Here is a 57,119-nt window from a genome sequence, read left to right as displayed (position 1 = left end):
CGGGTCGGCCATCGCCGCCTTCCGCCCGTCGACGGCGCGGGCCAGCGCCTTGAGGTCGAGCTGTCCGCTGACCGGCACGACCCCGACGACCAGCGCGCCGTCGACGTCGGCGAACAGGGTCTTGAAGACCCGGCCGGGCTCGGTCCCCATCGCCTCCGCGGCCTCCTCGCCGTAGGAGACGGCGCGGGCGTCGTGCTCGTACTCGTGCACGGTGAACGCCACCCCGGCCGCCGCGAGAGCGGTCGTCGCCGGCGTACCCCCGGCCTTCCTCCTCGCCACGTCCCGTCCTCAGTTCGGCGACCACTTGGTGCGCGCGACCTCGGTGGCCGGCAGGGACGTGATCACGTTGATCGCGCGCAGCTCCGCGCGGAGCAGGTCGGTGACCAGCACCAGTCGCTCGGTGACGTCGGACGCCTCGAGCAGCTGCTGCCGCTCGCCCATCGGCAGCGGGGTGCAGGCGGCCAGCGTCCAGGACAGGTAGGTGGGGTCGCTCGGCAGCTCACCCTGCAGCGGGTCGCCGGCGATCGAGCGGAGCACGTGCCGGTAGGCGGCGAAGGTCGCCCGGGCCTGCTGCACCACGTCCTCCGGTACGTCGGCGGCCGTGCCCGCGAGCACGGTGACCTCGCCGACGGGGTAGTCACCGGTGGTCAGCAGCCGGTCGAGCTGGATCCGGTCGCGGCCGACAGCGACGATGTCGAAGCTTCCGTCCTCACGGGCCTCGACGTCGGTCAGCTGCAGTCGCACGCCGACCCGGTAGAGCGACTGGTTGCCGTGGTCGCCGACCTCGTAGCCCTCGCGGATCGCGACCGAGCCGAACAGCCGCTGCGACGGATCCGTGGTGCGCAGCAGATGATGCACCAGGGCGCGGTAGCGGTCCTCGAACACGTGCAGCGGCACGCTGACTCCCGGGTAGAGCACCGCGTTGAGCGGGAACATCGGGAGTTGGTCCGTCACATGTCCAACGTAGCGGGGCCCTGGCCTGTGGATGAGCAACGCGGGCGATCTGCGCGTCGGCCTACGGTCGCCCCATGTCCGCGCCGCGGTTCACCGCTCACGCCGAGCGCCAGATGCGCAAACGGGGAATCACGCGCCTTGAAGCGCTTGAGGCGTTGTTGAACCGTGAGACCATGTATGCATCCCGGGTCGACGAGTCCCGGACCGTGGTCCTCGGCCGAACGGGGGTTGGGCGCCGGCTCAAGGTCGTCGTGGCGACGAAGTCGATGCTCGTGATCACGGTGGCCGACCGAGACGAGGAGTGCTGAGCCGATGTACGTGTCCTACGACACCGAGGCGCGGGCGACCTACGTCCAAGTCGCCGATGTCGACGTCGACATCGACCGCACGGTGGAGCTGTCCGAGGTCGTCATGGTCGATCTCGACGCGACGGGCGTGCCCGTCGGCGTCGAGTTCCTGGTGCTGCCCGGCGACGTCTCCGACGTCATGCTGCGGCTCGTCGCTGATCGCTTCCCGGCCCTGTCCGCGCTGCAGGACCGCAGTACCTGGCTCCTGCCCGCGAGCTGACGCCTCGCCGGTCGGGACGGGCGCGGGCCGACCCACCGGCGACCGTAGAATCAGGGGCATGTCCCTGATCCGTCGCATCGACCTGCGCACGGTCTCCGATTCTGGCGAGTCCGAGACCGACTATCGCGCGGCAGTGCCCCGTGCCGACTTCGACATCGAAGCGGCGGTGCCGGCGGTGCATGCGATCTGCGAGGAGGTCCGCACCCGCGGGCTGGACGCGATCGTGGAGTTCGGGGAGCGGTTCGACGGCGTGCGCGTCGACGACATCCGGGTCGCGCCGGCCGCGATGCGCGAGGCCCTGGACGGGCTCGACCCCGACATCCGGGCGGGCCTGGAGGAGTCGATCCGCCGGCTGCGTGCCACCTGCGCCAACGAGCTCGAGCACGACGCGGTCACCGACCTCGGCCCGGGCGCGCGGGTGACCCACCGGAAGGTCCCGGTGGGCCGCGTCGGCCTCTACGTCCCGGGCGGCCTGGCGCCGCTCGTGTCCAGCGTGCTGATGAACGTCGTGCCCGCCCAGACCGCCGGCGTCGAGTCGATCGCCTTGGCCAGCCCCCCGCAGCGGGAGTTCGGCGGCTCGGTGCACCCGACGATCCTGGCGGCGTGCGCGCTGCTCGGCGTCGAGGAGGTCTACGCCGTCGGCGGTGCCCAGGCGATCGCGATGTTCGCCTACGGCCTGGACGACGTGGATCCCGGCAAGCGGGTCGCCCGCGTCGACCTGGTGACCGGGCCCGGCAACATCTGGGTGGTCACCGCCAAGCGGATCCTCAAGGGCCAGATCGGCATCGACTCCGAGGCCGGCCCGACCGAGATCGCGATCCTCGCCGACGACACCGGCAACGCCGCCTATGTCGCCGCCGACCTGATCAGCCAGGCCGAGCACGACCCGTTGGCCGCCTCCGTCCTGGTCACCACCTCCGAACGGCTCGCCGCGGAGGTCGACGCCGAGCTCGACCAGCAGGTGGCCGCCACCAAGCACAGCGAGCGGATCACCACCTCGCTCGGAGGCCAGCAGTCGGGCATCGTGCTGGTCCGCGACCTGGAGCAGGGCCTGGAGGTCGTGAACGCCTATGCCGCCGAGCACCTCGAGATCCACACCGTGGACGCCGCTGCCTGGGCCGCCCGGGTGCGCAACGCCGGGGCGATCTTCGTCGGTCCGCACGCCCCGGTGAGCCTCGGCGACTACTGCGCCGGCTCGAACCACGTGCTGCCGACGGCCGGCTGCGCCTGCCACTCGTCGGGTCTCTCCGTTCGTGCGTTCACCAAGTCGGTGCACGTCGTCGAGTACTCCGCCGAGGGACTCGCCGAGGTCGCCGACCATGTGGTCACCCTCGCCGAGGCCGAGGACCTGCCCGGCCACGGTGCCGCCGTCACGGTCCGGTCGACGCGATGACCGGAGCGACCTGGCCGCCGCTTCGTGAGGAGCTGCGCGGCATCGAGCCGTACGGCGCCCCGCAGCTCCCCGTCGACCTGGTGCCCGTGCAGCTCAACGTCAACGAGAACCCCTACGGCCCGTCCGAGGCGTGCGTCGCCGACATCGCGGCGGCCGCCGCCGCGGCGGCGACCACGCTGAACCGGTACCCCGACCGCGAGTTCGTCGCGCTGCGGGAGGCCCTGGCCTCCTATCTCTGCGCGGACGCGCCGGCGGGCGTGGTCGCGGAGCAGGTGTGGGCGGCCAACGGGTCCAACGAGATCATGCTGCAGCTGCTGCAGGCCTTCGGCGGGCCCGGACGCACGGCGGTGAGCTTCGCGCCGACGTACTCGATGTATCCCGAGTACGCCCGCGACACCAACACCCGCTGGGTCGCCGGCCGCCGCGCCGAGGACTTCGCGCTCGACCTCGACGCCGCGCGTGACCTGGTCAAGACCGAGCAGCCGAGCGTGATCCTGCTGCCGAGCCCCAACAACCCCACCGGCACCGCCCTGCCGCCGGAGGCTGTGTCCATGCTCTGCGAGACCGCCGACGGCAATGACGTCAGCGGGATCGTCGTCGTCGACGAGGCCTACGGTGAGTTCCGGCGCACCGGCGTCCCGAGCGCGCTCGAGCTGCTGCCGTCGTACCGGAACCTCGTGGTGACCCGCACCATGAGCAAGGCCTTCGCAGGGGCGGGACTGCGGCTGGGGTACCTCGCCGCGGCGCCGGAGATCTGCGACGCGATCCGGGTCGTGCGCCTGCCCTACCACCTCTCCGCCGTCACCCAGGCGGTCGCCCTGGCCGCCCTGGGCCATGCGCGCGAGCTCCTCGGCAAGGTCGACGATCTGCGCCGTGAGCGGGACGCGCTGGTCGGCTGGCTACGTGCCGAGGCGTACGACGTCGCCGACTCGGACGCCAATTTCGTGTTGTTCGGCCGATTCGCCGACCGTCATGCTGTCTGGCAGGGTCTCCTGGACAAGGGAGTCCTGATCCGGGAGACCGGGCCGGAGGGGTGGCTGCGGGTCTCGGTCGGGACGCCCGCGGAGATGGCGGCCTTCCGGACCGCCCTCACTGACGTGAACGGAGAACGAGCATGAGCGGTGCTGCCAGGACCGCCCGCATCGAGCGGCAGACCAGCGAGTCGAAGGTCGTCGTCGAGGTGAACCTCGACGGCACCGGCCGCCACGAGATCTCCACGGGCGTCGGCTTCTACGACCACATGCTCACCGCCTTCGCGCGTCACGCGCTGGTGGACCTGACCGTGCAGACCGACGGCGACGTCCACATCGACGCCCACCACACCGTCGAGGACACCGCGATCACGCTCGGCCAGGCGCTGCGACAGGCCCTGGGCGACAAGGCCGGGATCCGTCGCTTCGGTGACGCGACCGTGCCGCTCGACGAGGCACTCGTGCACGCGGTCGTCGACGTGTCCGGCCGGCCGTACTGCGTGCACACCGGTGAGCCGGAGGGGCAGCAGTACGTCCAACTCGGCGGCTCCGGGGTGTCCTACCTCGGCTCCCTGACGCAGCACGTCTTCGAGTCGATCGCGTTCCACGGGCACTTCGCCCTGCACGTGCGGGTGCTGGCCGGCCGCGAGCCGCACCACATCGTCGAGACGCAGTTCAAGGCGTTCGCGCGCGCCTTCCGTGACGCGGTCGCGATCGACCCACGCGAGACCGGCATCCCCTCCACGAAGGGTGCTCTTTGACCACCCGGATGAGCGCACCGTCCGTCGTCGTTCTCGACTACGGCTCCGGCAACCTGCGCTCCGCCGTGCGTGCCATCGAGCGTGCCGGCGCGGAGGTGACCCTGACCGCTGACCTGGACACGGCGATGGAGGCCGACGGGTTGCTGGTCCCCGGCGTCGGTGCGTACGAGGCGTGCATGCGCGGCCTGCGCGCGATCCGCGGCGAGCGGATCATCGCGCGCCGGCTCGCGGGAGGCCGCCCTGTGCTGGGCATCTGCGTCGGCATGCAGATCCTGTTCGAGCGCGGCATCGAGCACGGCGTCGAGACCGAGGGCTGCAACGAGTGGCCGGGAGTCGTCGAGCGGCTGCAGGCGCCGATCGTGCCCCACATGGGTTGGAACACGGTCGACGTCCCGGCCGGGACCCGGCTCTTCGACGGGATCGAGGACGAGCGGTTCTACTTCGTGCACTCCTACGGTGTGCGCGACTGGACCCTGGTCACCAACGACCGCACGCCCGCCAGCCACCAGCCGCTGGTGACCTGGGCCGAGCACGGCCCGTCGGGCGCTGCCGACCGGTTCGTCGCGGCCGTCGAGAACGGACCGCTCTGCGCCACGCAGTTCCACCCGGAGAAGTCCGGCGACGCGGGCGCCCAACTGCTGAGGAACTGGGTGACGTCACTGTGAGCACCCCACGACGTCCTGAGAGGGATCACATGCCTGACTACTTGGAGCTGCTGCCCGCCGTCGATGTGAAGGGCGGCCAGGCCGTCCAGCTGGTGCAGGGCGTCGCCGGCTCCGAGAAGCGCTTCGGCGACCCGATCGAGGCGGCCCTGCGCTGGCAGGAGGCCGGCGCGGAGTGGATACACCTCGTCGACCTCGATGCCGCGTTCGGTGAGGGCAACAACCGCGAGCTCCAGGCCGAGATCGTCGGCCGCCTCGACATCCAGGTCGAGATGAGCGGCGGCATCCGTGACGACGAGTCGTTGGAGGCCGCGATGGCGACCGGCTGCCGGCGGGTCAACATCGGCACCGCCGCGCTGGAGCAGCCGGAGTGGTGCGCGCGCGCGATCGCGACGTACGGCGACCGGGTGGCCGTGGGCCTCGACGTCCGGGGTCGCACCCTCGCCGCGCGCGGGTGGACCAAGGAGGGCGGTGACCTCTACGAGACCCTTGCCCGCCTCGACGCCGAGGGCTGTGCCCGCTACGTCGTCACCGACGTCAACAAGGACGGCATGCTGCAGGGCCCGAACCTCCAGCTGCTGCGTGACGTCTGCGCCGCGACCTCGAGCCCCGTCGTCGCCTCCGGTGGCGTCACCACCCTCGACGACATCCGGGCGCTGATGGAGCTCGTCCCGACCGGTGTCGAGGGCGCGATCGCCGGAACCGCCCTCTACACCGGACAGTTCACCCTCGAGGACGCGCTGGAGCTGACCCGGGGCGGGCTCGTATGACCGCGGTGGTTCTCCGATGACCGTGGCGGTGCGGGTGATCCCGTGCCTCGACGTCGACGCCGGTCGCGTCGTGAAGGGCATCAACTTCCAAGAGCTCCGCGACGCCGGCGACCCGGTCGAGCTGGCCCGGCTCTACGACGCCGAGGGCGCCGACGAGCTGACCTTCCTCGACATCTCCGCCTCCCACGAGGGCCGGGCGACGACGATGGACATCGTCTCCGCCACCGCCGAGCAGGTCTTCATCCCGCTGACCGTCGGCGGCGGCGTCTCCTCCGTCGAGGACGTCGACCGGCTGTTGCGTGCCGGTGCGGACAAGATCGCGGTCAACACGGCCGCCATCCGCCGGCCCGAGCTGATCTCCGAGATCGCCGACCGGTTCGGCAACCAGGTGCTCGTGCTCTCGGTCGATGCTCGCCGGATCCCCGCCGGAGTCGAGGCGCCGGGGGACTCGGGCTTCGAGGTCACCACCCACGGCGGCCGCCGGTCCGCCGGGATCGACGCGATCGCGTGGGCGGTCCGCGCCGCCGAGCTGGGCGCCGGCGAGATCCTCCTCAACGCGATGGACGCCGACGGCACGACCGACGGCTTCGACCTCGAGCTGATCCGCAAGGTGCGGGGCGAGGTCTCCATCCCGGTGATCGCCTCCGGTGGCGCGGGAGCCGTCGAGCACTTTCCGCCGGCCGTCGAGGCCGGCGCCGATGCGGTCCTCGCCGCGACGGTGTTCCACTTCGGCACGCTGCGGATCGCGGACGTGAAGTCGTCGCTGTCCGCGGCAGGTGTGCCGGTCCGCTGAGCGGGGAGGGTGCGGCCATGAGCTACGACGTGTACCAGCCGGGCGACGCCGCCGAGTCCGGCGACACCTCTCTCGCCGACGACGGGCTCGGCAGCCACGGCCCGTGGCGAGTAGCCATCGAGTACTCCAACCAGGGCCAGGCCAAGCCGCCGACGGTCGTCCAGATCGGCCAGACGGAGCACGCCGACCGCGCCACGGCCATGCTCGCCGCCGCCCGGGCCGCACGCGAGTTCAACCCGCCGGACCCGTGGTCCGAGCAGAGCCGGGAGATCTTCCGCGACGGCCGTCACGGCTTCCTCGTCATCCTCGAGGGCGCCACCTCGACGTTCCACATGAGCGTGCGCATCGTCGCCCCGGTCCAGGCGTAGCCCTACGGGCTGGTGATGCCGCCGGCCCCGGAGTCGGCGAGGTCGCCGGCGCCGCCCGTGGGGACGTCGCGGGCAGGGGGAGTGCGCAGGTCGGGCTCGCTCGCGCCGGAGCCGGCGCAGCCGCTCATCACCACGGCGATGGTCAGGCAGAGGAGCCCGAGACGGGTACCGAGAATGTCCATGCCAGCAGGATGGACCGTTCTCCGCGAGCGTGCGTTCGGTCTCCACAGGCATCGAGCGTGGATGGCCCGATGCTGTGGATAGCGGTCGTCCCGGTTGAGAGGGCGAAAGCTCGGGCGTAGTGTGAAAGTGCAACGTGCACGAGCGCCGAGAAGCGAGCCCGGAGGCCAGCCGGACGACTGTCCTCCGGGTTTCGCGCCTCGGGGGAGTACAGTTCCGCGCCGTTGCCGCAGTGCTCGGCCATCGAGCCGCAGGCCCTCGTGGGGCGCCGTCGGGAGGTTGGTGTTCGGATGCTGCGGCCGGAGGTCGGGGAGGTCGGGCTGTTGCTGTCACGGGACCTGGTCGTGTTGCGGGGACTGTCCGCGGGTTTCGGTCGGGTGGTCGGTTCCGTTCCGAAAGGCAGCGACGAGGAAGGTCGGGAGGTGGCCGAGTTCGGCGGTCGGGCTACGGTCCGGGAGGCCGTGGTTCGGGCACTTCCGTCACGGATGGTGACGTTGGCTCTCCACACCCCACCGATCGGGTTTCGCCTGTCCACAAGCGGGTTTACGGCGCTTTGAAGTGTCGTAGCCGGGTGGGAGAATCCAGGCATGGATCTCGGAACCGCGCCCCGCACGACAGCCTCGCTGCTGTCCGGGCTGCGCGCCGAGGTCGAAGGACGCCAGGCCTCCCTGGTCCGCGAATGGGCGGGCATCGTCGAATGGGCCGGCGACCACATCATCGACAGCCCCGAGGGCGCGGCGACCATCACCGAGGGCTACCTCGACACCGGCGTCCCGATCGCCGGACCAGGTGCACCCCTGGTCAGCGAGTTCGCGTTGATGGAGCTGATCGCGGTCCTGGGCCGCACCCCGGATGGTGGTCGTGCGTATGTCGGGCGGGTCATCGAGTGCGCCTGGCGACTCCCCAATGTGTATGCCGCCGTGGTCGCGGGGCGGTTGGCGCCGTGGCGGGCCGAGCGGATCGCCGACCTCACCCGCCCCCTGTCCGCGGAGGCGGCCGGGTTCGTGGACCGGCAGCTCTGGGACGCGTCTGGGGTGGGGTGGGCCCAGCTCGAACGGCTGGTGGCCGAGGCGGTGCTGCGGTTCGACCCCGAGCGCGCCGAGGCCGACCGGCAGCAGGCGGCTGACGGTCGTCGGTTCGACGTCGGTGGGGTCGACGAGCACGGGCTGGTCCACCTCGACGCCCTCATGGATGCTGCTGATGGGCACGACCTGAACCAGGCGGTCGCCCGACGTGCGGAGGTCCTGGGCCGGCTCGGTGACGACTCGACGCTCGACGTGCGGCGCTCCAAGGCAGCGGCCGAGCTGGCCCGCCAGGACCTCGCCCTGGACCTGTTGATCCCGGACCCCGACACCGGAGAGGTCGTGGACACCGTCCCGGGCCGCAAGGTCGTCCTCAACGTCCACGTCACCGACACCACCATCAGCGACGATCACCCGTTGGCGAACCCGGTCGGTCGGTGGGAGGAGGGCCGCTGCCCCATCACCTCGGCCCAGATCCGCGAATGGCTGCGGGTCGGGCACACCACGACCATCGTGCGGCCGGTCATCGACCTCGCCGACCACCTCCCCGTCGATTCCTACGAGATCCCCGACCGTCACCGCACCCGGGTGATCCTGCGGGACCACACCTGTCGGTTCCCCCACTGCACCCGACCTGCGCAACGTTGCGACATCGACCACGCCCGGCCCTACGGTCAGGGTGGACTCACCTGTCCGTGCAACGAGGTCGCGCTATGTCGACGCCACCATCGGGCCAAGACCCACTCCACCTGGGCCTACGACGTCGTGATGCCCGGGTCCTATGTGTGGACCAGCCCCGCCGGCCACCGGTTCCGCGTCGACCACCACGGCACCCACCCCATCCACGACACCGACGACCCCAGCCCACCGGACGAGTAGCCACCCCGCCCCACCCCCGCGACCTCGATCGTCGCGGGGGCGCCGGCGTGTCCGGACGGTGCCTCAGCCCTCCCAGCCCGCCGGCCGCTGTGACTTCGGCAGCTTGGCCACGACCGCGGCGTACGACGCGTCGATCGCCTCGAGCAGCTCGTCGTCCGGGATCGTGCCCCCGAGGGCGAGGTCGTTCCAGCCGGAGCGGCCGATGTATGCCATGACGGTGGCGTCGTTCGGATACCGGTGCAGCCACTCGTCGGCGACCTCGCGGATCGCGCCGGCCTTGACCCCCACGTGGTCGCGGGCGAGGAAGGCGAAGATCTTCCCGCGCTCGCCGGCGCCCACTTTGACGACCGGGAACTCGTGGTCCCACGGGTTGTCCGGCCAGGCGCCCGGCTTGGCGAGGCAGTGAGCGAGCATGGTCTCGACATCCACGCTCCGACGCTAGTGCGTCACAGCTCCCGCTGCTGCAGGAGCGGCAGCACGCGCTCCCCGAAGGTGTCGACGAACCGCTCCTGGTCGCGGCCCACCTGGTGGAGGTAGACGCGGTCGATGCCGAGCGCGGCGTACGACGCGAGCCGGTCGACGTACCAGTGCGGATCCGTCTCGATCCACACGCTCGAGCGCAGCGCCGCCAGCGGGACGTGCTCCACGGCGGCGTCGACCTGCTCGGGCAGGGCCAGCTCCTCGTTGAGGATCGGGGGCAGTGCGTTGGCGCGCCACTGGTCCATCGCCTGGGCCTCGGCGTCCGCCGGGCTCGGTGCCCAGGACAGGTGTGCCTGCACGTGGACCGGTCTGCCCTCGCCGCCACCCTCGCGGAACGCCCTGACGACCGCCGCCAGGTCCTCGTCGGGCGCGTTCACCGTGATCAGGCCATCCGCCCAGGCCGCCACCTGATGCGCCGTCGCGGGTGAGAGGGCGGCGGCGAACAGCGGTGGTGGAGACGCGGGCAGCGACCACACCCGGGCGGCCCGGGTCGTGACCAGGCCCTCGTGGGTGACCTCCTCACCGGCGAGGAGGCGACGGATCACCGAGGCGCACTCGGCCAGGCGTCGGTTCCGGGCAGCCTTGGGGGGCCAGGGCCGGCCGGTGACATGTTCGTTCAGCGCCTGGCCCGAGCCGAGCGCGGGAACCAGGCGACCCGGGAACATCTCGGCCAGCGTCGCGATCGCCTGGGCGACGATCACCGGGTGGTAGCGATCGCCCGGGGCGGTGACCACACCGGTGGGCAGGGAGGTGGTCGCCAGCACCGCACCGAGCCACGACCACGCCAGGCCCGACTCGCCCTGGCGTCGGCTCCACGGGGCGAGGTGGTCGGACGACAGCACCGCCTGGAACCCGGCCTCCTCGGCGCGCGCCGCGACGGTGAGCAGTCGCGACGGAGGGAACTGCTCGTGCGAGGCGTGGTAGCCGATCTCCATCCGGTGTGCCCTTCCCGTCCTTCCCGTGCGTCAGCCGAAGAGGTCCTGCGGTCGCTGGAGCCAGCGGTAGCCGTACCCGGGCAGCTCGACCTTCCCGCCCGCGTCGCGAGGCGACCGCAGGTCGTCGTTGGCGAGGATGTCGACCAGGTCCGCCGTGTCCGCGCCCGGCACCTCCACCGCGACCTCGCGGTCACCGAGGTTGACGATGCAGAACAACGAGACGTCGTCCAGCTCGTGGCGCAGGCAGAGGACCGCGGGGTCGCCGACATCGAGCGGCTCGCAGTGGCCGAAGCCGATCTCGCGTCGGCCGAGCCTGGTCCGCACGAGGTTGCCCACCTTCGCGAGCAGACTCCCCGACGAGGTCGTCTGCCGATGAGCCTCGGACCACTGCATCGGAGTGCGCACCGAGCGGCGCTCCTCGCGGGAGAGGTCGTCGTCCATGCCGATCTCGTCGCCGTACAGCAGCACGGGGGAGCCGGGCAGGCTCATCAACAGGGCATGCGCCATCGCGACCCGCCGCTCGTCGCCGCCGAGCATCGGAGCGAGCCTGCGCCGGATGCCGCGGCCATAGGCCTGCATGGAGGGGTCCGGGGCGAAGATGCCCACCACCTCCTCGCGCTCCTGGTCGGAGAGGCGTTCGAGGTCGAGCTCGTCGTGGTTGCGCAGGTAGGTCGCGTACTGCCCGCGCTCCGGCGCCGGCGGTCGTTCCGCGAGCGCCCGCCCGATCGGCTCGGACTCACTGCGGGCGAGGGCGAGGAAGAGGTGGTTGTTCGTCCAGAAGTCCAGCAGCATCGACATGCCGTGCCCCGCGCGGAGATAGTCGGCGTACTGCTTCGGGGGGACGTCGACCTCGCCGAGCAGGATCGCGTCCGCCTTCCGCACCGCGAGGTAGTCGTGCATGTGCTCGACGAGCCACAGCCCGTCGTCCCGTGGGTCCGCCGCCTGCGCCCGTTCGACCATGTAGGGCAGCGCGTCGACCCGGAAGCCGCTGACTCCCAGGCGCAGCCAGAACGACATCACGCGTTCCAGCTCGGCGATGACCCGCGGCTGGCCGAGGTCGAGGTCGGGCTCGTGGCTGTAGAAGGTGTGCCGGTAGTACTGGCCCGCGAGCTCGTCCCAGGTCCACACGCCGTCCTCGACGGTCGGGAAGTTCTGCTCGACCCCCGTGTCGACCGGCTCGTCGGACCACACGTAGTAGTCGCGGTACGGCGACGACCGATCACGCCGCGCCTCCTGGAACCAGGGGTGGTCGACGGACGTGTGCTGTGCGACGAGGTCGATGACGACGCGGACCCCGAGGGCGTCCGCGCGGTCCATGAGGTACGCGAAGTCCGCGATGTCGCCGAACCGTGGGTCCACGGACAGGTGGTCGGTGACGTCGTACCCGCCGTCGCGATAGGGGGTCCGGAAGAACGGCAGCAGCCAGACGCAGTCGGCGCCCAGGCCGCGGACGTACTCCAGGCGGTCGGCGGTGCCGCGCAGGTCGCCGCCCCCGCCGTCGGAGCCATGGAACTGCGCGACGTCGATCTGGTAGATCACCGCGTTCCGGTACCAGATGGGCTGCATCTCAGGTCGCTCCTTCCGGTGCTCGGGTGCGTCGCAGCACGCGCGACTCCCATGGATCGAGTACGCCGGCCGCCCGCTCGCCGAGCACCAGCGCGGCGCCCTCGCAGGCCTCACGCACGTCGTCCGGGAGACCGACCCGGCCGGACGACAGGTTCGCCACGACGACGAGCGTCGTGTCGCCGTGCTCACGGGTGAAGGCGAACAGGTGGTCGTGCTCGGCGGCGAGCAGGCTGAAGGTGCCCTCCACGACGACCGGCTCCTCGTGCCGCAGCCGGATCAGGTCTCGGTAGTGGTGCAGCACCGAGCCGGGAACCTCGCGCTGGGCGGCCACATTGACGTCGACGTGGTCGGGATTGACCGGGCGCCACGGGCGGCCCCGGGTGAAGCCGGCCTGCGGCCCGTCGTCCCACTGCATCGGCGTGCGCCCGTTGTCGCGGCTCATCGCGCGCAGCGACACGAGCACGTCCTCCGGCGCCACCCCGAGCGCGACCGAGCGCCGGTAGTGGTTGACCGACTCGATGTCGTCGAAGTCCTCGATCGTCGTGAACGGATAGTTGGCCATGCCGATCTCGTCGCCCTGGAACACGAACGGGGTGCCGCGCTGCAGGTGGAGCACGGTCGCCAGGGCCTTGGCGGAGGCGTCACGGAAGCGCGTCACGTCGCCGAACCGCGACACCACCCGGGGTTGGTCGTGGTTGTCCCAGTAGAGCGCGTTCCAGCAGTCGGCCAGGCCGACCTGCCAGGTGGCGAGCACCCGGCGCAGCGCCGGGACCGAGAACGGCCGCAGGTCCCACTTGAACTCTCCGCGGTCGACGTTGACGTGCTCGAAGTGGAACACCATGTCGAGTTCTCGCCGATCGGGGTGCGTGTAGCGCCGGGCCTCCTCGAGACCGGTGCCGGGAGCCTCACCGACGAGCAGCACGACGTCGGTCCGGTCGCCGAACACCTCGCGCCGGAACTCGGCGAGGTACTCGTGCACGCGTGGTCCGTCGACGACCGAGCGGCCGAGGTCGCCGTACTCCTCTCCGGGGCGCACGACCCCGTCCGGCAGAGCCGGGTCCTTGGACACCAGGTTGATCACGTCCATCCGGAAGCCGTCGACGCCGCGCCGGAGCCACCAGCGCGCGACGTCGTGGATCGCCTGTCGCACGGCCGGGTTCTCCCAGTTGAGGTCGGGTTGCTTGGGGGAGAACAGGTGCAGGTAGTACTCGTCGGACGTGGGGTCCCACGCCCAGGCCGAACCGGAGAAGAAGGAGCCCCAGTTGGTGGGCTCCGCGCCGTGTTGGCCAGGCACGTGGCCGTCACGGGGCCGACGCCACCAGTACCAGTCCCGCCTCGGGTGGTCGCTCGCCGAGCGGGACTGCCGGAACCACGGGTGCTCGTCGGAGGTGTGGTTGGCGACCAGGTCGAGGACGATCCGGATGCCGCGATCGTGTGCGTCCGCCACGAGGGCGTCGAAGTCGTCGAGCGTCCCGTAGATCGGATCGACGGCCCGGTAGTCGCTGATGTCGTAGCCGTTGTCGTCCATGGGGGAGGGCTGGAACGGGGAGAGCCAGAGAGCGTCGACGCCCAGCCACTCGAGGTGGTCGAGGTGCTCCCGGATCCCGGCGAGGTCGCCGACACCATCGCCGTCGCTGTCGGCGAAGCTGCGTGGGTACACCTGGTAGACGACGGCGGCGCGCCACCAGGGAGCGTCCTGATCAGTCCTCACGAACCGGACGGTGCCCCGGGCGCGGCGGAATAGCCGCTCTCGTGCCACAGTTACGGCTCGTTGCGCCGTGCACGCCGCGTGGCGCCGAGAACCGGCAGGAGCAGGATTCGGGTGGCGACGGCAGGCAGCACGGGTACGACGTCCGCCGGGTTCTCCGTGCTCTGGGTGGCCATCAAGCGCGAGCCGTGGATCTTCGCGGTGTCGACGGTCGGGAGCGTGCTCTTCGGCGCGCTGACCGTCGCGGACGCCTGGGTGCTCGGCTGGTCGACCGACCACGTGGTGATCCCGGCCTTCCGCGACGGCGAGATCGGGTCCGGCCTGCTGTGGGCGGTGCTGGGCCTGTTCGTCGGTGTGGCGATCCTGCGGGCGGTCGGGATCGTGGCGCGCCGGCTCGGTGCCGGCATCATGCAGTACCGGATGCAGGCCCACAGCCGCCGTGCCGTCACCCGCCAGTACCTCCGCCTGCCGATGGCCTGGCACCAGAAGCACCCCACCGGGGAGCTGCTCTCCAACGCCAATGCCGACGTCGAGGCCGCCTGGGGACCGATCGCGCCGCTGCCGATGGCGGTCGGCACGGTCGCGATGATGGTGATCGCGGTCGTGCAGATGCTCGTGACCGATCTGGTCCTGGCGGCGGTCGGCCTGCTCGTGTTCCCGCTCGTCATCGGCATCAACGTCGTCTACCAGCGCCTGGCCCAGGGCTGGGCGACCCGCGCCCAGGAGCTGCGCGCCGAGCTGTCCGAGATCGCCCACGAGTCGTTCGACGGTGCGCTCGTCGTCAAGACCCTCGGCCGCGAGCCGGAGGAGACCCAGCGGTTCAGGGCCAAGGCCGAGGAGCTGCGCGAGGCCAACATCCGGGTCGGGAGGATCCGCGCGGCCTTCGACCCGGCCCTCGCGGCCCTGCCGAGCCTGGCGGTGCTGGTCGTCCTGGTGATCGGGGTCCACCGCGTGGTGTCCGGGGCGACCGTCGCCGGCGACGTGGTGACCGTGGCCTACCTGCTGACGGTCGTGGCGTTCCCGATCCGCTCGATCGGCTGGCTGCTGGGCGACTTCCCGCGCAGCGTCGTGGGCTACCGCCGCGTGGCGGCGGTGCTCGCCGCGACCGGCGCGATGGAGTACGGCGACCGCCCCCTCCCCGACCGGGCGGGTGGCGCCCGGCTCGAGGTCGACCGGGCCGCGTTCGGCTACACCCCCGACCGGCCGCTGCTGCGGGACGTCACCTTCGACGTCGCACCGGGCCGCACGGTGGCCCTCGTCGGCGCGACCGCGTCAGGCAAGAGCACGCTGGTCGGCCTGCTCGCCCGGCTGGTCGACGTCGATGCGGGCGCGATCCGGGTCGACGGCACCGACCTGCGCGAGCTGCGACGGGGCGGGCTCGCCGAGACGCTGGCCGTCGTGCCCCAGACCGCCTTCCTCTTCGACGACACCGTCCGCGGCAATGTGACGCTGGGACGTCGCGGCGCAGACGCCGACACCACGGACGGCGAGGTCTGGGCCGCGCTGCGCACCGCGCAGGCCGACGGCTTCGTGGCCGCCCTGCCCGACGGCCTCGACACCCGCCTTGGGGAGCGCGGCGCGTCCCTGTCGGGTGGTCAGCGGCAACGGCTCGCCCTGGCCCGCGCGCTGGTCCGGCATCCGCGGCTGCTCGTGCTCGACGACGCCACCTCCGCGGTCGACCCGGAGGTGGAGGCCCGCATCCTCGCCGGCCTCGGCGCCGAGGACACCACACTCGTCGTGGTCGCCTACCGCAAGGCCACGATCGGGCTGGCCGACGAGGTGCTCTACCTCGTCGACGGCCGGATCGCCGACCGTGGGCCGCACGACGAGCTGGTCACTCGCAACCCCGACTACGCCCGGCTCGTCAACGCCTACGAGGTCGAGCACGAGAACGACGTCGTGGAGGTCGCCCCGTGAGCACGACCCTGAGCGCGACCCCGAGCACGCCCGAGCACACCCGCCTCGCCACGGGCGAGGACATCGGCGCGTGGGAGACCATCCGCCGCGGCATCCGCCACTCGCCGGAGCTCGTGGAGGGCATGGGCTGGACCCTGGTCCTCGCCGTGCTGGCGTCGGTCGGGCAGGTCGTCGTCCCGATCGCGGTCCAACAGACCGTCGACAAGGGCCTGCGGGGACCGGACGGCCCCGACCCGACCTTCACCACGTGGCTCGCGCTCGCCGCGGCGGTCGCGATCGTGGTGACCAGCTGGGCGTCGTACGCGATGACGGCCCGGCTGTTCTCCTCCGCCGAGCGGGGGCTGGCGACGCTGCGCGTCAAGGCGTTCCGCCACGTCCACGATCTCCCGCTGCTCACCCAGAGCACCGAGCGGCGCGGGGCACTGGTGTCCCGCGTGACGAGCGATGTGGACCAGGTCAGCCAGTTCCTGGTGTTCGGCGGTCTGATCTTCGTGGTCAGCATCGGGCAGATGCTGATCGCGACCGTCGTCATGGTGTTCTACAGCTGGCAGCTCGCGCTGGTGGTCTGGATCTGCTTCGCGCCGCTCTTCTTGAGCCTGCGCTACTTCCAGCGCAAGCTGTCCGCCGCCTACGGAACGGTACGACGCCAGGTCGGCGTCCTGCTCTCCGCGGTCTCCGAGCCGGTGGTGGGCGCCGCGGTCGTGAAGTCGTACGCGATCGAGGCGCGCACCCAGGAGCGGATCGACACCGCGATCGACATCCACAAGACGGCGAGCACCCGCGCGCAGGGGTTCACCGCGTTCTCGTTCAGTCTCGGCGGCATCTCGGCCGGCTTCGCGAACGCCGGTGTGCTGATCGTCGGGATCTGGCTGGGCCAGGGCTTCGCGTGGGGCGAGGGCATCACCGCCGGCGAGGTGCTCGCCTTCGCGTTCCTTGTGACGCTCTTCGTCGGCCCGGTGCAGATGGGCACCCAGATCCTCACCGACGCCCAGAACGCGATCGCCGGCTGGCGCCGGGTGATCGGGATCCTCGACACTCCGGCGGACCTGGTCGATCCGGGGCCGGACGGGCACAGCCTGCCGAAGGGCGCGATCGACGTGCGGTTCGACGGCGTCTCGTTCGCCTACCCGGGTGGGCCCGAGGTGCTCTCCGAGATCGACCTCGAGGTCCCCGCCGGTCAGCGGGTGGCGGTCGTGGGCGAGACCGGCTCCGGCAAGTCGACGATCGCCAAGCTGCTGACGCGGCTGATGGACCCCGACCGGGGGCGGGTGCTGCTCGATGGCATCGACCTGCGCGAGATCGCCGAGGGCGCGCTGCGCCGCAGCGTCGTACTCGTGCCGCAGGAGGGCTTCCTCTTCGACGACACCCTCGCCGCCAATGTCCGCTACGGCCGTCTGGGTGCCACCGAGGCGGAGATCCGGGAGGCGGCGGAGACGATCGGTCTCGGCGACTGGCTGGCCGCCCTCCCCGATGGCGTGGAGACCCGGGTCGGCCAGCGCGGCGAGGCGCTGTCGGCGGGGGAGCGGCAGCTCGTCGCGCTCCTGCGCGCCCAGCTCGCCGACCCCGACCTGCTCGTCCTCGACGAGGCGACCAGCGCCGTCGACCCCGAGCTGGAGACCCGGATCGCTCGGGCCCTCGAGCGGCTGATGAGCGGGCGCACCTCGGTGACCATCGCCCACCGGCTCTCGACCGCCGAGGCGGCCGACGTCGTGGTCGTCGTCGACCGCGGCCGCATCGTCCAGCGCGGTCCGCACGCGGTGCTCGTGCGGCAGGAGGACACGCCCTACGCGCGGTTGCACGCGTCGTGGGTGGCCCAGCACGGCCGGTAGGGACTAGGGCCGGCGGACCCGGACCGTCGTGGCCCGGCTCGCCTTGGCGTCGCCCACCTCGTTGGCGGCGACCACGCTCACCCGGTAGGTGCCCGGTGCGACGTTGCGGAGCACGAAGCGGTGCTTGCTCGCCGCCACCTCCCACGACCTGCCGTTGACCTGGACGACGTACCTGGTCAGCGGCGTGCCGTGGGTGGCGGGCTGGCGCCACGTCACGACCAGCTTCTGGCGCTCGCCCTTGAAGGTGACGGTCGGCTTGGCGACGCGGCCCGGCCGACGTGCGGGGACCACGCTGTTCGACGGAGCCGAGGCGACGCTCGCCCCGGCCGCCGTCGTCGCGGTCACCGTGAAGGTGTAGGCCGTCCCGTTGAGGAGGCCCGGGACGACGACCTCGTGCACGTCGGCGCCGACCATCGTCCGCTGACCGCCGGGGCGGGTCGTCACGATGTAGCCGGTGATGGGTGACCCGTTGCCGTCCGCCTTGGTCCAGCGGACCGTGGCGGACCGGTTGCCACGCTCGGCGCTCACCGAGCCCGGGGCGTCCGGCGTCCCCGGCGTCTCGGCCGGTGCCGGGGCGGGGGTGACCGCGTCGGAGGCCGCCGACGGCGTGCTGTTGCCGACGGTGTTGGTGGCGATGACGGTGAACGTGTAGGCGGTGCCGTTGGTCAGGCCGGTCACCGTGCAGGTCAGCTCCGTGGCCGTCGCGCAGGCGCCGCCCGCGGGCGAGCTGAGCACGGTGTAGCGCTCGACGACCGCGCCGTTCCCGCTCGCGGCGCTCCAGGTCACCACGGCCGACGCGTCACCTCGCACGACGCTGGGCCGGGCCACCGTGCCGGGCACGCCGGCCGGGGTGACCGCGCTCGACGGCGCGGATGCGGGGCCGTCACCGAGGGCGTTGGTGGCGGTCACGGTGAAGGTGTACGCCGTCCCGTTGTCCAGGCCGTCCACGACGACGGAGGTGCCGGCCCCGGCGACGACGAGCTGGCGGCCGCCCGGAGCGGCCTTCACGGTGTAGCCCGTCACGTCCGACCCGTTCCCGGGCGCCGCGGCCCAGGTGACGACGGCGGACCGGTCACCGCGGGTCGCCGTGACCCCGGTGACCTGGTGGGGCACCGCTGCCGGGGTGATCGCGGCGGACGACTGCGACGCGGGGCCGTCCCCGACGTCGTTGGTGGCGACGACGGTGAAGGTGTAGGCCGTGCCGTTGTCGAGGCCGCCGACCGTGGCGGTGGTGACGTCGCCGGCCACGGTGGCGGTCCGGCCGCCGGGAGCGGCCGTCACGGTGTAGCCGGTGACGGCCGAGCCGTTGCCGCCCGGCGCGCTCCAGGTGACGGTGGCGGACGCGTCGCCGCGTACCGCCGTGGGCGTGGCCACCCGGTCGGGGCGCCCGGCCGGGACCACCTCGTTCGACGGCGCGGAGACGGCGCCCGCGCCCAGGGCGTTGGTGGCGAGGACGGTGAAGGTGTACGGCGTGCCGTTGGTGAGCTCGTCGACCGTCGCCGCGGTGGAGGTGCCGTCGACGATGACGGTTCGCCCGCCCGGTGTCGCCGTGACCGTGTACGTCGTGACCGCGTGCCCGTTGCCGCCGGCAGCGGGCCAGGTGATCCGCGCGCCGCCGTCGCGCCGTTCGGCACTCGGCTGGGCGACCTGGTCCGGGACCGCCGCCGGGACGACGCCGGACGACGGGTCGGAGGCGGCGCCGTCGCCGATCGCGTTGGTGGCCCGCACCGTGAACGTGTACGTCGTCCCGTTGGTGAGGCCCGTGACGCTCGCGTGGGTCGTGGCGCCGTCGACGGTCGCCGTCGCGCCGCCGGGGCTGGCGGTCACGGTGTAGCCGGTCACGGGCGAGCCGTTGCCGTTCGCGGCGGTCCAGGCGACGGAGGCCGACTGGTTGCCGCGGGCGGCGATCGGCTTGGCCACCTTGAGCGGCGCACCGGCCGGGGTGACCGCGGCGGACGGCTCGGAGGCGGGCCCGTCACCGCTGGCGTTCGTGGCACCCACCGTGAAGGTGTAGGCGGTCCCGTTGGCCAGCCCGCTGACGGTCGCCGTCCGCTTGCTGCCGTCGACCGTGACGATGTTGCCTCCGGGCGACGTGGTCACGGTGTACTTCGTGACGTCCTGGCCCTCGTTGCCCTCCCCGGTCCAGGTCACGGTCGCGGACCCGTCACCGGCGGTGGCGGCCGGCGTGGCCACGCGGTGGGGAACGCCGACCGGGACGACGCTGTTCGAGGCGGCGGAAGCGGCGCCGGTGCCCACGGCGTTCGTGGCGACCAGGGTGAACGTGTAGGCCGTGCCGTTCGCCAGGCCCGTGACGGTCGCCGACGTCGTGTCGCCGGCGACGGTGACCTCGGTGCCGCCGGGACTCGCGGTGACGGTGTAGTCCGTGACCGCGGCGCCGTTGTCGTCGGGCGCGGCCCACGTGACGGTCGCGGACTCGTTGCCGCGCTGGGCGACGGGCGCGCCGGGAGCACCGGGCAGCCCGGCCGGGGTCGCCGGGTCGGACGCCGGCGACGCGGGGCTGTTGCCCAGAGCGCTGCTCGCCACGACCGTGAACGTGTAGGCCTGGCCGTTCTCGAGGCCCGTGACGGTGCAGCCCAGGCTGTCGGTGGTGGCACACGCGCTGCCGCCGGGGCTGGCCACGACGGTGTAGCTGGTGATGGGTGATCCGTTGTCGGCCGGCGCGGCCCACGACACCGCCACCGTGCGGTCGCCGCGGACGGCGGTCGGCTTGCCCACCTGGGCCGGTGCGCCGAGGGTGGCGGCCGTCGGCGCGGAGGCGGCGATGCCGGTCAGGCCGCCGACGGTGTTGTAGACGCGGACCGAGATCTGCTTGCCGGCGTCCCCGGCGAGCGGGGTGTACGACGGTCCGGTGGCGCCGGGGACGGGGGTGTCCGCCACCAGCCACTGCCGGGCGAAGGTGCCGCTGGCGCTCCAGGTGCCGTGGTCGGCGCTGAGGGGCATGCCGACCACCGGCGCACCGGCACCGGCCGCGTTGGTGATGACCGGAGCCGTGGTGTTCGTCGGCGAGGATCCACCGCCGCTCGCCTTGACGGTGACGGCGGCCGAGACCGCGGTCCCGGCGACGTGACCGTCGTGCGACGCGGTGGCCTGCACGCTGAACTTCCGGCCGTTGATGACCCAAGCACCCACCGTCGGCGTGTAGGCCTGTGCTGTCGCGCCCGCTATCGGGTCGCCGTTCGAATACCACTGATAGGCGAAGGTGGTCCCCTCGGCAGGGTGCCACACGCCCGGGTCGGCCCGGAGCTCCTCGCCGGACCTCGCCGTACCACTGATCGTCGGCGGCAGAGCGTTGGTCACCTGGGGGAGCGGGTCGGCCGCCGCGCCACCCGTGGGGACCACGAGCACGGCGAGCGCCAGCAGGAGGGTCGTGACCGGCGCCAGCAGGATCAGGGCTGCGCGACGAGCGCGGGGGGACATGGTGCCTCCAGGGACTGGGAACAGAACGGTGCGGCCGGGCCCCCGATGGCGCGGACAATGAGCCCTCAACGAGAACGTGATCTCGTTCGTTACGGACGCCGCGGAACGCAGGCTGGTCCCGTTCGCGATACTGGAGCCTGTGAGCTCCCTCGACCCGGCCCTGGCCGACCGCCTGCACCGCACCCCCGACGGACTGGTCCCGGCGATCGTCCAGCAGCACGACTCCGGTGAGGTGCTCATGCTCGCGTGGATGGACGACACGGCCCTGCACCGCACGCTCACCACGGGCCGGGCGACGTACTGGAGCCGGTCGCGGCAGGAGTACTGGGTCAAGGGCGAGACCTCCGGCAACCCGCAGCTGGTCAAGGAGGTGCGCCTCGACTGCGACGGCGACACCTTGCTCGTCAAGGTCGACCAGATCGGGGTGGCCTGCCACACCGGGACGCGGACCTGCTTCGACGACGGACTGCTCGATGACCTCGATGACTGAGGCCCGGGCCACCTTCGGACCGGTCGTCCTGCTCGGGCTCGCCGCCAGCGGCTTCGCCGCCGTCGCGGGCCACAAGGAGATGCTGTCCATCCCCGAGGCGACCGTCACCGCGGCCGGCGGGCTCGCGCCGAGCGTGCAGGAGCGATCCGTCGAGTTTCCGCTCGCCGGTGCGCTCGCGCTCGTCGCCCTCGCGGCGTGGGGCGTCCTGCTCGTCACCCGCGGGGTCGTCCGCCGGGTGGCGGCCGCGCTCGCCCTGCTGGCGTCCGCCGGCATCAGCGTGGTGGTGGTCGTCGGCGGCTTCGCCCAGGACCAGGACGCCACCGCCGATCTCGCGACCCGCCTCGGCCTCAACCTCGAGGCCGTCGACGTCGAGCGCACCGTCTGGCTGTGGGTCGCGCTCGGGTGCTCGCTCCTCGCGCTCGTGGCGGCGGGGGCGGCGGTCCGCCTGGTGCCGGCCTGGCCGGAGATGGGCAGCCGGTACGACGCCCCGACCTCCGGGCCCGGGACCGGCGGCCCCGAGATCGCCCCGCCGACGGACCAGGACCCCGCCGAGCAGTCGAACCTCGACCTGTGGAAGTCCCTGGACGAGGGCCACGACCCGACCGACGACCGGACCGACGGCCCGGCCGCTGGCCCGACCGCTGGCTGAGCCCCACGACCCCCTAGAATCACACCTGATTCACCCGAACGAGCGAGGAGTTCCCACTCATGGCCGACAACCACGGCAACACCCCTGCGGCATGGACTGCCGTCCTGGTCTCGCTCGTCGGCTTCGTCCTGGGTGCGATCGGCATGTCCCTCAGCCCGCTGAGCTGGCCCCTGTTCTGGGTCGGCAGCGTGGTCGTCGTGGCCGGTGGCGTCGTCTTCCTCGTGATGGCCAAGATGGGGTTCCACGAGGCCGGTCACTGAGCCCATGAGCCTCGCGGCGACCGCCGTCCGGGCCACCGACGCGAGCGCGCGCCGGCGGCGGATGGCGTCGCCGTTCCTCGTCGCCGGCGGGATCACCGCCGCGACGCTCGCCCTGCACTTCCGCGACCCTCACGCCGAGGGCAGCTGGGGGCTGTGTCCCTCTGCGGCGTTGGGCTTCTCCTGCCCCGGCTGCGGTGGTCTGCGTGCGGTCAACGACCTCACCGACCTGCGGTTCCTCGACGCGGTGTCGAGCAACCTCCTCTTCGTCGCGACGATTCCGCTCTTCGCGTGGATCTTCTGGCGCTGGAGCGCGGGTCGCTGGACCGGTCGCGCCTGGGATCCCGACAGCCGCATCGTCGCTCGGGTCTCCGCGGTGCTGATCGCCGCGATGGTCGTGTTCTCGGTCGTGCGCAACACCCCCGCGGGCTCCTGGCTCGCGCCCTGACACCTGCGCCGCGACGTACGACGCCCCCTGTCCCGGCCGGGACAGGGGGCGTCGTCGGTGCCGACGCGATGGGCTCAGCTGTTGCCGAGCGCCACCACGAAGATGATGCCGTAGACCACGATGCCGACGACCATGAGGATCGAGGCGATCATGCCGCAGATGCGGCCGGCGTTGATCGTGCCGCGGTTGGTGTAGGCACTCGGGTTGGCGTCGATCTCCTGGATCGCCTTGTTGCCCATCACCCAGGCCGCGATGCCCAGCGGGCCGCAGCAGACGAGGCCGAGGATGCCGAGGATCAAGATGGTCGTGCCCTGGGGGTGGTCGCCTCCGGCGAAGCCTCCCGTGCCGTAGCCGCCGGCCGGCGGGGGAGGCGGGGTGCCGTAGTTGGGCGGCTCGTTGTAGCTCACGATGGGTCCCTTCTCAGGTCAGCAGGTGTCGTGCGGCCCGACCGAGTTCCGGGCGGTGTGTGGAACCCTAACGGCCGCGTGCCACACTCGACACCATTCGTCGGTGTCTCGGTGCCGTCGGACCTTGCCCCGCGCCGCAGGCCCACGAAACCTGCACAGCGAACCTGCCCACTGCGAAAGTCACGGAGGCGTCAGATGTCGGCCGCCCAGGCCCCCCAGCCCACGGTGCTCGACGGGATCGTCGCCGGAGTACTCGAGGATCTCGACGCTCGCCGGGCGGTCACCTCCGAGGCGGACCTGCGGGCGGCGCTCGCCGACACCGACCCGGCGCGGGACCCGATGCCGCACTTCCGGGCCCCCGGGTCGAGCGTGATCGCCGAGGTGAAGCGCAAGAGCCCGAGCAAGGGCGCGCTGGCCGACATCCCCGATCCCGCCGCCCTGGCGCGGGAGTACGCCGCCGGTGGCGCCGGCGCGATCAGCGTCCTCACCGAGCAGCGCCGGTTCGGTGGCAGCCTCGGCGACCTGCGCGCGGTGCGGGCCGTGGTCGACGTCCCCCTGCTCCGCAAGGACTTCATCGTCACCGAGTACCAGCTGCTGGAGGCCCGCGCGGCCGGCGCCGACCTGGCGCTGCTGATGGCGGTCCTGCTGCCGGGGGAGCGACTGCGACAGCTGCACGACTACGCCCGCGAGCTGGGCCTGACGGTCCTCCTCGAGGTCCACGACGAGGAGGAGACGACCCGCGCGGTGGAGGTCGGCGCGGAGCTGGTCGGCGTCAACGCCCGCAACCTCAAGACGCTCGAGGTCGACCTCGACGTCTTCGGCCGGCTCGCCCCTCTCGTCCCGGACGCCCACGTGCTGGTCGCCGAGTCCGGCATCGTCGGACCACAGGACGTCGAGCGGTTCGTCGGTGAGGGCGCCGACGTGGTGCTCGTCGGCGAGGCGCTCGTGAAGGACGGCGCTCCGCGTCAGGCAGTGGCAGCGATGACAGGCCTGCGCGCGACGGAACAGGGGATGGGATGAGCACGTACGAAGCCGACGCGCTCGGCTGGTTCGGGGGGACGGGCGCGTTCGGCGGCCGCTTCATGCCGGAGGCGCTGATCGCGGCGCTCGACGAGCTCGACGTGGCCTGGCGCGAGGCGATGGCCGATCCCGCCTTCACCGGGGAGTTCGACCGGCTGCTCCACGAGTACGCCGGCGTCCCGAGCCTGCTCTACGACGCGACCCGCCTCTCCGAGCATGCCGGTGCCCGCATCCTCCTCAAGCGCGAGGACCTCAACCACACCGGCGCCCACAAGATCCGCAACGTGCTCGGTCAGGCCCTGCTCACCCAGCGGATGGGCAAGACCCGCGTGATCGCGGAGACCGGTGCCGGCCAGCACGGTGTCGCGTCGGCCACCGCCGCGGCGTACCTCGGCCTCGACTGCACGGTCTACATGGGCGAGGTCGACACCGAGCGGCAGGCCCTCAACGTGGCGCGGATGCAGCTGCTCGGGGCCGAGGTCATCCCCGTGACGAGCGGCTCCCGCACGCTCAAGGACGCCATCAACGAGGCGATGCGCGACTGGGTCGCCAGCGTCGACGAGACGGCCTACCTGTTCGGCACCGCCGCCGGCCCGCACCCGTTCCCGAGCCTGGTCCTCAGCTTCGTGCGCGGGATCGGCGACGAGGCCCGCCGGCAGTGCCTCGACCAGTACGGCACGCTGCCCGACGCGGTCGCGGCGTGCGTCGGTGGCGGGTCCAACGCGATCGGCCTGTTCGCCGGCTTCGTCGACGACCCCGAGGTCGCGATCTACGGCTTCGAGGCCGGTGGCGACGGGGTCGAGACCGGCCGCCACGCCGCCACGATCTTCGCCGGCTCGATCGGCGTCCTCCACGGCGCGCGCACCTTCGTGCTGCAGGACGAGGACGGCCAGACCATCGAGTCCCACTCGATCTCCGCGGGCCTGGACTACCCGGGCGTGGGGCCCCAGCACTCGGCGCTGTCCGCCGCTGGCCGGGCCTCCTACCTGCCGGTGACCGACGCCGAGGCGATGGACGCGATGGCGCTCCTCGCCCGCACCGAGGGCATCATCCCGGCCGTCGAGTCCGCGCACGCGGTCGCGGGGGCGCTGCGGATCGCCGAGGAGCGACCGGGCCAGACGATCCTGGTCAACCTCTCCGGGCGCGGCGACAAGGACATGGGCACGGCCCTGGAGTACTTCGGGCTCGGGCAGGCCGGGTCCCGGGGGCAGAGGGAGACGAAGTGAGCAGCACCAGCACCGCGTTCGCGAGAGCGCGGGCAGAGGGCCGCGCCGCCCTGGTGGGCTACCTGCCCGCCGGGTTCCCGGACGTCGAGGGCAGCATCGCCGCGCTGAAGGTCATGGTCGAGTCCGGCTGCGACATCATCGAGATCGGCCTGCCCTACAGCGATCCGGTCATGGACGGCCCCACCATCCAGGCGGCCGCCCAGCAGGCGCTCGACGCCGGCGTCCGCACGGCCGACGTGCTCCGCGTGGTCGAGGCGGTCGCCGCGACCGGCACGCCGACGCTCGTGATGACCTACTGGAACCCCGTCGAGAGGTACGGCGTCGAGCGGTTCGCGCGCGACCTCGCCGATGCCGGGGGAGCGGGGCTGATCACGCCCGATCTCACGCCCGACTTCGCCCCGGAGTGGATCGCCGCCGCCGACGAGCGCGAGCTCGACAAGGTCTTCCTCGTCGCGCCCTCCTCGACCGACGAGCGGATCGCGATGACCACCGCCGCCGCGCGGGGTTTCGTCTACGCGACCGGTGTCATGGGCGTGACCGGCACCACCCAGGCGACGGCCGCCGGTGTGGCCCCGCTGGTCGCCCGGACCAAGGCACTGAGCCCCGCCGGAGGGGCGGACCTGCCGGTCGGAGTGGGGGTCGGCGTCAGCACCGGCGCCCAGGCGGCCGAGCTGGCCGTCAAGAACGGTATCGGCGCCGACGGCGTGATCGTGGGCTCGGCTTTCGTCCGCACCCTGCTGAACCACCCCGGGGACCGGGCGGCCGGGCTCGCCGCGCTGGCCGCGCTGACCGAGGAGCTGGCGGGAGGCGTTCGTGCGTAGGCTCGCCGTACTCCTGGCCATGCTGGGCCTCGTCGCGTCCGCCTGCACCAGCGAGCCGGAGGAGTTCACGGGCAGCCGGCTGAAGAACCCCTACGAGGCGGCCGACATCGCGCTGACCGACACCAGCGGGGCGCCGTACTCCCTCGGCGCCGACACCACGAAGCCGCTCACCGTGGTGTTCTTCGGCTACACCCACTGTCCCGACTTCTGTCCCATGGTCATGAACAACCTCGCGGCTGCCATGAACCGGCTCGACGCCGACGACCAGAAGGCGGTGGACGTGGTCTTCGTGACCACCGACCCCGCCCGCGACGACCAGCAGACGCTGCGGTCCTATCTCGACGAGTACGACAAGAGGTTCATCGGGCTCACCGGCGACCTCGACACGATCATCGACGTCGGCGACCCGCTCCACATCTATGTGAACGACGGCGTCAAGCTGCCCTCGGGCGGCTACGACCTCGGTGGTCACTCCACCTTCACCCTCGCCATCGACAGCAGCCATCGCGCGGTCGCACTGTGGAACCAGGAGACCTCCAGCACGGAGTTCGCCGCCGACATCCACACGCTGCTGACCGAGGACTGACCCCCGACCCGTCCGACCACGAGGAGTCGCCGTGCTTCCCGAATCCATGACTGCCGGCCTCATCACCGCCAGCATCCCGAGCCCGTCCGAGGGAGTGTGGAACCTCGGGCCGTTCCCGCTGCGCGGCTACGCCCTGTGCATCATCCTCGGCATCGTCGTGGCGATCTGGATCGGCGAGAAGCGCTGGCAGGCGCGCGGCGGCACGATCGGGGAGGTCCAGGACGTCGCCATCTGGGCGGTGCCCTTCGGTCTCGTCGGTGCCCGTCTCTACCACGTCGCCACCGACTGGAAGAACTACTTCGGGGCCGACGGCAGTCCCGTCGAGGCCCTCTACGTCTGGCACGGCGGGCTCGGCATCTGGGGCGGTGTCGCGCTGGGCGCGGTCGGTGCCTGGATCGGTGCCCGACGCAAGGGGATCAGGCTGCTGCCGCTCCTCGACGCGCTCGCGCCGGGCGTGCTCGTCGCGCAGGCGATCGGACGCTGGGGCAACTGGTTCAACCAGGAGCTGTACGGCCGGCCGACGGACCTGCCCTGGGGTCTGAAGATCGACAGCGACCACTTCAGCAGCGCCTACCAGGCCAGCGCCGAGTACCGGGACGCCCTGGCCGCGAACGGCGGCATCCCGCCGGAGTTCGTGACCTTCCACCCGACCTTCCTCTACGAGTGCCTGTGGAACCTCGCCGCCTTCGCGCTCATCATCTGGCTCGACCGCTCCCGAAAAGACAAGGACCGTAGGCTGGGCCACGGCCGGGTGATGGCGGTCTACGTGATGGCCTACACCCTCGGCCGCGGCTGGATCGAGTACATCCGCATCGATGACGTGCAGCTCAACGACGTCCTCGGCCTGAGGTTCAACGTGTGGACCTCGATCGTGCTGTTCGTCCTCGCCGCCGCCTTCTACGTCTGGTCGGCGAGGAACCGGCCGGGCCGGGAGGAGAGCGTGTACGCCGACGGGCGCACTGCGCCGGTCGAGGCCGATGGGGACGGCGGGGAGGCCGAGGAGGTCGAGGACACCGAGCACGACGGGGACGATGTGACCCATGATGCGTCCACGGCGAGCGACGATTGAGCACAGGCGGTTAACGCTGTAGTAACCTGGGCGCTCCGCCGCGTGGGCCAACGCTGTCCCTTGCGCCCCACCTTCTGTGGTCCTGAACGCCAGCCCGCCCCCGTCGGCGAGCAGCGCGAGCACAGACGTAGTCGACGGGAGGCTTCCCATGCCTTATCTCCACAAGTTCCCGCCGCCGCAGGGTCTCTACGACCCTCGCCATGAGAAGGACGCCTGCGGTGTCGCCTTCGTTGCGACGCTGACGGGCGAGGCCAGCCACGACATCGTGGCCAAGGCCCTGACCGCGCTGCGCAACCTCGACCACCGCGGTGCCGCCGGGGCGGAGATCAACTCCGGTGACGGCGCCGGAATCCTGATGCAGGTCCCGGACGCCTTCCTGCGCGACGTCGCGGCCGAGGCGGGCTTCACCCTGCCCGCCGCGGGCGGCTACGCGGTCGGCACCGCCTTCGTCCCCGGTGACGAGGAGCAGGTCGCCAAGACCCGCGGCCGGATCGAGGAGATCGCGGCCGAGGAGGGCCTGAGCGTCCTCGGCTGGCGCGAGGTCCCGGTCGACCCCACGATCCTCGGCACCATGGCGCGCAGCGTCATGCCGACGTTCACCCAGCTCTTCGTGCAGGCCCCCGGCGGCCCGCTGAACAAGGACAGCGCGGACGGCATGGCCCTCGAGCGGCTCGCCTTCTGCCTGCGCAAGCGCGCCGAGCACGAGACCGACGTCTACTTCCCGTCGCTGTCCTCGCGCACGCTCGCCTACAAGGGCATGCTGACGACCGACCAGCTCGACCGCTTCTTCCCCGACCTGGTCGACCAGCGGATGGCCTCCGCCCTCGCCGTCGTCCACTCGCGGTTCTCGACCAACACCTTCCCGAGCTGGCCGCTGTCGCACCCGTTCCGGTTCATCGCCCACAACGGCGAGATCAACACGGTCATGGGCAACCGCAACTGGATGCGGGCCCGCGAGGCCCTGCTGTCCTCGGCCGACATCCCGGGTGACCTCGACCGGCTGTTCCCGATCTGCACCCCGGGCGCCTCGGACTCGGCGTCGTTCGACGAGGTGCTCGAGCTGCTCCACATGGGCGGCCGCACCCTGCCGCACGCGGTGCTGATGATGATCCCCGAGGCGTGGGAGAACCACGCCGAGATGGACGACCAGCGGCGCGACTTCTACCGCTTCCACTCCACGATGATGGAGCCGTGGGACGGCCCGGCCTGCGTGGTCTTCACCGACGGCACCCAGATCGGCGCGGTCCTCGACCGCAACGGCCTGCGCCCGTCCCGCTTCTGGGTCACCGACGACGGCCTCGTCGTCCTCGCCTCCGAGGTCGGCGTGCTCGACCTCGACCCGGCCACGGTGGTCCGCAAGGGCCGCCTCCAGCCGGGTCGGATGTTCCTGGTCGACACCGAGGAGCACCGGATCATCGAGGACGAGGAGATCAAGGACCAGCTCGCCGCCGAGCACCCGTACGGCGAGTGGCTGCACGCCGGTCTGGTCGAGCTCGACGACATCCCCGAGCGCGAGCACATCGTGCACACCCACGCCTCGGTCACCCGTCGTCAGCAGATCTTCGGCTACACCGAGGAGGAGCTGCGGGTCCTGCTCACCCCGATGGCCAACACGGGTGGCGAGCCGCTCGGCTCGATGGGCACGGACTCGCCCATCGCGGCCCTGAGCGAGAAGCCGCGGTTGATCTTCGACTACTTCAGCCAGCTGTTCGCCCAGGTGACCAACCCGCCCTTGGACGCCATCCGCGAGGAGCTCGTCACCTCGCTCTACGGCTCCATCGGCCCCGAGGCCAACCTGCTCGAGCCGACCCCGGCGTCCTGTCGCCAGGTCGTGCTCCCGTTCCCCGTCATCTCCAACGACGACCTGGCCAAGATCCGGCACATCAACCGCGAGGGCGACCACCCGGGCTTCATCACCCACGTCTCGCGCGGGCTCTACCAGGTCGAGGAGGGCGGCGCCGCGATGGTCAGGCGGATCGAGGAGATCTGTCAGGAGGTCTCCGACGCGATCGCCGGCGGGGCACGGATCATCGTGCTCTCCGACCGTCACGCCGACCAGTTCAACGCCCCGATCCCGTCGCTGCTGCTGACCGCCGCCGTGCACCACCACCTGGTGCGGGAGAAGACCCGGACCCAGGTCGGTCTCCTGGTCGAGGCCGGCGACGTCCGCGAGGTCCACCACGTCGCCCTGCTCGTCGGCTTCGGCGCGGCCGCGGTGAACCCCTACCTCGCCATGGAGACGGTCGAGGACCTCGCCCGCGAGGGCTACTACGTCAAGACCGAGCCGGAGCAGGCCGTCAAGAACCTGATCAAGGCGCTCGGCAAGGGCGTGGTGAAGGTAATGTCCAAGATGGGCGTGAGCACGGTGGCGTCGTACACCGGTGCGCAGATCTTCGAGTGCGTCGGCCTCTCCCAGGAGGTCATCGACCGCTACTTCACCGGCACGACCTCGAAGCTCGGCGGCATCGGCATCGACGAGATCGCCCGCGAGGTCAAGATGCGCCACGACGTGGCCTACCCGGTCAGCGGCATCCCCGCCGCGCACCGCGAGCTCGAGATCGGTGGCGAGTACCAGTGGCGCCGCGAGGGCGAGCCGCACCTGTTCAACCCCGACACGGTGTTCCGTCTGCAGCACTCGACGCGGACCGGTCGCTACGACATCTTCAAGCAGTACACGAAGGCCGTCGACGACCAGTCCGAGCGGCTGATGACGCTGCGCGGCCTGTTCCGGTTCAAGGACGCCGGCGCGTCCGGCCGCACCCCGGTCCCCATCGACGAGGTCGAGCCGGTGTCGGAGATCGTCAAGCGCTTCTCGACCGGTGCCATGTCCTACGGCTCGATCTCGCGCGAGGCGCACGAGACGCTGGCCATCGCCATGAACCGGCTGGGCGCGAAGTCCAACACCGGTGAGGGCGGCGAGGACCCGGACCGGCTGCACGACCCCGAGCGCCGCAGCTCGATCAAGCAGGTCGCCTCGGGACGCTTCGGCGTCACGAGCGAGTACCTCACCAACGCCGACGACATCCAGATCAAGATGGCGCAGGGCGCGAAGCCCGGTGAGGGCGGCCAGCTGCCCGGCAACAAGGTCTACCCGTGGGTCGCCAAGACCCGGCACTCCACGCCGGGCGTGGGCCTGATCAGCCCGCCGCCGCACCACGACATCTACTCGATCGAGGACCTGGCGCAGCTGATCCACGACCTCAAGAACGCCAACCCGTCGGCCCGCGTCCACGTGAAGCTGGTCTCCGAGGTCGGCGTCGGCACGGTCGCCGCCGGCGTGTCCAAGGCGCACGCGGACGTCGTCCTGGTGTCCGGTCACGACGGTGGCACGGGTGCGTCCCCGCTGACGTCGCTCAAGCACGCCGGCGGCCCCTGGGAGCTCGGCCTGGCCGAGACCCAGCAGACCCTGCTGCTCAACGGACTGCGCGACCGGATCGTCGTCCAGACCGACGGTCAGCTCAAGACCGGTCGCGACGTCGTGATCGCCGCGCTGCTCGGCGCCGAGGAGTTCGGCTTCGCGACGGCTCCGCTGGTCGTGTCCGGCTGCATCCTGATGCGGGTCTGTCACCTCGACACCTGCCCGGTGGGCGTGGCGACGCAGAACCCGACGCTGCGCTCGCGGTTCAGCGGCAAGGCCGAGTACGTCGTCAACTTCTTCGAGTTCATCGCCGAGGAGGTCCGCGAGCTGCTGGCGGAGCTGGGCTTCCGCTCGATCGAGGAGGCCGTCGGCCAGGTCGAGGCGCTCGAGACCGCTGACGCGGAGCGCTACTGGAAGGCGCAGGGGCTCGACCTCGCGCCGATCCTGCACAAGGTCGAGGTCGCGGACACGCACTTCCCCGACCAGGACGTGCGCAACACGGGCGGCCAGGAGCACGGACTGGAGAAGTCGCTCGACGTCACCGAGATCCTGCCGATCGCGGCGCCGGCCATCGAGTCCGGCGAGCCGGTGCGGGCCCAGCTGTCGATCCGCAACGTCAACCGGACCGTCGGCACGATCCTCGGGCACGAGGTGACGAAGAAGTACGGCGGCGCGGGTCTGCCCGACGGGACGATCGACCTGACGTTCGTCGGCTCCGCGGGTCAGTCGCTCGGAGCGTTCGTGCCCCGGGGCATCACGCTGCGGCTCGAGGGCGACGCCAACGACTACGTCGGCAAGGGACTCTCCGGTGGCCGGATCGCGATCCGGCCCGACCGGAGTGCGACCTTCCGCGCCGAGGAGCACATCATCGCCGGCAACACGATCGCCTACGGCGCGACCTCGGGTGAGATCTTCATCCGCGGTGGCGTCGGCGAGCGGTGCTGCGTGCGCAACTCGGGCGCGACCGTCGTGACCGAGGGTGTCGGCGACCACGGCTGCGAGTACATGACCGGTGGTCGCGTGGTCGTCCTGGGCAGGACGGGCCGCAACTTCGCGGCCGGCATGTCGGGCGGCATCGCCTGGGTCCTGGACCTCAAGGACTTCCGGGTCAACGCCGAGCTCGTCGACCTGCGTCCCGTCTCCGAGGCGTACGCCGCGGAGCTGGAGCAGATCGTCCGCTCGCACTTCGAGGAGACCGGCTCGGAGGTCGCCGAGGCGCTGCTCGCCGACTGGGCTGCCGCACTGCCGCGGTTCACCGAGGTCATGCCGCGCGACTATGCGAAGGTCCTGGCGGTCCAGGCCGAGGCCGAGGCCGAGGGCCTCGATGCCGATGCCGCCGCCGCACGAGTGATGGAGGTGCTTCATGGCTGACCCCCGAGGGTTCTTGAAGAACACCCGCGAGGTCGCGGCCCGTCGCCCGGTCGAGGAGCGGGTGGGCGACTGGGACGAGGTCTACCCGGGCGGGATGGGCCGCGCGCTGCTGCCGATCATCAACGTCCAGGCCAGCCGCTGCATGGACTGCGGGATCCCGTTCTGCCACTCCGGCTGCCCGCTGGGCAACATCATCCCGGAGTGGAACGACCTGGTCTGGCGCGACGACTGGGACGGTGCCATCGAGCGCCTGCATGCGACCAACAACTTCCCGGAGTTCACCGGTCGCCTCTGCCCGGCTCCCTGCGAGACGGCGTGCGTCCTCGGCATCAACCAGCCGGCGGTGACGATCAAGAACATCGAGGTCTCGATCATCGACCGGGCCTACGACTCGGGTTTCGTCCGGCCGCAGCCGCCCGAGTGGCTGAGCGGCAAGACCGTGGCCGTCGTCGGCTCGGGCCCCGCGGGCCTGGCCGCCGCCCAGCAGCTCACCCGCGCCGGCCACACCGTGGCCGTCTACGAGCGGGCCGACCAGCCCGGTGGCCTGCTTCGGTACGGCATCCCCGAGTTCAAGATGGAGAAGAAGCACCTCGAGCGCCGGCTCGACCAGATGCGGCGCGAGGGGACGGTCTTCCGCTCCGGCGTCGAGGTCGGCACGGGCAAGCTGACCGGTGCGGCGCTCAGGGACCGGTTCGACGCCGTCGTCCTCGCGATCGGCTCCACGGTCCCGCGCGACCTGCCCGTCCCTGGCCGGGAGCTCGCCGGCATCCACCAGGCGATGGACTTCCTCCCGCAGGCCAACCGGGTCGCGCTGGGCCTGCCGGCGACCACGGACGGCTCGGAGCAGATCCGGGCCGACGGCAAGCACGTCGTCATCATCGGCGGCGGCGACACCGGTGCCGACTGCCTCGGCACCTCGACCCGCCAGGGCGCGGCCTCGATCACGCAGCTGGAGATCATGCCCCAGCCGACCGAGGAGCGTCCGGACGGGCAGCCGTGGCCGACGTACCCGATGATCTATCGGGTGTCCTCCGCGCACGAGGAGGGTGGCGAGCGCGTCTACGCCGTGTCGACCAAGGAGTTCCTCGGCGACGAGGACGGCAACGTCCGGGCGCTGCGCCTGGTCGAGGTCTCCTTCGAGGGCGGCAAGCTGGTCGAGCACGAGGGCACCGAGTGGGAGATCCCGGCCGACCTGGTGCTCTTCGCGATGGGCTTCGTCGGTCCTGAGCAGCAGGGCGTCGTCGAGCAGCTCGGTGTCGAGCTCGACGAGCGCGGCAACATCAAGCGCGACGACGACTACGCCACCAACGTGGACGGCGTGTTCGTGGCCGGCGACGCCGGCCGTGGCCAGTCGCTCATCGTGTGGGCGATCGCCGAGGGCCGCGCGGCCGCCGCCGGGGTGGACAAGCACCTGACCGGCAGCACCCAGCTGCCCGCGCCGATCCCGCCGACCGCCCGGCCGCTGGTCGTCTGACCGACCCGTCGCATCTGAACGGTCCTGAGACGCCGACCCGTCGCGTTCAAACGCGACGGGTCGGCGTTGTGACGTTCCAATTGCCCGATAGGCTGGGGGTCGTGCGAAGAGCCAAGATCGTGTGCACCCTGGGTCCGGCCACCAGCTCGGAGCGGAGGATCCGCGAGCTGGTGTACGCCGGCATGGACGTCGCCCGGCTCAACATGAGTCACGGCAGCCACGAGCAGCACGCCGAGGCCTACCGCCTCGTCCGTGAGGCGTCGGACGCCTCCGGCCACGGCGTCGGCATCCTCGCCGACCTGCAGGGCCCCAAGATCCGCCTCGAGACCTTCCCCGACGGCCCGGTCGCCCTGGCCCGCGGCCAGCAGTGGACGATCACGACGCGCGACGTCGCGGGCGACGCGCAGGTCTGCGGCACGACCTACAAGGGGCTGCCGGGCGATGTCGCCCCGGGGGACCCGATCCTCATCGACGACGGCAAGATCCGGCTGCGCGTGACCGAGGTGACCGACACCGACGTCGTCACCGAGGTGCTGGTCGGCGGCAAGGTCAGCAACCACAAGGGCATCAACCTGCCCGGTGTCGCCGTGTCCGTCCCGGCGCTCTCCGGCAAGGACACCGAGGACCTGAGGTTCGCGCTGCGGCTCGGCGTCGACTTCATCGCGCTCAGCTTCGTGCGCAGCGCCGCCGACGCGGAGGACGTGCGGACGATCATGCGCGAGGAGGGGATCCTCGTCCCCGTGATCGCCAAGATCGAGAAGCCCCAGGCCATCGAGAACCTCGACGAGGTCATCGATGCCTTCGACGCGTTCATGGTCGCTCGCGGCGACCTCGGCGTGGAGTGCCCCCTGGAGGAGGTCCCCTTCCTGCAGAAGAAGGTGATCGTCGCGGCGCGCAGCAACGCCAAGCCCGTCATCGTCGCGACCCAGATGCTCGAGTCGATGGTCACCAATCCCGCCCCGACGCGCGCCGAGGCGAGCGATGTCGCCAACGCCGTGCTCGACGGCGCCGACGCGGTGATGCTCTCCGGCGAGACCAGTGTCGGGGAGCACCCCGTGCACACGGTCGAGACGATGGCCCGGATCATCGCCGCGACCGAGGCGCACGCCCTCGTCGACGAGAGCTTCAGCCGCTTCGGGCGCATCGAGTGGGACCCCCACACCACCTCCGGCGTGATCACCAAGGCGGCCGAGGAGGTTGCCCAGCGGGTCGGCGCGAAGTACGTCGTCGCGTTCACCCAGTCCGGTGACTCCGCCCGCCGCCTGTCGCGGCTGCGCAGCCCCATCCCGGTCCTCGCCTTCACCCCGGAGGCCCGCGCCCGCTCGCAGCTCGCCGTGAGCTGGGGCGTCGAGGCCTTCAAGACCTCCACCGTCGAGCACACCGACGAGATGGTCCGCCAGGTCGACGAGGAGCTGCTCAAGATCGGCCGGGTCAAGGAGGGCGACCGCGTCGTCATCGTGGCCGGCAGCCCGCCCGGCATCCCCGGCTCCACCAACGCCCTGCGGGTGCACCGGATCGGCGATGCGATCAACGAGGTCGCGCCGGCCTACCGACGGCGCTGAGGAACGCTCCGCACGCACGCTGGCTGCGTTGTCGTCGGTCGACGGCCCGCTTCGCTCAAAGGCCGCCTCCCTCCTCCGCCTTGCCATCGCACGCACGGAGCGTCCCTCAGCGCCGCCGGACATGTCGTACCGGGCGGATGTCGGTGGAGGCGTTGCAGAACTGCCAGCGCGGATAGCGGTAGACCTTCGGCTCGCCGGCGACGATGCGCCGCGTCCAGTTGTTGACCCGGCACCCGTCCGAGTGGAAGAGACCCCGCAGGAACGGGCCGGGATGCGACTCGACGACGGTCCGCTGCCAGTCCTCGAGGACGATGGGCCGTTCGTGCTTGCGACCCGGGCCGTGCTGGGGAAAGAGACACGGCCAGTGCCGCCAGGAGACCGTCGTGATGACGCAGCCGGGTGCCATCCTCGTGTGCGGCCGGCCACCGGGCTTCACCCGCCTCATCAGCTCGATGAGGCGGTCGTTGTTGGCAACGTACTTCACGTCGTTGTAGACATGCAGGTTCCACACGGCGCCGCGACCTCGGGAGATGTGGCCGTCGCCGAGGTACCAGCCGAGGAGTTCGGCGTAGGCCTCCTGGTCGAGAACCGCGTCGGTGCAGCGAGGGCACGGCACTGACGTGTGTTCCTGCCCGCGAACCAGGCCCCGACGCTGGTAGAGGCGTCGCCAGCGCCGGATCGTCTTGACCGCGACGCCGTGCTTGGCTGCGTTGTCGGCGTCTGCCATCCCGGCATCCGAGTCGCGGAGCGCACTCTCGACGATCTCGGTGGGCCGGACGTGAACCATGCGGCATGCTCACCTGAGCCCACGACACAATGACGTCGGGCGAGGTGCCGAGTGTGGGACTCGAACCCACATGCCCTTTCGGACAACGCCTTTTGAGGGCGCCGCGTATACCGATTCCGCCAACCCGGCTGGGTCAGGAGAAACGGTAGCCGAGACGCACCCGACGTCCCACACCGCCCGGCCGATAACCTGGCTCCGTGACCGAGACCGTCCCGACCGAGCCGCCCGCACCGTCGCAGCCCCGCACCGTGGTCATCGCCGAGGACGAGACCCTGATCCGGATGGACCTCGCCGAGATGCTGGCCGAGGAGGGGTACGACGTCGTCGGACAGGCGGGGGACGGGCAGAAGGCGATCGAGCTCGCCGAGGAGCTGCGGCCCGACCTGGTCATTCTCGACGTCAAGATGCCGGTGCTCGACGGGATCGCGGCCGCGGAGGCCATCGCCGGCCAGCGGATCGCGCCGGTGGTGATGCTCACGGCGTTCTCCCAGCGGGACCTGGTCGAGCGGGCGCGGGAGGCGGGAGCGATGTCATACCTCGTCAAGCCCTTCTCGCAGTCCGACCTGGTGCCGGCGATCGAGATGGCCGTGAGCCGGTTCGCCGAGATCCGGCAGCTCGAGAGCGAGGTCAGCGACCTCACCGAGCGTCTCGAGACCCGCAAGGCGGTCGACCGGGCCAAGGGCGTCCTCCAGGAGCAGCTGTCGCTGTCCGAGGGCGAGGCGTTCCGCTGGATCCAGAAGACCGCCATGGACCTGCGCATGTCCATGCGCGAGGTCGCCGACGGCATCGTCACCCATGGCGTCCCGGGAAGCCCCGCATCCTGAGTTCGGCGTAAATCGTCCGACGTTCGAGTCGTCTAGGTAACAGATTCGTCATGATTTGTGACCTGGACCACTGAGTTGCTTCCCCGGGCCGCAGTGCCGGTGTAGGTTCCCGCGGCAGGACACCTCCGGTGGGCGGCGACCGCCGCCGGCCGGCTCGAACAAGGAAGCGGGACTGTCTTGAGGCGTAACAACGTATTCGCGGCCGGTGCTGCGGCGCTGGCACTCGGTCTGAGCCTGACGGCATGCGGCACGACGGACGACAAGGACAGCGGAAGCAGCGGTGGCGGTGGGGACGCCGCCTGCGACCTGAAGATCGCCTTCTTCGGGCCCGAGACCGGTGACGCGGCCGGCCTCGGCAAGCCGATCATCCAGGGCGCCCAGCTGGCCGTGGACCAGCACAACGACGATGCCGACTGCCAGGTCGAGCTGGTCAAGTACGACTCGCAGGGCAGCCCCGACGAGGCACCGGCGCTCGCGACCGAGGCCGCGGGCGACGAGAACGTCATCGGCATCGTCGGGCCGGCGTTCTCCGGCGAGTCCGCCGCGGCCGGCGACACCTTCGCCGAGGCGGGTCTCCCGACCATCACACCGTCCGCCACCAACCCGACCCTCGCCGACAACGACTGGGACACCTTCCACCGCGCGCTCGGCAACGACGCGACCCAGGGCCCGGCTGCCGCGCGCTACATCAAGGACACGCTGCAGGCCGCCTCCGTCTTCGTCATCGACGACGCCTCGGAGTACGGCGCCGGCCTGGCCGGCATCGTCGAAGGTGACCTGGGCGACGCGGTCACCGGCACCGACACCATCCAGCAGAAGCAGACCGACTTCTCGGCGACCGTCACCAAGGTGACCGACGCGAAGCCGGATGCTGTCTTCTTCGGTGGCTACTACGCGGAGGCGACCATCCTCATCGGCCAGCTCCGTGACGGCGGCTTCGACGGCAAGTTCATCGTCGCCGACGGTGTCAAGGACCCGGCGTTCCTCGACGCTGGCGACGCTGCCGAAGGCACCATCATCACCTGCCCCTGCATCCCCGACACCGACCCCGCCGTGGCGACCTTCGCCGCGGACTACGAGGAGGAGTTCGGCGAGGCGCCGGGCACCTACGCCGCTGAGTCGTACGACGCCGCGAGCATCTTCCTCGCCGGCATCGAGGACGGGATCGACAACCGCGAGGACATGCTCACCTTCGTCAACGACTACGACGAGGCGGGCATCACCAAGCAGCTGAAGTTCGACGACAAGGGCGAGCCGGCCGACGTGCATGTCTACGCCTACACCGTGAAGGACGGGGCGATCGTTCCCGAGGGCGAGATCAAGTGACCAACGGCTGATCCGTCCGACCTGACTGGCGACGCGGCCGGGGACTCGGGCCCCGGCCGCGTCCCCTGTCCAAGACTGGGGGGCCAAGAGCCTTGAACTTCGAGTTCTTCTTCAACAACCTTCCCGAGCTCACCATCACCGGGCTCGCGTTCGGTGCCATCTACGCGCTGATCGCCCTCGGCTACACGATGGTCTACGGCGTGCTGCAGCTCATCAACTTCGCGCACTCCGAGGTGTTCATGTACGGCACCTTCGCGATGCTGTGGACGGTCATGGCGCTCGGCGGGCGGGAGGCGGACGGGATCAAGCTGATCGCCATCATGATCGCCGCGCTCTTCGCAGCGATGCTCGTCTCGGCGCTCATTGCGTTGGTGCTTGAGCGGGTGGCCTACCGGCCGCTCATCAAGCGTGACGCGCCGCGCCTGATCGCGCTCATCTCGGCCATCGGTGCGTCCTTCGTGCTCGCCGAGCTGATGGGCCTGCGCGACCGGATCGCCGGCTGGCTCAGGCTCGACGACGACCTCAGCGAGTACGTCTCCGGTGCCCGCATCAACAACAGCATGGCCGGCGTCATCGAGAAGCCGCGGTGGGATGTCGCGGGTGTCTCGATCTCGAGCATCGATGTCCTCGTCATCGTCGCGGCGGTGGGCATGATGGTGCTCCTCGACCAGTTCGTCCGCCGCTCTCGCCTCGGCAAGGGCATCCGGGCAACGGCCCAGGACCCCGAGACCGCGGCATTGATGGGGGTGAACCCGACCCGGACGATCCAGCTCACCTTCCTCATCGGCGGCCTGATGGCCGGTATCGCCGCCTTCCTCTACATGCTGAAGATCGAGACGACCCGGTACGACGTCGGCTTCCTGCTCGGCGTCAAGGCCTTCACCGCGGCGGTGTTGGGTGGCATCGGGAACCTGCGCGGCGCTCTCCTGGGCGGTCTGGTCCTCGGCGTGGCGGAGAACTGGGGATCCGCCATCTTCGGCACCGAGTGGCGCGACGTGATCGCGTTCGTGCTGCTGGTGCTCATCCTGCTCGTCCGACCCACCGGCCTGCTCGGAGAGTCGCTCGGAAAGGCACGCGCATGAAGAACAGGTTCACCGCCATGCCGAAGCCGGTCAAGATCTTGATCTGGGTGCTGCTCGCGCTCTTCGCGTACGCACTTCCGTTGCTCGAGCCGCCGATCATCTCGACGCCCGGCGTCGACTTCGGTGGCGTCCTGTTCACCGTCAGCATCTACTGCCTGGTGGCGCTCGGCCTCAACATCGTCGTCGGGTACGCCGGACTGCTCGACCTCGGGTACGTCGGGTTCTACGCCATCGGCGCCTACACCGTGGCGATCCTCACCTCGTTCCACGCGAGCTGGCCGCTGCTGCTGGCGATCCCGGTCGGAGTCGTGGCAGCGATGGTCTCGGGCATCATCCTGGGCGCTCCCACCTTGCGCGTGCGCGGCGACTATCTCGCGATCGTGACGCTCGGCTTCGGCGAGATCATCCGGCTGGTCGCGGTCAACACCGAATGGCTCGGGGACACCCGCGGCATCAAGAACATCGCCAAGCCACCGGGCATCGGCGGCGAGGAGGGCTGGTTCCAGATCCCGCACCTGTTCTGGGGTGACGGCACGGTGCTGCTCGACTCCGACGACAAGACGACGTTCCTGTTCTTCGGCGTCCTCGACCAGATCCCCTACTACTGGATGGGGCTCACGGCGGTCATCGTCGTGCTGATCGCCGACATCCTCATCAAGAACAGCCGGGTGGGCCGGGCCTGGGAGGCGACTCGCGAGGACGAGGACGCCGCGGAGCTGATGGGCGTCCCGACCTTCAAGTTCAAGCTGCTCGCCTTCGCGACCGGCGCGTTCATCGGAGGTCTCGCCGGCGGTCTCTACGCCAGTCGCCAGGGCTTCATCAACCCGCAGTCGTTCCTGCTGTTGTTCTCGATCCTCTATCTCGCAGCTGTCGTGGTCGGCGGGCAGGGCAACCGTTGGGGCGTCCTGGTCGGCGCGTTCCTGGTGGCCTACCTGCCTCAACGGTTCCGGGACTTCGACGACTTCCGGGTGCTGGCCTTCGGCGTGGCGCTCGTGCTGCTCGCCACGCTGCGCCCGGAGGGCCTGTTCCCCCCGCGCCGCACCGTGCGCGCCAAACATCTGGAACAGGAGCTGGAAGAGCTCGAAGAAGGCGCCGGCGGAGAGGAGAGTGCCCGTGTCTGAGGCGGTTCTCGAGGTCCAGAACCTCACCTTGAAGTTCGGCGGGCTCACCGCGCTGGACGACGTCACCTTCCGCATCGACGAGGGCGAGATCCTCGGCCTGATCGGGCCGAACGGCGCCGGCAAGACGACCTGCTTCAACGCGGTCACGGGCGTCTACCGGCCCACCAGCGGCGGCATCGTCTTCCAGGGGAGCTCGATCGTCGGACTGAAGAAGCACAAGATCACCCAGCAGGGGATTGCGCGCACCTTCCAGAACATCCGGCTCTTCCCGACCATGACGGCGCTGGAGAACGTGCTCGTCGGCGCCGATGCCCAGCACGCCACGGGGATGATCTCGGCCCTGTTCCGGCTGCCGAAGCACCGGCGCGAGGAGCAGGACGGTCACGACCGAGCGATGGATCTGCTCAGGTTCATGGGCATCGACCGCAAGGCCGACGAGCTCGCCGCCAACCTGTCGTACGGCGACCAGCGGCGCCTGGAGATCGCGCGGGCCATGGCGACCAACCCGAAGCTCATCTGCCTCGACGAGCCGGCAGCCGGGTTCAACCCGGCCGAGAAGGTCGAGCTGATGAACCTGATCCGCCGGGTCCGCGACCGCGGCTTCACCGTGCTGCTCATCGAGCACGACATGAAGCTCGTCATGGGCGTCACCGACCGGATCGTCGTCCTGGAGTTCGGCCGCAAGATCGCCGAGGGCAGTCCCAGCGAGATCCGTGACAATCCGGCGGTCATCGCCGCCTACCTGGGAGTGGACGAAGAAGATGCTTCTTGAGGTCGAGGGTCTCTGTGTCAACTACGGGCACATCGAGGCGATCCGTGACATCAGCTTCAGCGTTCCGGAGGGGACCGTCACGACCCTGATCGGCGCCAACGGCGCCGGGAAGACGACGACGCTGAAGACCATCTCGGGCCTGCGCAAGGTGCGGGCCGGTGCCGTCCGCTTCGAGGGCAAGGACATCACGTCCGTGGAGCCCTACGACCGGGTCAAGCTGGGGATCGGGCAGTCGCCGGAGGGGCGGCGCTGCTTCATCGGCATGACCGTGCGGGAGAACCTGGAGATGGGTGCGTTCACCCGCAACGACCGCAAGTCCGCGGCCTATCGCGAGGACATGGAGCGGGTGCTCACCCTGTTCCCCCGGCTGCGGGAGCGGATCGACCAGATCTCCGGCACCATGTCCGGTGGCGAGCAGCAGATGCTGGCCATCGGCCGGGCGCTGATGTCGCGGCCGCGGCTGCTGCTGCTCGACGAGCCGTCCATGGGCCTGGCGCCGAAGCTGATCCAGCAGATCTTCACCATCATCACGGAGATCAACCAGCAGGGCACCACGGTGCTGCTCGTGGAGCAGAACGCGGCCCAGGCGCTCAAGCGCTCGCACGAGGCCCACATCCTGGAGACCGGCGAGATCGTCCGCTCCGGCAAGGGTGCGGACCTCGCGGTCGACCCGGCGGTCAAGGCCGCCTACCTCGGCGGCGACGTCTGAGCTGACGGCTTCCGCTCGCGGTTGCCGCCGGTAGGCCCTGCCTTGGCATGGCGGCAAGACGACGACAGAAGTTCTACAGCACCTTCGAGAGGAACGACTGGGTCCGCTCGTGCCGGGGGTTCGACAGCACCTCGGCCGGGCGGCCCTCCTCGACGACGACACCGTCGTCCATGAAGACGAGCTTGTCGCCGACCTCGCGGGCGAACCCCATCTCGTGGGTCACGACCATCATCGTCATGCCCTCTTGGGCAAGCTCCTTCATCACGGCGAGCACGTCGCCGACGAGCTCGGGGTCGAGCGCGCTGGTGGGCTCGTCGAACAGCATCATGTCGGGGTTCATCGACAGGGCGCGCGCGATCGCGACCCGCTGCTGCTGGCCGCCGGACAGATGCGCCGGATAGGCCGACTCCTTCTCGGAGAGGCCGACCTTGGCGAGGTTGCGACGGGCGACCTCGACCGCCTCCTCCCTGCTGCGCCGACGCACGCTGCGCTGGGCGAGGGTGAGGTTCCGCAGGACCGAGAGGTGCGGGAACAGGTTGAACTGCTGGAACACCATGCCGATCCGCGAGCGCACCTCGTCGAGGTCGGTACGGCGGTCGCAGATGTCGACCCCCTCGATCAGGATCTCGCCGGCGGACGGCTCCTCGAGCCGGTTGACGCAGCGCAGCAGCGTCGACTTGCCCGACCCGGACGGACCGATCACGCAGACGACCTGGCCGGCACCGACGTGGAAGTCGATGCCCTTGAGGACCTCGTGGTGGCCGTAGTGCTTGTGCAGGCCCCGCACCTCGATGGCGGACGCGGTCATCGGACGGCCTTCCTCTGGCGGCGCTCCAGCCAGGCGACGAGTTGGGTGAGCGGCAGCGTGATGGCGAGGTAGAGCAGGGCAGCCTGGATCAGGCTGGTGGCCGTGCCCGCGGACGGGCCGGAGGTCAAGAAGTCCTTCGCCACCGAGGTCAGCTCGCGTTCGCTGGCCGCCGCGCCGAGCAGGAACAGCAGAGCCGTGTCCTTGATCAGCAGCACGAACTCGTTGGTCAGCGGCGGGATGACGATCCGGAACGCCTGGGGGAGCACGACCTTGACCGTGGTCGCACCTGGTCGCATGCCGAGTGACCGGGCCGCCTCGGTCTGGCCCTTCGGAACGGCCTGGATGCCGGCTCGCAGCGTCTCGGCCATGTAGGCGCCGGCCACCATGACCAGGCCGATCAGGCCGGCGCCGACGGTGCCGCCCGGGGGTGTCCAACCGAAGGCGATCGGCAGGCCGGTCGACATGAAGATCATGACGACCAGCGCCGGGAGCCCGCGGAAGAACTCGATGTACGCCGTGGCCAGCCAGCGATAGGGCGCGACCGGGGAGAGGCGCATCAGCGCGAGCACCAGCCCCAGGGCCAGGCCGCCCGCGAACGCGATCGCGGTGTACTTGACCGTGTTCACTATGCCGATGGTGATCAGGTCGCCCCAGTTGCCGTCAGCCCAGCTGATGCCCCCGGAGTTCCAGAAGTTCTCCTTGATGACGGGCCAGTCGGCCACCAGCGCCAGCGCGACGACGGCCGCCGCGAGGACGGCGTACAGCGCCCCCTGGACCAGGAGCGCGCGTTGCCTGCGAGTCACCCCCACGATCCCCCCTGTCTCGACTGCCCTGTCTCGACTGCTTCGGCCGCGTGGGCGGATCAGTTCTCGGTCGAGAAGTACCTGTTGTAGATCTCGTCGTAGCTGCCGTCGCCGCGCATCTCCTCCAGCGCGCCGTTGACGTCGTCGACGAGCTGGGTGTTGCCCTTCTTGATGGCGAAGCCGTACTGCTCGTCGGTCTCATAGGTCTCGACGACCTCGAAGGTGCCGTCGGTGGTGTGGTCGAGGTTGACGGGGAGGTCCTGCAGCAGCGCCTGGACCTGGCCGGCCTTGATCGCCTGGAACATCTCGGCGTCACTCGGGAACGAGACGATCTCGGCGCCGGTGGCGTTCTCCTCGGCGTAGGTCTTGCCGGTGGTGCCCTGCTGCACGCCCACCTTGACGCCCTTGAGGTCGGCGATCGCGGCGATGTCGCTGTCGGCCGGGACGAGAAGGGACTGCTGGGAGTCGTAGTAGCCGTCGGAGAAGTCGAGGTTCTTCTTGCGGTCGTCGGTGATGGTCATGGCCGATGCCGCGAGGTCGCACTGCTTGGCGTTGAGGGCCTGGCCGCTCTGCAGCGCGTCGAACGACGAGTCCTTGATGGCGATGTCGAGGTCGAGCCGCTCGGCGATGTCCGAGACGATGTCGACGTCGAAGCCCTTGAAGCCGCTGTCGCTGGACTTGTCGAAGTCCTCGAAAGGCGGATAGGGCACGTCGGAGCAGACGGTGAGTGTGTCCTTCTTGACCAGGTCGGCACCGCTCGCGGAGGTGCCGCTGTCGTCGGAGCCGCAGGCACTGAGCGCGAAGGTGGCGAGTGCCGTCAGGGTGATGGCGGTGAGGCGCGACTTCTGCATCCCGGCACTGTAGGCCCGATCACGCACCTTGACGAGAACCCCGTGGGGCGACGGGTCGGGTTGTTCCAGGATCGTGACCTGACCGTCACCAGCGGCTTCCCGGCCGGCTCGGGGGAGATCGGGGCAGCCCCCTGTCGGCGGGGAGCCGGCGGGCGTAGTGTGTGCGTCCGGACCGCCCGCCGCCGTGCGGTCTCCGTTCGGGGGTCGAGGAGAGGCAGGGCCGGATGAGTCGCTATTCGCTGACGACGCGCGTCGCCACCCGTGACGACGCCGTCGTCCTGGCCGAGCTGTGGAACGACGCTGTGCGTCGCGCCGATCCGGCCGAGCAGGTCGTCGACCTCGAGCTGATCATCAAGGGCGCCGCCGCTTCGCCGGAGCAGCGCCTCGTCGTGGTCGAGTACGACGGCCAGGTCGCCGGTGCCGTCTATCTGCGGATCACCACGCTCTCGCCGCTCAACCTCGAGCCCTGCGTCCAGTCGATGCACCCGCGCGTCTTCGACCACTGCCGACGGCACGGCGTCGGGCACGCGCTGGTGGAGGCGGCGACCGCGTTCGCGGAGGAGAACGGCATCCTGCACGTGGTCACGGCCGTTCCGCACTCGTCCCGCGAGTCCAACCGGTTCATGGCACGGCTTGGTCTGGCTCCGGTCGTGATGTACCGGATCGCCCCGACCGCCCTGCTGCGCAGCCGGGTGTCCCCGCAGCGCCAGCAGACGGGCGTCGACGGCAGCCGCAACCGGGTGCTCGCCGCGCGGCGCTCGCTGCGCCGGGCGCGGACCGAGCGGCTGGCGCTGCCCGAGCCCGAGCAGGCCTGAACCGCTACCTCTCGCCGACTACTTCTTCGCCGGGTCTCGTTCCAGGAGCGCGCAGGTGATCCGGGAGGTGCACACCCGGCGCCCGGCGTCGTCACTGACGACGATCTCGAAGCTGGCCATGGTCCGGCCGCGGTGCAACGGCGTCGCGACGCCGGTGACCACGCCGGAGGTGGCCGAGCGGTGGTGGGTCGCGTTGATGTCGGTGCCGACGGCGAACCGGTCCGGACCGGCGTGGATCGCCGCCGCGACCGAGCCGAGGGTCTCGGCGAGGACGACCGACGCGCCGCCGTGGAGCAGGCCGTAGGGCTGGGTGTTGCCCTCGACGGGCATCGTGGCGACCACGCGGTCGGCGGTGACCTCCACGAGCTCGATGCCCATCCGCTCGTTGAGCGCACCCATGTGAGCCCGCATGAAGTCCGTGATCTCGTCGATGGTGGTCATGGGCCGAAACGATAGTCGGGAGGCATCGGTAGAGTCGCCGGGTGCCCCAGCCCATGACGGAGACGACTCGCCCGCGACTCCTGCTCCTTGACGGTCACTCGCTCGCCTACCGCGCGTTCTTCGCGCTCCCCGTCGAGAACTTCTCGACCGCGACCGGGCAGAACACCAACGCCGTCTACGGATTCACCTCGATGCTGGTCAACGTGCTGCGCGACGAGCAGCCGACCCACGTGGCGGTCGCCTTCGACGTGTCGCGGCAGACCTTCCGCACCGAGGAGTACGCCGAGTACAAGGCCAAGCGCAACAAGACGCCGAGCGAGTTCAGCAGCCAGCTGCCGCTGATCGAGCGGATGCTCGACAGCTTCTCGATCCGCTACATCAAGTACCCCGGCTACGAGGCCGACGACATCATCGCGACGCTGGTCACGCAGGCCCTCGCCGACGAGACGAGCGGTCTCGAGGTGCTCATCCTCACCGGTGACCGTGACTCCATCCAGCTGGTCACCGAGCGCTCGACGGTGCTCTACCCGATGCGCGGCGTCTCCGACCTGTCCCGGATGACGCCCGCCTTCGTCGAGGACAAGTACGGCGTGCCGCCGCACCGCTATCCCGAGCTCGCCGCCATCGTCGGCGAGCAGTCCGACAACCTGCCGGGTGTCCCCGGCGTCGGGGCCGGCTTCGCCGCGAAGTGGATCAACACCTACGACGGCCTCGACAACGTGATCGCCCAGGCGGACAAGATCACCGGCAAGAAGGGCGAGGCGTTCCGCGAGCACCTCGGCGACGTCATCCGCAACCGCCGGCTCAACGCGCTGGTGCGCGACCTCGATCTCGGCGTCCGGGTCGACGACCTGGTGCTGGGGGAGTGGGACCGCTCGTCGGCCCTCGAGCTGCTCGACGAGCTGGAGTTCCGTGGCGAGCTGCGCACCCGGATCCTCGACGTCGTCGCGCCGGGAGAGGATGCCCCCGTCGAGCCGGGCATCGAGGTCGACGGCACGACCCTCGCCCACGACACCGTGGCCGCCTGGCTCGCCGAGGTCGGCGACGCCACCGTCGGGCTGTCGGTGCGCGGCAGCTGGGGCAGCGGCACCGGCCGGGTCACCGGCCTCGCGCTCGCGCTGGCCGACGGCCGGGCGGCGTACGTCGACGTCGAGGCGATGAGCGTCGACGACGACGCCGCGGTGGCGGCGTGGCTGTCCGATCCCAGCCGACCGAAGGTCCTCCACGACGCCAAGGGACCGCTGCTGGCCCTGACCGCGCAGGGCTGGAGCCTGGCCGGGGTGGTCGAGGACACCGCGCTCGCGGCCTACCTCGTCGCCCCGGACCAGCGCTCCTACGATCTCGCCGACCTCTCCCTGCGCTACCTCCACCGTGAGCTCACGGTCGCGGAGGACGACGACCAGGGCATGCTCTTCGACGAGGACGCGAACCTGTCCCAGGCCGCGATGGTCCAGGCCCGGGCCGCCCTCGACCTGTCGGCAGAGCTGGCCGACGAGGTGGAGAAGGCCGGCGGCCGCGGCCTGCTGACCGACGTCGAGATGCCGCTCGTCGGGATCCTCGCCGGGATGGAGCAGACCGGCATCGCCGTCGACATCGAGCACCTCGAGGGCCTGGAGAGCCACTTCGGCGACCTGGTGCGGGAGGAGGCCGAGGCGGCGTACGCCGTGATCGGCCGCGAGATCAACCTCGGCTCGCCCAAGCAGCTGCAGGTGATCTTGTTCGACGAGCTGGGGATGCCGAAGACCAAGCGCACCAAGACCGGCTACACGACGGACGCCGACGCCCTGCAGAAGCTGGCGACCACCAACCCGCACCCCTTCCTGCTCCACCTGCTGCGGCACCGCGAGGTGATCCGGCTGCGGCAGACCATCGAGGGCCTGCTCAAGACGGTGCAGCCCGACGGCCGGATCCACACGACCTTCCACCAGACCATCGCCGCCACCGGCCGCCTCTCCAGCACCGACCCCAACCTGCAGAACATCCCGGTGCGCACCGAGGAGGGGCGTCGGATCCGCGAGAGCTTCGTCGTCGGCGACGGCTACGACTCGCTGATGACCGCCGACTACAGCCAGATCGAGATGCGGATCATGGCCCATCTCTCGGAGGACGCGCTGCTCATCGAGGCGTTCCGCACGGGCCGCGACTTCCATGCCGAGACGGCCTCACGGGTCTTCGACGTCGCGCCCGAGGACGTCACCCCGGAGATGCGGGCCAAGATCAAGGCGATGAACTACGGCCTCGCCTACGGCCTGTCCGCCTTCGGGCTCTCCCAGCAGCTCGGCATCGACCCGGGCGAGGCGAGCGGCCTGATGACGGAGTACTTCGAGACCTTCGGCGGGATCCGCGACTATCTCACCGGGGTCGTCGACGAGGCCCGCCGGACCGGCTTCACCGAGACGATCATGGGCCGCCGCCGCTACCTGCCCGACCTGACCAGCGACAACCGGATGCGTCGCGAGGGCGCCGAGCGGATGGCGCTCAACGCCCCCATCCAGGGCTCAGCGGCCGACCTGATCAAGGTCGCCATGCTCCGCACCGACACCGCGCTGCGGGGGTCCGGGCTGCGCTCGCGGATGCTGCTCCAGGTGCACGACGAGCTCGTGTTCGAGGTGGCCGACGGCGAGAGCGAGGCGCTCGAGGTCCTGGTCCGCGAGCAGATGGCCGGCGCCGCCGACCTCACCGTCCCGCTCGACGTCTCGGTCGGCACGGGCCGCTCCTGGCACGAGGCCGCGCACTAGTTCGGTGGCGCGAGCGCGTCGCTCCTTCGTCGCGCCACGCTGCCGCGCGCGTGGTCGAGTCCGGTAGATGGTTGCGTTCGCGTGGCGGCAAGCCGGTCGGCTCGCGGAAAGACTCGGCTCGCCCTCCCGCGACGACCGACTACTGGCCAGCCGGCGCGAGCTCGTCGTCGCGGCGGTGCCGGAAGACCTGCAGGGCGAAGAGCACGAGCAGCACCGCGAGGTCGACGACGGCCACCGTGGTGACCAACCCGGTGACCGTGGTGGCCAGCGCCCCGCCGATCACAAGTGCGCCGACGCCGATGCCGACCAGGTACTTCGTCGCGGCGCCACGGCTGGCCAGGCCGGCGTAGACGAGCATCTGGAGCAGGGCGAGCAGCGCGCCGAGGACGGCGAACATCCACAGCCGGTCCTCGACGTCGGCGTACTCGTTGCCACCGATGAAGACGAGGGCGAGGCCGGAGAGCAGGTAGGTCGCGGCGACGCAGGCCGTGCCCAGGACGGTCAGGAACGCCAGGCCCTTGGCGAGGGCGGCCCGGCTCTCACTGCCGGCCGACATGGACGGGAAGAGCACGACGACCGCGAACTGCGGCAGGAAGAGTACGGCCTTGGTGACGATGAGACCGCCGGCGTACAGGCCCGCGTCGTGTCCGTCGAGGATGCTGCGAGCGACCACCACGTCGAGGTTGGACAGCGCGAAGAACGCCAGGAGCGCGATCGAGCTGCCGGCCGTCTCCCGCAGCACGTCCCGGCGGATCTCCGACTCGGTCACGCTGCTCGTGGGCCGCGGGTGGCGGCCCAGCGCCCACGCGCCCACCGCCACGGGGACCCACGACGCCACGAGGACCGCCAGCATCGCGCTGGTCTCGGTCCGCCACGCCAGCAGGAAGACGAGCCCGAGCACGACCCGGGGGACGCCGACCGCCACGTAGACCAGGCTGAGCGGGAGCCACCGCCGCTCGCCCTGCAGCACGCCGGCCTGGGCGCCGATCACGGTGAGCGGGACGATGCTCAGCCCGAGCAGGACGGCGGGCAGCAGCCCGTCGAGCCGCAGCAGCTTGGTCACCAGGGGAGCGGCCAGGACCGTGATCAGTCCCAGCGCGAGTGCCGCGCGCCAGGCCGTGCGGAGCACCGAGGCCTCGACGGCGGCCACGTGCTCGGGGGCGGCGGCGATACGGCGCGCGGACGTCGCCTGGAGGCCGAGCTGGAGGACGGAGAGGACCATGAGCAACGCCATGACGCCGGCCAGCGCGCCGTACTGCCCCGGGCCGAGCAGGCGCGCGGAGACGATCTGGAACCCGTAGGTGCCGACGTTCATCACGCCCATCGCGATGGCGATGCCGGCGCTGCTGCGCAGCAGCCGGGCGAGGCGTGCGCCCACGGGTGAGGAGGTCGTCGTCACCAGAGCAGGTTAGGGGGTGGCTCTGCCGATCCGGGAAGCGGCGGCGGCATCGGCATACAGTGACCCCCGCCGCGTCTCGAAGCGCGGCGACCCAGGGAGGGCCAGAGGAGGAGCGGCGGGGATGCGGGACGAGCGGCGCGGTCGCGTGGTGCTGCTGACGTTGTACGCCGCCCTCGCGATCTTCGTGTTCACGGAGAAGTGGGGACAGTCCACGAGCGACACCCGCTTCGAGCTCACGGAGGTCCCCGGCCCGCATCTCGCCGGGACGCTCCACCTGTGGAATCCCGAGGTCTCCTTGGGGGAGATGCAGAACCAGGCCTACGGCTACCTGTTCCCTCACGGATCGTTCTTCTGGCTGGCGGAGCTGGTGGGTGTCCCCGGCTGGATGGCACAGCGGCTCTGGTCGGTGCTGATCCTGCTGCTGGCCTGCGAGGGGGTCCGTCGGCTGGCGCGCGCCCTGGGTACGGCGCCCGTGGGTGCGGCGGTCGCGGGCCTGGCCTACGGGCTGACGCCCCGCCACGTCACGGAGATCGGCACCCGCAGCGCTGAGATCCTGCCCGGCGCGATGCTGCCGTGGGCGGCGCTTCCCGTGGTGCTGGCCGCCTTGGGCCGGATGCGCCCGCGGAACGCCGCGATCCTGTCGGCGGCGGCGTTCGCCTGCTCCGGTGGGGTGAACGGAACCGCCACCGCCGCGCCGGCAGCGCTGCTGGCGATCATCGTGCTGTGGGCCGTGCTGCGCCGCCGGCTGAGCTGGCGCTTCGGGCTGGGCTGGCTCGCCCTCGTCGGGGCGGTCAGTGCCTGGTGGATCCTGTCGCTGCTGCGGCTGGGTGCCTACAGTCCGCCCTTCTACGACTTCGTCGAGGATGCCCGGGCCACGACGTCGACAGCCGACTTCGCCTCCGTGCTCCGTGGCGCGAGCAACTGGGTCGGGTTCATCTCGGTCGGCGGCGACCGCTGGTGGCCGGCCGGCTACGACCTGGCCTACGAGCCGTGGTTGGTGCTCGGGTCGGGCATCGTCGCCGTGGCGGGCTTCGTCGGCCTGCTGCGCCTGCGCAGCCCGTGGCGGACGCCGCTGCTGATCGCCGCCGGGTTCGGGCTGACCTGCCAGGTGATCGCCCACACCGGCGACCTCGACGGACCGCTCAGCCAGGCGCTGCGGGACCTGCTCGACGGTCCGCTGGCCCCGTTGCGCAATGTCGCCAAGGTGGATCCGGTGCTCCGGGTGCCCGTCGCGGTCGGGCTCGGTGTGCTCGTCGACGATCTGGTCCGGCTGCTCTTGCGCCGACGGGCAGCGAGCGGATCGCGCCGCCGCTGGCGCCCCGAGCCGCGGCGGGTCGCGGCGGGTGGGCTCGCCATGGCGATCGCCGGCGGCCTGCTCGCGATGGCCCAGCCCATCGCGACGGCGGACACCCGCACACCCGGCTGGAAGGAGCTCCCGTCGTACTGGTGGGAGGCCGCGGCCTTCCTGGAGGAGCGGGCCGACGCGGCCGAGGACGGCGGCGGCGCTACGTGGGTGATCCCCGGGTCGGGGTTCGGCATCCAGCAGTGGGGCTGGACCATGGAGGAGCCGATGGAGGCGGTGGCGCGCAGCCCCTGGATCACCCGCTCCCAGGTGCCGCTCACGCCGCCCGCCACGATCCGGCTGTTCTCCGCGATGGAGACCTTTCTCGAGACCGGCTCCGGGTCGCCGTACCTGCGCCACCTGCTGAACCGGATCGGGATCGACACCGTCCTGGTGCGCCACGACCTGGAGCCGGAGGTCTCGCAGGCGACCTCGGCGAGCCTGGTCGGCGTCGCGCTGGGCCGCTCGCCCGGCCTGCGCTCCCTCGCCGCCTTCGGCGAGCTGGAGTTCGGGCCCGCGATCGAGGTCTTCGAGGTCGAGCCGGCGATCGGGGCCCAGGTCGGCACCGCCGGGTACGACGTGCGCGACGCCGATGACGCGGTCACCGTCGCGGGGTCGGTCGAGGCGGCCGTGGCCGCGGTCGGCTCCGGCCTCGTCGGCCCGGCGCAGGCCATGGTCCTGGCCGGCGAGCCCGGCTGGGACGACCGCGACGCCCAGGTGGTGGGCGACGGCTACCGGCTGCGCGAGCGGTCGTTCGGGCGGATCCAGGACGCCGAGAGCAATGTGATGGCGCCGAGCGACCCGTTCCACGGCGACCGGGTGGTGCCGAACTACCCGGGTGCGGCCGGAGCCGGCCCCGTCGTCGCCCGGTACGACGGCATCGCGGGCGTCGACGCGTCGAGCTCCCGCGCGTGGACCAGCTCGCTGGGAGCGGTGCATCCGGAGAACGCACCGTGGTCGGCGCTCGACGGCGACCCGTCGACGTACTGGCGCCCGAGCCCGTTCGTCGACGCCGTCGGGCAGTGGCTGGAGGTCGACCTCGGCCGGGAGCGTCAGGTCGGCGCGGTGAGCCTGACCCAGCCGGCCGCCGAGGACGTGGGCCGGGCGGCCCGCTGGCGGGTCACGGCGGGCGGTCGCAGCCGGACGTTGGTGACCGACCCGTTCACCGGGGAGGGCTCGGTGTGGCTCGACGTCCGAGCCGACCGGGTCCGGATCGAGGCCATCGAGGCTCCCGACCGGCTGGCTACGATCGGTCTCGCCGAGGTCGAGGTCGACGGCATCGAGCCGACCCGGACCCTCGTCGTGCCGGATGCCGCGACCGACGGCCCCCCGGACCTGCTGTTCGCCGCGGCACCCGAGACCCGATCCTGCGTGCTGACGCTGCTGGGCCCGGACTGCGGCCGGCACCGCATGCGGGCGGCCGAGGAGGCCGCCGGCATCGACCGGACCTTCACCCTGGACGAGGGGGGCCGGTTCCGGGTCCGCGGCCTCGTCGTGGGCCGCAGTCGCCCGGGCACGCTCGAGCTGCTGACGCCCCTGGGCGGCGTGACGATGACCGGCACGTCGTGGCTCGGGGGCGATCCCGCCGTCTCGCCGCGGATGGCCTACGACGGCAACGGCGCGACGTCCTGGGTGGCCGATCCCCGCGACGCCGAGCCCACGCTCACCGTCGACCTCGGCCGGGAGCGGACCCTGCGCCGGCTCAGGGTCACGCCGCCGGCCGGCGTTGCGGTGCGCCCCGACCACGCGGTGATCCGGGCCGAGACCGCGGACGGCGAGGTGGTCCGCCGGGTCGACCTGACCGGGTACGGCGGCTTCGAGCCGGTGCGCGCCCGCCGGCTCACGATCACCTTCGCCCGCTCGGCCGGTCGCGTGGGCGGCGCGCCGCTGGGCGTCGGCGAGGTCAGACTGGGCGGGGGCCGGGTCGCGTCGACGCTCGACGGGGGCGGCCCGACCGGCGCGGTGTGCGGATTCGGGCCGCAGCTGGTCGTCGACGGTCGCGTCGTGGACACCCGCGTGGAGGGCCTGATCGGCGATGTCGTCGCCGCCGGCCAGCTGGCGCTCGTGCCCTGTGACGACGCGGGCCCGCTGGAGCTCGCCGCCGGCCCGCACCGGGTCGAGCTCCGCTCGACCGAGCAGTTCCAGCCGGTCGGCCTGACCCTGGACTCCGTCGGTGGCGGGGCCGCTCCCGAGCGCGGCCCGACCCGCTCGCGCACGGTCCGGTTGCTGTCGTCGGACGACACCCGGGTCCGGCTCGACGTCGGCGCGGGGGAGGACGCGGTCCTCTCGTCGCCGCACAACGTCAACCTCGGCTGGGTGGCGACCGTGGACGGCCGCGAGCTCGAGCGGATCACCGTCGACGGCTGGGCCCAGGGCTGGGTGCTGCCGGCCGACGTCGCGGGCGAGGTCGAGCTCGTCTACGCGCCCCAGCGGGGCTACCTGATCGTCCTGGTCGCGGGCCTGGGCGTCCTCGCCGCCGTGCTGCTCGCGGCGCTGGGGATCCTCGTCGCCGGCGCGATCCGCCGCATCCGTCGCGGCCGGGACGCGCCGACAGCACCACCGCCCGCGTGGGACAGTGAGCCCCGCGCCGGCGTACCGCCGTCGCGCCGGCGGATCGTCGTCGCCGCGGTCGTCGCCGGCGTGGTGGCCGGCCTGGTGGGCGGCCCGGTCGTGGCCACGGCCGGCGCGCTCGGTGTCCTGCTCGCGCGGTGGCCGCGGTGGGTCCAGGCGCTCGTCGGCGCCCTGCTGCTCGGGGCGCTCGTCGCCCTGGTGGTCGCGCTGGTCGACGCACCGCGGTTGCCGGCGCGGCCGGTCGACCTGGTGACCGGTGCGGCCCTCGCCCTCGGCTTCGCGGCCGTCCTGTCCCGGGGAACACCTCCGGAGCGATCGTGAGGCGACCGGGGACCGACCTCGCGGTGACCATCGCGATCACGGTGCTCGTGCTGGGCCCACTGCTCGTGGGCGGCGGCTACTGGCTGGTCGGCGACATGGTCTTCGTCCCGCACCAGCCGTGGAAGAGTGCCTGGCTCGGCCTGGACGGCTCGTTGCCGCGCGCGGTGCCGATGGACGCGCTCGTCTCGCTGGCGACCGAGGTGGTGCCCGGCGGTGTCGTCCAGCGACTGCTGCTCGTCGGCGGCTTCCTCGCGGGCGGCCTGGGCATCGGTCGGGTGGTGGGCGACCAGCGCTGGTACGCCCGCGCCGCCGCGATCACCCTCTTCTGCTGGAACCCATGGGTCTACGAGCGGCTGCTGATCGGGCAGTGGGCGATCCTCCTCGGCTACCTGCTGCTGCCCTGGGTGGCGCGGGCCGCGCTCCGGCTCCGTGCCGATCCGCGGGACTGGGGACCCGCCGCGGTGGTGCTCGTCCTGTCCGCGGTGTGCAGCCCGTCGAGCGGCCTGATGGCCATCGGCGTCCTCGCCGTGCTGTCACTCGGTCGCGACCGGCGGACCTGGTGGCGGGCCGCCGTCCTCGCCGTGGGTGCGAACCTGACGTGGGCGCTGCCGGCGCTGACGGCGACCACCGCCCGGGTGACGACGGAGGGCGTCTTCGAGGGCTTCGCCGCCCGCGCCGAGTCGGCGGCCGGTACGGCGGCCAGTGTGCTGTCCCTGGGCGGCATCTGGAAGACCTCCATCCTGCCCGCGGAGCGCGCCAGCGCGGCGGTGGTGCTGCTGTCGTGCGTGCTGAGCCTGGTGGCGCTGTCGGGGATCGCCCGCAGCGGACCGGATCGCCGGCGCTGGGCGCTCCTGGCCGCCGCGGCGCTCGTCCTCGCGCTCCTCCCGGCCGTGCCGGGCGGCAGCACGCTGCTGGAGCGGCTGGCCGACCCGCTGCCGGGACTCGCCCTGCTGCGCGACTCGCACCGGTACCTCGCGCCGCTGGGCCTGGTCCTGGCGGTCGGCTCGGCGCATGCGGTGGGGGCGCTGCGTGAGCGGATCCGGCCGGACACCCCGGCGCTGTGGAGCGCGGTCGTGCTCGCCGTGGTCGCGCCGCTGCTGCTCCTGCCGAGCCTGGCCTGGGGTGCCCTCGGGGAGCTGCAGCGCTCGTCGTACCCCTCGGCGTGGGGGGAGGTCGCCGGCCTGGTCGGGCCCGACGACACCACGGTCGTGCTGCCGTGGGTGGGGTCCTACCGCGGCTACGCCTGGAACCACCGGCGGGCCGTGCTCGACCCCGCGCCCCGGCTGCTGCCCGGCGAGGTGCTGATCGACGACCGCGTGCTGCTGGGCGGCGACCGGGTCGTCCCAGCCGAGGACCCGCGGGTCGTGGCGGTGACCGGTGCGCTCGCCGCCGCCGATCCCGCGGCCGCCCTGCGGGCCATCGGCGTGCGCTGGGTGCTCGTCGAGCGCGGCATGGGTGATCCGGAGGTACCCGGCGGCCGCGTCGCGTACGACGCCGGCGGGCTGCGTCTGGTCGACCTGGCCGCCGACGACGATGTGACGGATGTCACAAAACGGTCCGCCCGATCGCGCCAGATCGTCCTGTCGATCGGACATGCCTGCGCGTTTCTTTTGCTTTTGGCTGGTGCCGCATGGATACTCACGAGTAGGAAGTAACGGGCATCACATTCATGACAGTCATGGGGACTGATGCTCTGTGCCGGTCTTTGGGAGGGGATCTGCGCATGAACACGATCATTGCCACTGTGGTGGGGGCTCTCGCCTCGACCGTCGTTCTCGTCGCCGGTGTCAACGCCGCGCAGGGTGAGCACAAGCCCGTCAGCAACGCGAAGCTCTACAGCTACGCCGACCAGTAGGTCGCCCTTCGCCCGCGCCCGGTGACGTCCACGTCACCCAGGTGCGCGGGTTCGTCGCACGTCCCCGGGAGGGGGACGGGTTGAGCAGACGGCTTGGGAGGGTCCGATGCTGCAGATCGTCATTCCGGCGTACAACGAGGAACGCCGGCTGCCGCGCACGTTGCGCGAGCTGCGTCGTCATGTGACGGCGCACCGCGGCATGCTCGGCCGCGTGGAGGTGCTCGTCGTCGACAACGCGAGCACTGACCGCACCGCCGAGGTCGCGCGGGCCGCCGACTCCGGCGCCCTGCCCGTGCGGGTGGTGCGCTGCGCGCGCCGTGGGAAGGGCGCCGCCGTCCGGGCGGGCCTGCTGGCCACCGACGCGGAGCTGGTGTGCTTCATGGACGCCGACGGCGCGACCGGGCTCGACGCGATCGACCTGGCATGGCGCCAGGTGCTGCTGGGCGCCGACGTCGTGATCGGGTCGCGCGCCGTCGCCGGAAGCGAGACCGAGGCGCGGCACTGCCGCACCCGCTCGCTGGGCGCGGCGGCGTACCGGCGCCTGGCCGGCCGGCTGGTGCCCGGGATCGCCGACACGCAGTGCGGCTTCAAGGTGATCCGCGGAGATGTCGCCCGGCGCGCCG

51 protein-coding genes and 1 tRNA gene (2 of these 52 cut by a window edge) are annotated in these 57,119 nt (G+C 71.4%); 36 read left to right on the top strand and 16 right to left on the bottom strand.

Annotated elements, in window-relative coordinates; all coding sequences use genetic code 11:
- Window positions 1-279 carry the 5' portion of a Cys-tRNA(Pro) deacylase gene (gene ybaK / locus KVF89_RS03610; RefSeq protein WP_257423439.1) on the bottom strand. 207 nt of this gene lie to the left of the window's left edge, so the window shows 279 of its 486 coding nt (coding positions 1-279); the start codon lies at window positions 277-279; its stop codon lies off the left edge, out of view.
- 9 nt (window positions 280-288) lie between these two features.
- Entirely contained in the window at window positions 289-954 is a 666-nt protein-coding gene (locus KVF89_RS03605) for an LON peptidase substrate-binding domain-containing protein (RefSeq protein WP_257423437.1), read from the bottom strand.
- A gap of 74 nt (window positions 955-1,028) precedes the next feature.
- Between KVF89_RS03605 and KVF89_RS03600 the strand changes: the two genes are divergently transcribed.
- The 9 genes from KVF89_RS03600 to KVF89_RS03560 are packed head-to-tail and all read left to right on the top strand — an operon-like array spanning window position 1,029 to window position 7,239.
- Window positions 1,029-1,262: a DUF4258 domain-containing protein gene (locus KVF89_RS03600; protein WP_257423436.1), complete on the top strand. Its 234-nt coding sequence runs from the start codon at window positions 1,029-1,031 to the stop codon at window positions 1,260-1,262.
- 4 nt (window positions 1,263-1,266) lie between these two features.
- Window positions 1,267-1,521 (top strand): DUF2283 domain-containing protein, encoded by a 255-nt coding sequence (locus tag KVF89_RS03595; RefSeq protein ID WP_257423434.1) that lies wholly within the window; start codon window positions 1,267-1,269, stop codon window positions 1,519-1,521.
- 58 nt (window positions 1,522-1,579) lie between these two features.
- Window positions 1,580-2,914 (top strand): histidinol dehydrogenase, encoded by a 1,335-nt coding sequence (hisD, locus tag KVF89_RS03590; protein ID WP_257423433.1) that lies wholly within the window; start codon window positions 1,580-1,582, stop codon window positions 2,912-2,914.
- Window positions 2,911-4,032 (top strand): histidinol-phosphate transaminase, encoded by a 1,122-nt coding sequence (locus tag KVF89_RS03585; RefSeq protein WP_257423431.1) that lies wholly within the window; start codon window positions 2,911-2,913, stop codon window positions 4,030-4,032. Before hisD ends, KVF89_RS03585 begins: the two co-directional genes overlap by 4 nt.
- Entirely contained in the window at window positions 4,029-4,646 is a 618-nt protein-coding gene (gene hisB / locus KVF89_RS03580) for an imidazoleglycerol-phosphate dehydratase HisB (RefSeq protein WP_257423429.1), read from the top strand. Before KVF89_RS03585 ends, hisB begins: the two co-directional genes overlap by 4 nt.
- A gap of 8 nt (window positions 4,647-4,654) precedes the next feature.
- The gene (gene hisH, locus KVF89_RS03575; RefSeq protein ID WP_257423427.1) at window positions 4,655-5,311 is read left to right on the top strand and encodes an imidazole glycerol phosphate synthase subunit HisH; all 657 of its coding nucleotides are present in this window, start codon (window positions 4,655-4,657) and stop codon (window positions 5,309-5,311) included.
- Between the two features lie 29 nt (window positions 5,312-5,340).
- Window positions 5,341-6,078 carry a bifunctional 1-(5-phosphoribosyl)-5-((5-phosphoribosylamino)methylideneamino)imidazole-4-carboxamide isomerase/phosphoribosylanthranilate isomerase PriA gene (gene priA, locus KVF89_RS03570; RefSeq protein ID WP_257423425.1) on the top strand — a complete coding sequence of 246 codons (738 nt, stop codon included), beginning with the start codon at window positions 5,341-5,343 and terminating at the stop codon, window positions 6,076-6,078.
- A 16-nt stretch (window positions 6,079-6,094) separates the two neighbouring features.
- Window positions 6,095-6,871, top strand: a complete 777-nt coding sequence (hisF, locus tag KVF89_RS03565) for an imidazole glycerol phosphate synthase subunit HisF (RefSeq protein WP_257423423.1) — start codon at window positions 6,095-6,097, stop codon at window positions 6,869-6,871.
- Between the two features lie 17 nt (window positions 6,872-6,888).
- Window positions 6,889-7,239, top strand: coding sequence for a hypothetical protein (locus tag KVF89_RS03560; protein ID WP_257423421.1), 351 nt, complete (start codon window positions 6,889-6,891; stop codon window positions 7,237-7,239).
- A 2-nt stretch (window positions 7,240-7,241) separates the two neighbouring features.
- On the opposite strand, the gene KVF89_RS03555 is transcribed toward KVF89_RS03560, so the two are convergent.
- The gene (locus tag KVF89_RS03555) at window positions 7,242-7,421 is read right to left on the bottom strand and encodes a hypothetical protein (protein ID WP_257423419.1); all 180 of its coding nucleotides are present in this window, start codon (window positions 7,419-7,421) and stop codon (window positions 7,242-7,244) included.
- 585 nt (window positions 7,422-8,006) lie between these two features.
- Between KVF89_RS03555 and KVF89_RS03550 the strand changes: the two genes are divergently transcribed.
- A complete protein-coding gene (locus KVF89_RS03550) occupies window positions 8,007-9,320 on the top strand; it encodes an HNH endonuclease signature motif containing protein (protein WP_257423418.1) in 1,314 nt (437 codons plus the stop codon).
- A 63-nt stretch (window positions 9,321-9,383) separates the two neighbouring features.
- Here KVF89_RS03550 and KVF89_RS03545 read toward each other — a convergent pair whose 3' ends face one another.
- The 4 genes from KVF89_RS03545 to KVF89_RS03530 are packed head-to-tail and all read right to left on the bottom strand — an operon-like array spanning window position 9,384 to window position 14,012.
- Complete coding sequence (locus KVF89_RS03545; RefSeq protein WP_257423416.1) at window positions 9,384-9,749, bottom strand: MmcQ/YjbR family DNA-binding protein; 366 nt, start codon at window positions 9,747-9,749, stop codon at window positions 9,384-9,386.
- A gap of 17 nt (window positions 9,750-9,766) precedes the next feature.
- Window positions 9,767-10,735: a TIGR03885 family FMN-dependent LLM class oxidoreductase gene (locus tag KVF89_RS03540; protein ID WP_257423413.1), complete on the bottom strand. Its 969-nt coding sequence runs from the start codon at window positions 10,733-10,735 to the stop codon at window positions 9,767-9,769.
- Window positions 10,736-10,765: 30 nt separating this feature from the next.
- The gene (locus KVF89_RS03535; protein ID WP_257423412.1) at window positions 10,766-12,301 is read right to left on the bottom strand and encodes an alpha-amylase family glycosyl hydrolase; all 1,536 of its coding nucleotides are present in this window, start codon (window positions 12,299-12,301) and stop codon (window positions 10,766-10,768) included.
- A gap of 1 nt (window position 12,302) precedes the next feature.
- Complete coding sequence (locus KVF89_RS03530; protein ID WP_257423410.1) at window positions 12,303-14,012, bottom strand: glycoside hydrolase family 13 protein; 1,710 nt, start codon at window positions 14,010-14,012, stop codon at window positions 12,303-12,305.
- Window positions 14,013-14,123: 111 nt separating this feature from the next.
- Between KVF89_RS03530 and KVF89_RS03525 the strand changes: the two genes are divergently transcribed.
- Window positions 14,124-15,926 carry an ABC transporter ATP-binding protein gene (locus KVF89_RS03525; protein WP_257423408.1) on the top strand — a complete coding sequence of 601 codons (1,803 nt, stop codon included), beginning with the start codon at window positions 14,124-14,126 and terminating at the stop codon, window positions 15,924-15,926.
- Window positions 15,923-17,755 (top strand): ABC transporter ATP-binding protein, encoded by a 1,833-nt coding sequence (locus KVF89_RS03520; protein ID WP_257423406.1) that lies wholly within the window; start codon window positions 15,923-15,925, stop codon window positions 17,753-17,755. The genes KVF89_RS03525 and KVF89_RS03520 overlap by 4 nt, the downstream gene beginning before the upstream one ends.
- A 3-nt stretch (window positions 17,756-17,758) precedes the next feature.
- Here KVF89_RS03520 and KVF89_RS03515 read toward each other — a convergent pair whose 3' ends face one another.
- A complete protein-coding gene (locus KVF89_RS03515; protein WP_257423405.1) occupies window positions 17,759-21,193 on the bottom strand; it encodes a fibronectin type III domain-containing protein in 3,435 nt (1,144 codons plus the stop codon).
- A gap of 139 nt (window positions 21,194-21,332) precedes the next feature.
- On the opposite strand from KVF89_RS03515, the gene hisI reads away from it, so the two are divergent.
- From hisI to KVF89_RS03495, 4 genes are read left to right on the top strand one after another with little or no spacing between them, the layout of a single operon-like run.
- On the top strand, window positions 21,333-21,683 hold the full coding sequence (gene hisI, locus KVF89_RS03510; RefSeq protein ID WP_257423402.1) for a phosphoribosyl-AMP cyclohydrolase: 351 nt from the start codon (window positions 21,333-21,335) through the stop codon (window positions 21,681-21,683).
- Window positions 21,667-22,332 (top strand): Trp biosynthesis-associated membrane protein, encoded by a 666-nt coding sequence (locus tag KVF89_RS03505; protein WP_257423401.1) that lies wholly within the window; start codon window positions 21,667-21,669, stop codon window positions 22,330-22,332. The genes hisI and KVF89_RS03505 overlap by 17 nt, the downstream gene beginning before the upstream one ends.
- 59 nt (window positions 22,333-22,391) lie before the next feature.
- Window positions 22,392-22,592 carry an HGxxPAAW family protein gene (locus KVF89_RS03500; protein WP_257423399.1) on the top strand — a complete coding sequence of 67 codons (201 nt, stop codon included), beginning with the start codon at window positions 22,392-22,394 and terminating at the stop codon, window positions 22,590-22,592.
- Window positions 22,593-22,596: 4 nt separating this feature from the next.
- Window positions 22,597-23,037 (top strand): DUF2752 domain-containing protein, encoded by a 441-nt coding sequence (locus KVF89_RS03495; protein WP_257423397.1) that lies wholly within the window; start codon window positions 22,597-22,599, stop codon window positions 23,035-23,037.
- Between the two features lie 74 nt (window positions 23,038-23,111).
- On the opposite strand, the gene KVF89_RS03490 is transcribed toward KVF89_RS03495, so the two are convergent.
- Complete coding sequence (locus KVF89_RS03490; RefSeq protein ID WP_257423396.1) at window positions 23,112-23,444, bottom strand: DUF4190 domain-containing protein; 333 nt, start codon at window positions 23,442-23,444, stop codon at window positions 23,112-23,114.
- 195 nt (window positions 23,445-23,639) lie between these two features.
- On the opposite strand from KVF89_RS03490, the gene trpC reads away from it, so the two are divergent.
- The 8 genes from trpC (at window position 23,640) to pyk (ending at window position 35,931) form a co-directional block, all read left to right on the top strand.
- Window positions 23,640-24,464, top strand: coding sequence for an indole-3-glycerol phosphate synthase TrpC (trpC, locus tag KVF89_RS03485; protein WP_257423394.1), 825 nt, complete (start codon window positions 23,640-23,642; stop codon window positions 24,462-24,464).
- On the top strand, window positions 24,461-25,690 hold the full coding sequence (trpB, locus tag KVF89_RS03480; protein WP_257423392.1) for a tryptophan synthase subunit beta: 1,230 nt from the start codon (window positions 24,461-24,463) through the stop codon (window positions 25,688-25,690). Before trpC ends, trpB begins: the two co-directional genes overlap by 4 nt.
- The gene (trpA, locus tag KVF89_RS03475; RefSeq protein ID WP_257423390.1) at window positions 25,687-26,511 is read left to right on the top strand and encodes a tryptophan synthase subunit alpha; all 825 of its coding nucleotides are present in this window, start codon (window positions 25,687-25,689) and stop codon (window positions 26,509-26,511) included. The genes trpB and trpA overlap by 4 nt, the downstream gene beginning before the upstream one ends.
- Window positions 26,504-27,097, top strand: a complete 594-nt coding sequence (locus KVF89_RS03470) for an SCO family protein (RefSeq protein ID WP_257423388.1) — start codon at window positions 26,504-26,506, stop codon at window positions 27,095-27,097. The genes trpA and KVF89_RS03470 overlap by 8 nt, the downstream gene beginning before the upstream one ends.
- A gap of 31 nt (window positions 27,098-27,128) precedes the next feature.
- Window positions 27,129-28,166 (top strand): prolipoprotein diacylglyceryl transferase, encoded by a 1,038-nt coding sequence (lgt, locus tag KVF89_RS03465; protein ID WP_257423387.1) that lies wholly within the window; start codon window positions 27,129-27,131, stop codon window positions 28,164-28,166.
- Window positions 28,167-28,314: 148 nt separating this feature from the next.
- Window positions 28,315-32,895 carry a glutamate synthase large subunit gene (gene gltB / locus KVF89_RS03460; RefSeq protein ID WP_257423384.1) on the top strand — a complete coding sequence of 1,527 codons (4,581 nt, stop codon included), beginning with the start codon at window positions 28,315-28,317 and terminating at the stop codon, window positions 32,893-32,895.
- A complete protein-coding gene (locus KVF89_RS03455; RefSeq protein WP_257423383.1) occupies window positions 32,888-34,369 on the top strand; it encodes a glutamate synthase subunit beta in 1,482 nt (493 codons plus the stop codon). Before gltB ends, KVF89_RS03455 begins: the two co-directional genes overlap by 8 nt.
- A 101-nt stretch (window positions 34,370-34,470) precedes the next feature.
- Window positions 34,471-35,931, top strand: coding sequence for a pyruvate kinase (gene pyk, locus KVF89_RS03450; protein WP_257423380.1), 1,461 nt, complete (start codon window positions 34,471-34,473; stop codon window positions 35,929-35,931).
- Window positions 35,932-36,037: 106 nt separating this feature from the next.
- Here the strand turns inward: pyk and KVF89_RS03445 are convergent, their stop codons facing one another.
- Both KVF89_RS03445 and KVF89_RS03440 read right to left on the bottom strand, forming a co-directional pair.
- The gene (locus KVF89_RS03445; RefSeq protein WP_257423378.1) at window positions 36,038-36,718 is read right to left on the bottom strand and encodes a transcriptional regulator; all 681 of its coding nucleotides are present in this window, start codon (window positions 36,716-36,718) and stop codon (window positions 36,038-36,040) included.
- A 45-nt stretch (window positions 36,719-36,763) separates the two neighbouring features.
- Window positions 36,764-36,847, bottom strand: a tRNA-Leu gene (locus KVF89_RS03440).
- Between the two features lie 68 nt (window positions 36,848-36,915).
- Here KVF89_RS03440 and KVF89_RS03435 point away from each other — a divergent pair.
- From KVF89_RS03435 to KVF89_RS03410, 6 genes are all read left to right on the top strand, one after another.
- A complete protein-coding gene (locus tag KVF89_RS03435) occupies window positions 36,916-37,542 on the top strand; it encodes an ANTAR domain-containing response regulator (RefSeq protein WP_257423376.1) in 627 nt (208 codons plus the stop codon).
- Between the two features lie 177 nt (window positions 37,543-37,719).
- Window positions 37,720-38,868 (top strand): branched-chain amino acid ABC transporter substrate-binding protein, encoded by a 1,149-nt coding sequence (locus KVF89_RS03430; protein WP_257423375.1) that lies wholly within the window; start codon window positions 37,720-37,722, stop codon window positions 38,866-38,868.
- Window positions 38,869-38,960: 92 nt separating this feature from the next.
- Window positions 38,961-39,950, top strand: coding sequence for a branched-chain amino acid ABC transporter permease (locus KVF89_RS03425; protein ID WP_257423374.1), 990 nt, complete (start codon window positions 38,961-38,963; stop codon window positions 39,948-39,950).
- Window positions 39,947-41,071, top strand: coding sequence for a branched-chain amino acid ABC transporter permease (locus KVF89_RS03420; protein ID WP_257423372.1), 1,125 nt, complete (start codon window positions 39,947-39,949; stop codon window positions 41,069-41,071). The genes KVF89_RS03425 and KVF89_RS03420 overlap by 4 nt, the downstream gene beginning before the upstream one ends.
- Window positions 41,064-41,843, top strand: a complete 780-nt coding sequence (locus KVF89_RS03415; protein WP_257423370.1) for an ABC transporter ATP-binding protein — start codon at window positions 41,064-41,066, stop codon at window positions 41,841-41,843. Before KVF89_RS03420 ends, KVF89_RS03415 begins: the two co-directional genes overlap by 8 nt.
- Window positions 41,833-42,552 (top strand): ABC transporter ATP-binding protein, encoded by a 720-nt coding sequence (locus KVF89_RS03410; RefSeq protein WP_257423369.1) that lies wholly within the window; start codon window positions 41,833-41,835, stop codon window positions 42,550-42,552. The genes KVF89_RS03415 and KVF89_RS03410 overlap by 11 nt, the downstream gene beginning before the upstream one ends.
- A 73-nt stretch (window positions 42,553-42,625) precedes the next feature.
- Here the strand turns inward: KVF89_RS03410 and KVF89_RS03405 are convergent, their stop codons facing one another.
- The 3 genes from KVF89_RS03405 to KVF89_RS03395 are packed head-to-tail and all read right to left on the bottom strand — an operon-like array spanning window position 42,626 to window position 45,014.
- The gene (locus KVF89_RS03405) at window positions 42,626-43,360 is read right to left on the bottom strand and encodes an amino acid ABC transporter ATP-binding protein (RefSeq protein WP_257423368.1); all 735 of its coding nucleotides are present in this window, start codon (window positions 43,358-43,360) and stop codon (window positions 42,626-42,628) included.
- Window positions 43,357-44,163: an amino acid ABC transporter permease gene (locus KVF89_RS03400; protein WP_257423366.1), complete on the bottom strand. Its 807-nt coding sequence runs from the start codon at window positions 44,161-44,163 to the stop codon at window positions 43,357-43,359. The genes KVF89_RS03405 and KVF89_RS03400 overlap by 4 nt, the downstream gene beginning before the upstream one ends.
- Window positions 44,164-44,222: 59 nt before the next feature.
- Window positions 44,223-45,014, bottom strand: a complete 792-nt coding sequence (locus tag KVF89_RS03395; protein WP_257423365.1) for an ABC transporter substrate-binding protein — start codon at window positions 45,012-45,014, stop codon at window positions 44,223-44,225.
- A 224-nt stretch (window positions 45,015-45,238) separates the two neighbouring features.
- Between KVF89_RS03395 and KVF89_RS03390 the strand changes: the two genes are divergently transcribed.
- Complete coding sequence (locus tag KVF89_RS03390; RefSeq protein WP_257423363.1) at window positions 45,239-45,829, top strand: GNAT family N-acetyltransferase; 591 nt, start codon at window positions 45,239-45,241, stop codon at window positions 45,827-45,829.
- 18 nt (window positions 45,830-45,847) lie between these two features.
- Here the strand turns inward: KVF89_RS03390 and KVF89_RS03385 are convergent, their stop codons facing one another.
- Window positions 45,848-46,270: a hotdog fold thioesterase gene (locus KVF89_RS03385; protein WP_257423361.1), complete on the bottom strand. Its 423-nt coding sequence runs from the start codon at window positions 46,268-46,270 to the stop codon at window positions 45,848-45,850.
- Between the two features lie 53 nt (window positions 46,271-46,323).
- Here KVF89_RS03385 and polA point away from each other — a divergent pair, with 53 nt between their 5' ends.
- Window positions 46,324-49,008, top strand: a complete 2,685-nt coding sequence (gene polA / locus KVF89_RS03380) for a DNA polymerase I (RefSeq protein WP_257423832.1) — start codon at window positions 46,324-46,326, stop codon at window positions 49,006-49,008.
- A 139-nt stretch (window positions 49,009-49,147) separates the two neighbouring features.
- On the opposite strand, the gene KVF89_RS03375 is transcribed toward polA, so the two are convergent.
- Entirely contained in the window at window positions 49,148-50,407 is a 1,260-nt protein-coding gene (locus KVF89_RS03375; protein WP_257423360.1) for an oligosaccharide flippase family protein, read from the bottom strand.
- A gap of 121 nt (window positions 50,408-50,528) precedes the next feature.
- Between KVF89_RS03375 and KVF89_RS03370 the strand changes: the two genes are divergently transcribed.
- The 4 genes from KVF89_RS03370 to KVF89_RS03355 form a co-directional block, all read left to right on the top strand.
- Window positions 50,529-54,641: an alpha-(1->3)-arabinofuranosyltransferase domain-containing protein gene (locus tag KVF89_RS03370; protein ID WP_257423358.1), complete on the top strand. Its 4,113-nt coding sequence runs from the start codon at window positions 50,529-50,531 to the stop codon at window positions 54,639-54,641.
- Window positions 54,638-56,296 carry an MmpA family trehalose lipid delivery protein gene (locus KVF89_RS03365; protein ID WP_257423356.1) on the top strand — a complete coding sequence of 553 codons (1,659 nt, stop codon included), beginning with the start codon at window positions 54,638-54,640 and terminating at the stop codon, window positions 56,294-56,296. Before KVF89_RS03370 ends, KVF89_RS03365 begins: the two co-directional genes overlap by 4 nt.
- 68 nt (window positions 56,297-56,364) lie before the next feature.
- On the top strand, window positions 56,365-56,496 hold the full coding sequence (locus KVF89_RS03360; RefSeq protein ID WP_257423355.1) for a hypothetical protein: 132 nt from the start codon (window positions 56,365-56,367) through the stop codon (window positions 56,494-56,496).
- 106 nt (window positions 56,497-56,602) lie between these two features.
- On the top strand, window positions 56,603-57,119 hold the 5' portion of the coding sequence (locus KVF89_RS03355) for a glycosyltransferase (protein ID WP_257423353.1). The gene runs 248 nt beyond the window's last position; only the first 517 of its 765 coding nucleotides appear in the window; the start codon lies at window positions 56,603-56,605; its stop codon lies off the right edge, out of view.

This window comes from Nocardioides carbamazepini (assembly GCF_024614185.1).
GTDB lineage: Bacteria > Actinomycetota > Actinomycetes > Propionibacteriales > Nocardioidaceae > Nocardioides > Nocardioides carbamazepini.
Note: the sequence above shows the minus strand (reverse complement) of the source record. Positions and strands in the feature narration are given on the sequence as shown.

Coding starts and splice junctions, on each gene's coding strand:
- KVF89_RS03390 (WP_257423363.1), top strand. CDS start 45,239: ATGAGTCGCTATTCGCTGACGACGCGCGTCGCCACCCGTGACGACGCC.
- KVF89_RS03360 (WP_257423355.1), top strand. CDS start 56,365: ATGAACACGATCATTGCCACTGTGGTGGGGGCTCTCGCCTCGACCGTC.
- hisB (WP_257423429.1), top strand. CDS start 4,029: ATGAGCGGTGCTGCCAGGACCGCCCGCATCGAGCGGCAGACCAGCGAG.
- gltB (WP_257423384.1), top strand. CDS start 28,315: ATGCCTTATCTCCACAAGTTCCCGCCGCCGCAGGGTCTCTACGACCCT.
- KVF89_RS03600 (WP_257423436.1), top strand. CDS start 1,029: ATGTCCGCGCCGCGGTTCACCGCTCACGCCGAGCGCCAGATGCGCAAA.
- KVF89_RS03495 (WP_257423397.1), top strand. CDS start 22,597: ATGAGCCTCGCGGCGACCGCCGTCCGGGCCACCGACGCGAGCGCGCGC.
- KVF89_RS03370 (WP_257423358.1), top strand. CDS start 50,529: ATGCGGGACGAGCGGCGCGGTCGCGTGGTGCTGCTGACGTTGTACGCC.
- KVF89_RS03500 (WP_257423399.1), top strand. CDS start 22,392: ATGGCCGACAACCACGGCAACACCCCTGCGGCATGGACTGCCGTCCTG.
- KVF89_RS03535 (WP_257423412.1), bottom strand. CDS start 12,301: ATGCAGCCCATCTGGTACCGGAACGCGGTGATCTACCAGATCGACGTC.
- KVF89_RS03395 (WP_257423365.1), bottom strand. CDS start 45,014: ATGCAGAAGTCGCGCCTCACCGCCATCACCCTGACGGCACTCGCCACC.
- KVF89_RS03540 (WP_257423413.1), bottom strand. CDS start 10,735: ATGGAGATCGGCTACCACGCCTCGCACGAGCAGTTCCCTCCGTCGCGA.
- hisH (WP_257423427.1), top strand. CDS start 4,655: ATGAGCGCACCGTCCGTCGTCGTTCTCGACTACGGCTCCGGCAACCTG.
- KVF89_RS03405 (WP_257423368.1), bottom strand. CDS start 43,360: ATGACCGCGTCCGCCATCGAGGTGCGGGGCCTGCACAAGCACTACGGC.
- hisF (WP_257423423.1), top strand. CDS start 6,095: ATGACCGTGGCGGTGCGGGTGATCCCGTGCCTCGACGTCGACGCCGGT.
- polA (WP_257423832.1), top strand. CDS start 46,324: ATGACGGAGACGACTCGCCCGCGACTCCTGCTCCTTGACGGTCACTCG.
- trpC (WP_257423394.1), top strand. CDS start 23,640: ATGTCGGCCGCCCAGGCCCCCCAGCCCACGGTGCTCGACGGGATCGTC.
- KVF89_RS03555 (WP_257423419.1), bottom strand. CDS start 7,421: ATGGACATTCTCGGTACCCGTCTCGGGCTCCTCTGCCTGACCATCGCC.
- KVF89_RS03445 (WP_257423378.1), bottom strand. CDS start 36,718: ATGGTTCACGTCCGGCCCACCGAGATCGTCGAGAGTGCGCTCCGCGAC.
- KVF89_RS03560 (WP_257423421.1), top strand. CDS start 6,889: ATGAGCTACGACGTGTACCAGCCGGGCGACGCCGCCGAGTCCGGCGAC.
- priA (WP_257423425.1), top strand. CDS start 5,341: ATGCCTGACTACTTGGAGCTGCTGCCCGCCGTCGATGTGAAGGGCGGC.
- KVF89_RS03550 (WP_257423418.1), top strand. CDS start 8,007: ATGGATCTCGGAACCGCGCCCCGCACGACAGCCTCGCTGCTGTCCGGG.
- KVF89_RS03585 (WP_257423431.1), top strand. CDS start 2,911: ATGACCGGAGCGACCTGGCCGCCGCTTCGTGAGGAGCTGCGCGGCATC.
- KVF89_RS03385 (WP_257423361.1), bottom strand. CDS start 46,270: ATGACCACCATCGACGAGATCACGGACTTCATGCGGGCTCACATGGGT.
- trpB (WP_257423392.1), top strand. CDS start 24,461: ATGAGCACGTACGAAGCCGACGCGCTCGGCTGGTTCGGGGGGACGGGC.
- KVF89_RS03455 (WP_257423383.1), top strand. CDS start 32,888: ATGGCTGACCCCCGAGGGTTCTTGAAGAACACCCGCGAGGTCGCGGCC.
- KVF89_RS03420 (WP_257423372.1), top strand. CDS start 39,947: ATGAAGAACAGGTTCACCGCCATGCCGAAGCCGGTCAAGATCTTGATC.
- KVF89_RS03595 (WP_257423434.1), top strand. CDS start 1,267: ATGTACGTGTCCTACGACACCGAGGCGCGGGCGACCTACGTCCAAGTC.
- KVF89_RS03515 (WP_257423405.1), bottom strand. CDS start 21,193: ATGTCCCCCCGCGCTCGTCGCGCAGCCCTGATCCTGCTGGCGCCGGTC.
- KVF89_RS03410 (WP_257423369.1), top strand. CDS start 41,833: ATGCTTCTTGAGGTCGAGGGTCTCTGTGTCAACTACGGGCACATCGAG.
- KVF89_RS03505 (WP_257423401.1), top strand. CDS start 21,667: ATGACCTCGATGACTGAGGCCCGGGCCACCTTCGGACCGGTCGTCCTG.
- hisD (WP_257423433.1), top strand. CDS start 1,580: ATGTCCCTGATCCGTCGCATCGACCTGCGCACGGTCTCCGATTCTGGC.